The following is a 44134-nucleotide window of genomic DNA, read 5'->3' as shown; positions in this document are numbered from 1 at the left end:
TTTCCCGTTGCCGGGCAACAGGCAGAGGTCGAGTTTGTTTTTACTGACATCAATACCGAGATAAATCATAAGACAGCTCCCTTTCACATGAACCATCACGCCATCTTGCCTTGTACATACGAAGTCAGAGCTTCTGGTTACCGTTCAGAGTAGATGCTGGCGTGAAAGGAGAAACGGAGGGCTTTAAGCTACGGCACAAGATCGGGTCTTAAGCGGCGCGACAAGCTGCCTCCGTTTCGTGTAACGGGTAGCTAACCAGTTACAACTTCAAGATACAAGCGGCGCGATTTATCGCGCAGATTTTTCCTGCAACGCGCACGAAATCGCGCCGCTACAACCACTCACGTAGCTGAGAAAGCGTCTCCGCCAGCGCCCCATCGTTATTCAACGGGAAGCTGTGCGCAGGCAAAGGTTCTGCCGCGCGCGTCAGCCGACGCGCGATCTCTGCCTCGCTTTCGCGCCCGCGCTGGCGCAAACGCGCCGCCAGAATCTCGGGTGACACCTGTAACACCAGCGGTAGCAACTGACTGCCGTAGCGCTGTTGCGCCACTGGCAGGTGCAGACGTGAACCGTTAACCAGCACGTTAAGCCCGCGATCCAGCCACTGGTCGATCTCGGTGCCGAGGCCATACCACAGCCCGTGCGCCTGCCAACTCAGGGCGAACAACCCGAGGGCTTCACGTCGCAGGAATTCCGCCTCACTCAACGCCACATGGTTTTCACCGCCCGCATCCGCCGGGCGGGTAATGTAGCGATGGGCGATCACCAGACGTTCTGGCGGCGCTTCACGCAGCGCGTTGAGCAGGCTGTCTTTACCCGAGCCGGATGGCCCGGTCAGCCAGATCAGGCGAGCCATCAGAACACCAACCTGCCCTGTGACCAAACATGACGGATATGCGGGTGGCCGTGATCGGTATGCGCCAGCACCAGGTCGGCTCGCAGCCCTTCGGCGATGATGCCGCGATCGCGCAGGCCAATCGCGCGCGCCGGATTACACGTCACCAGCGCCATCGCCTGTGGCAATTCCAGCGCGTTGCGTTCATCCGCCACTAACCGGAACACCGCATCCAGCAGACTGGCCGGGTAGTAATCGGAGGAGAGAATATCCAGCAGACCGGCACTCGCCAGCTCCCAGGCCGCTACGTTGCCAGAGTGCGACCCGCCACGCACAATATTGGGCGCTCCCATCAGAACCTGCATTCCACAGGCGCGCGAAGCGGCTGCGGCTTCCAGCGTGGTAGGGAACTCAGCAATGGCGCTACCTACCTCATGTGATTCAGCCACATGCGCGGCGGTTGCATCGTCATGACTGGCAATCGGGATACCGCGCGCCCGGCACATGGCGGCAATCGCATTACGGTTCGGTTGTGACCATTCCGCCGCCAGCGCCAGTTGCTCACGCTCAAATTCATCCATCTGCTGGTCATTCAGCTGGTATTTGCCCTGATAATAATCGCGGTACTTCTCCAGTGACGCGTACTGGCGCTGTCCGGGTGAGTGATCCATCAACGACACCAGCGACAGTTCCGGTGTGCTGACCAGCGCCTCAAACAGCGACAGCGTGGTGTGATAAGGCAATTCACAGCGCAGATGCAACTGATGATCAACGCGGTTAAGTCCTTTGCGGTTGCTGTCGCGGATAGCCTCGATCATTTTGTTGAGGTTATCGAGGCGATGCCCGCCGTCACGCACATCACCGACGCCTATCGCATCCAGTACCGTGGTGATGCCGCTGGCAACCATCAGCGCATCATGGCTGCTCATCGCCGAGTGGGCTGGCCAGTCCACTTTCGGGCGCGGAGTAAAGAATTTATCGAGGTTGTCGGTATGCAACTCCACCAGCCCCGGCAGTAAATACGCCTGCTCACCGTCCAGCGCACCGGGTTGCTGACTGTTGCTGTCGCTAAAGCTGGCGATACGGCCATCGCGCATCTCCAGCGATCCAGACACCACTTCCTCTTCCAGCACCAGTCGGACGTTATTGACGATCATGCTTCTGCTCCTGTTTGTACCGGCTGCATGACGTGCAGGCGATCGGCCACGCGTGCGCGCACCGCTTCGTCATGAAAAATACCCACGATGGCCGCGCCACGCGCGCGCGCCTGTTCAATCAGTTCCACCACTGCGGCGCTATTGGCGCTGTCCAGCGAGGCAGTCGGCTCATCCAGCAGCAGCACCGGATAGTCGGCGATAAAGCCACGCGCGATGTTGACGCGTTGCTGCTCCCCGCCGGAAAAGGTGGAAGGTGCCAGCGACCACAAGCGTTGTGGCACGTTAAGACGCGTCAGCAGCTCTTTGGCGCGCTTTTCGCAAAACGCACGTTCCACGCCACGCTCCAGCAGCGGCTGCATGACGATTTCCAGCGTCGGCACCCGTGGGATCACCCGCAAAAACTGGCTGACCCAGCCGACAGTATCACGACGAATGGCAAGGATCTGGCGCGCCGGAGCCTGCGCCATATCGATCCACTCCCCCGCATGTTGCAACCAGATATGGCCGCTGTTGGCCTGATAGTTGCCGTACAGCGCACGCAGCAGCGTGGATTTGCCGCTGCCGGAACGGCCATGCAGCACCACACACTCCCCGGCGCTGACCTCAAGATTGGCATCATGCAGCACCGGTAGCGCCACACCGCTCTGGTTGTGCAGCAAAAAGGTCTTACACAGCTTCTCCACGCGCAGTTGCGTATTCATGGTTGACTCCGCCATTAGTTAAGCACCGAAGAGACCAGCAGTTGGGTATAAGGATGATGCGGATCGTCCAGCACCCGATCGGTGAGGCCGCTCTCCACTACCCTGCCCTGTTTCATCACCAGCATACGATGGGCCAGTAGCCGTGCCACGCCGAGATCGTGGGTGACGATCACCACCGCCAGATTGAGTTCACGCACCAGGGTGCGCAGCAGATCGAGCAGGCGCGCCTGCACCGACACATCCAACCCGCCAGTGGGTTCATCCATGAACACCAGCGTCGGCTGCGTGACCAGGTTGCGAGCAATCTGCAAACGCTGCTGCATTCCGCCAGAAAAGGTGGTCGGCAGGTCGTCAATACGCCCGGCCGGGATCTCCACATCCTGTAACCAACGCATCGCTTCGGCGCGAATGTTGCCGTAATGACGTTGCCCCACCGCCATCAGTCGCTCGCCGATATTGCCCCCCGCCGTCACCTGCGGGCGCAGACCATCCAGCGGATGCTGATGCACCACCCCCCATTCGGTACGCAACAATCGACGTCGCTCGCTTTCGCTTAACTGATAAAGATCGCGATCGCGATAGAGAATGTTGCCCTGCTGCGGTGCCAGACGGGCTGACAGGCTACGCAGCAGCGTGGTTTTACCGGAACCGGATTCGCCCACAATCCCCAGCACCTCGCCGGGATAGAGGGCAAAACTCACTTCTTCAAACCCTTTGCCGGGTGCGTAGAGGTGGGTAAGGTTATTGACCGCAAGCAGCGGCTGTTCACTGTGCATGCTGTTGTTCCTGCTGCTGGTGGCAAAAATCGGTATCGGAGCAGACAAACATGCGCGTACCGGCATCATCCATTACCACTTCATCGAGATAGCTGTGGCGTGAACCGCACAGTGCACAGGGTTGGTCCCATTGCTGCACGCTGAACGGGTGATCGTCGAAGTCGAGGCTTTCTACTTTGGTATACGGCGGCAGCGCATAGATGCGTTTCTCACGCCCGGCACCAAACAGTTGCAGTGCCGGCATCATATGCATTTTCGGGTTGTCGAATTTGGGGATCGGTGACGGGTCCATCACATAGCGATCGTTGACCTTCACCGGGTAGGCGTAGGTGGTGGCGATATGGCCGTAGCGGGCGATATCCTCATACAGTTTCACCTGCATGATGCCGTACTCCTCCAGCGCGTGCATGGTACGGGTTTCGGTTTCACGCGGTTCGATAAAGCGCAACGGTTCCGGGATCGGCACCTGGAAAATCAGGATTTGATCTTCCTCTAAGGGCGTTTCCGGGATGCGGTGACGCGTCTGGATCAGGGTGGCATCATGGGTGCGCTCAGTGGTGGTTGCACCGCTGACGCGCTGGAAGAAGCGACGGATCGACACCGCGTTGGTGGTATCGTCGGCCCCCTGGTCAATCACCTTCAGTACATCCTGATCGCCGATAATGCTGGCGGTGATCTGGATACCACCGGTGCCCCAGCCATAGGGCATCGGCATTTCACGTCCGGCAAACGGCACCTGATAACCCGGGATCGCCACCGCCTTCAGGATGGCGCGGCGGATGGTGCGTTTGGTCTGCTCATCCAGATAACCGTTGTTATAGCCGCTCAGTTCACTCATCTTTCTGCTCCTGATGCTGTTGGCGCAGCCGCTTGAGCAACTCCAGCTCCGCCTGGAAATCGACGTAGTGCGGCAACTTCAGATGCGAAACAAAACCTGCGGCTTCCACGTTGTCGGCATGCGCCAGCACAAACTCTTCGTCCTGTGCCGGGCTGGTGATACGTTCCTGGTATTCATCGCTTTGCAGCGCACGATCGACCAGCGCCATCGCCATCGCCTTGCGCTCGGCACGGCCAAACACCAGACCGTAGCCGCGGGTGAAATGCGGTGCGCTGTCGCCCTGGGTGGTAAAACCGTTGACCATCTCACACTCGGTCAGCAGGATTTCACCGATCTCAATCTCGAAACCGAGTTCTTCCGGGCAGATGGACACGCTGAGATAGCCGGTGCGGATCTCGCCGGCAAACGGATGGTTGCGGCCATAGCCCCGTTGGGTCGAATAGCCGAGCGCCAGCAGGAAGCCTTCGTCACCGCGAACCAACTGTTGCAGACGCGCCGCACGCGAAGCCGGAAACGTCGGTGGCTCACGGGTGATATCGCACGGCTCACTGCCGTCGTCCTCTTCGTGGGCCGCCAGCCCTTCTGCCGTCATCATGCTGAACATATGCGGGCAGTGCTGGGCCAGCGCCTGGTCGTCACGCGGTGCCGCTGGCGTTACGCCGTTCGCCAGCAGGGTAAAATCCAGCAGACGGTGGCTGTAGTCATAGGTGGGGCCAAGCACCTGGCCACCCGGCAGATCTTTGTACACCGCCGAGATGCGCCGTTCGATGCGCATCGCGTCAGTATTCAGCGCCAGACTGTCGGCAAGGCGTGGCAGCGTGGTGCGGTAAGCACGCAGCAGAAAAATCGCTTCCACCAAGTCGCCGCTGGCCTGTTTGATCGCCAGTGCCGCCAGTGGGGGATCGTAGATTCCGCCCTCGGTCATCACGCGGTCCACCGCCAGACCAAGTTGTGCGGCCAGTTGGTCACAATGCAGCTCCGCCAGTGAGCGATCGCCGCGACGCAGATCGGCCTGAAGCTGATGGGCGCTGGCTATCGCCTTTTCGCCCCCTTTCACTGCGACGTACATCAGCACACCTCCACGTCGGTGGTACGCGGCAGTGCCATCATCGCTTCGCCACAGGTGAAGATCAGATCGACACCCTGCGGGAACGGATGTGGACGTTCGCGCAGGTAATGCAGAATCGCCTCCGGCAATTGCGGTGCAATGGCGCGGGTTTCGCGTAGGCCGGGGCCGGAGAGTCGCAGGGTCAGGCCGCCGTTCAGTGCCGGGACTTCCACAATCAAGGTGGTGCTTTTTTCCGGTGACAGGTTATCACCGGCCGCAAAGTACGCCGGATCGGGGTTGGCGCTGGCATGGGTCAGAGCAAACGGCGCATCGCGCTCGCTGACAATCGGCACGCCGGTATGAAAACGCAGATTGTTGCGCAGCAGTTCGTTATCCATCGCGCCATCCAGCCACAATGCGCTTTCCTGGTCGACCAGCGTCAGCAGCACCGCGGTGGCCGCCGGGGAGAGATCGCCCCAGCCCTGTGCCAGTGGCAACGCCACCATCACGCCCGGCTCGCTCATCGCTTTCAAAATTCGGCGGAAGGCACGCTGCGCGTCAGCCACCGGATGGTTAAAACTTGCCAGTAATGTCATCAGTTATCTCCGCGAACCAGCGTAAAGAAATCCACTTTGGAGCTGGCGATTTCGCGTGCGCGCAGCTGGCGCTGCTCCTCACGCAGGGCCGCCAGCGGGGCAATCACTTTTTCTGCAATCAGCGCCTGGGTTTCCGGCTGCTGCAATAAGGCATCAATTAACGCGCAGCGCTCGGCATGCGCTTTGTCGCGTCCCAGCACATAGCTGAATCCCAGGGTGCCGTCGTGCAGCTTTACCACCGCGCGCGTCACCGTGGCATCACCCATTACGAAGCGTTTGCCGCTGCCGCCCATACGTGCCTGCAAACGCGTCAGGCCAGTTTCCGCCGGGCGCACGCATTCAAAACGCGGGGCGAGGCGCAGCGGCTGCCAGTGGGCTTCCAGCACGCTGGCATCGCTGTGAGCCAGCACGGAGAGCCAGTTCTGGCGGGCTGTTGGTTGTTTCATTAGTGCTCCAGAGTCAGTTCAATCATGTCGCCGCGCGTCAGGCTGACGGAGTATTCCGCCACCTGCCCGTCGCTGTTTTTGTTCAGGGTGCGCACGCATAACACCGGCGACTGCAAGGCAATCTCCAGTTGCTGACACTCCTTCGCCTGCGCCCGGCGGGTGCTGATACGGGTTTGTGAACGGGTCAGTTGCAACCCGAGATGCTGTTGCAGATAGTCATGCAGCGATCCGCTGTGGAACTGCTGTAACGCAGGCCACCAGCGCAGTTCGGACAGAAAGTGGTTAATAACGCAGACCGGCACGCCATTGACGCGGCGCAGGGTACGCAGATGAATGACGTCATCGCCTTCATTGACGCCCAGTGCGGTCGCCACATCGTGGCTGGCCGGACGCAGCACCGCCAGCAGACGCTCGCTGGTGGGATGGCTGCCCTGCTCCAGCAGGTTCTGGCTGAAGCGCGCCTGGGCGTGTAACGGGTAGTCGTAAGGCCGCATCAGCACCAGGATGCCGACGCCATGCCGCCGTTGCAGCAGCCCTTTGTTTACCAGTTCGTCCACCGCACGACGCAGGGTGTGGCGATTAACGGCATAATGTGCAGCCAGCTGTTGTTCAGAAGGCAAGTAATCGCCACAGCGATATTGTTGCTGCAACGCCTGCTCCAGTTGGGCGGCGACTGCCTGATATACAGTGGTCGGATGTCTGGATATCTCCATCACCATCAATACCTCGCTCGCGAGTGTTGAGGAAACGCAGCAGAGGCGCTGCGGGATGGCGACTACCTTGACCCAGACAAATGACAATGCCGTGACGGCTCAGTGACGTGCTGATGAATTTGCTTTTGGACAGCAGGAAATGACTACAATGGCGGGGATTTTAATAAAAAAATTTTAACTGTTTCCTTTGTGACGACGCTCAACTATTTTTTTCCTTTTTCACAACATTAACACTTCCCTTGCGCAATGCAGCTTTTCAGACTTCTGCTAAGTTAAATCATGATCCCTCCTTGTTACGCGACTTTAAAAATGATTAATACAATCAAACTGTCCGATGGTTTTCGGCGCAATTTTGTGCGTGAAGTGATTTTGCCGTTAGCGGCGATTCTGTTGCTGACCTTTGCCGGTGCGGGAGCGGGCCTGTTCTGGGGCACCCGGCTGACCAATAACGAAGCGCAAGAACAGCAGCAACGCATGATTGAGGCCTCATTCGAACAAAGCCTGGCGGAACATCTACGCCAGCTACGTAGCCTGACACGCTGGGCCCCCTTAGCCAGTCAGCTGGATTTATCCCAACCTGACCAAAGCTGGCTGGATGAAAATGTCGGCAGTTGGTTATATGAAATGTTCGACCACGAACTGGTGTTGGTGCTGGGCCGCGATAACCAACTGATTGAGGTATGGCGTAACGGCCAACGGGTGCCAGACCGCCATGTTGAACCGCAGGTGCAGGCGATGCTGGACACGACGCTGGTACAAGCCAGCACCACGGATCGCGCCGATTTTGTCCGTATTGGTGATCGTGCCGCTTCGCTGGCGGTGGGGGAAATCAGCGGCGATACCCGCCAGCCGGGGCGCTATCGCTTGATCAGCGTAAAATATCTCGATGACCACTATCTGCACGGACTGGCGAATCGCAGCCAGCTACGGCAATTACATTTCAGCGGTGACACATCGCTGCCCAATGACAAGGCGCATTATCTCCTGAGTTCGCAGCAAGGCGACCCGGTGGGATATATCAGTTGGGAACCTGACCGCCCTGGCGCACAGATGTTGCGCACCATCGGCCCCTCGACCCTGCTGTCGGTGGTGATGATCACCCTGGTGTGCCTGTTTATGGTGCGGCGAATCTGGACGTCATCGCTCAGTCTGTCGCAGTCGCTGTTGAAGTTAGGTGCCAGCGAAGCCCAGGCGCAGCACCTGGCGTTTCACGATGTACTGACCGGCCTGCCCAACCGTTCGATGGTGGAGGATCGTCTTTCCCAGGCGTTGGCGTTTGCGGCACGCTATGACCATCGTGTGGCATTGTTGCTGATTGATCTGGATCGCTTCAAAACCATCAATGATACCTATGGTCACCACGCAGGGGACGATCTGATTATTCAGGTGGGCCATCGCCTGACCAGTATCGTGCGCGCCAGCGATACCGTGGGCCGCATTGGCGGCGACGAATTTATTATCGTGATGCCAGACGTTGAGAATATTGGTCAGGTGCAGTCGCTGGCAAAACGCATTATCAGCGCGCTCAGCGAGCCTTATCAGCTATTTGGCAGCGAGGCGTGGATTGGTGCCAGCATCGGTCTGGCGTTGGCCCCCAAAGATGGACTGGACCGCCAGGAGTTGATGCGCAAAGCCGATATTGCCCTGTATGAAGCGAAAAATAGTGGGCGCGGTCAGTTTCGCCAGTTTGAACGCGTGATGGATGAGTCGCTGCGCACCCGCCAGCAAATTGCCGCCGACCTGCGTCAGGCGCTGCTGCATTTTGATGGGCTGGCGGTGTGGTATCAACCGTTGATGGAGATCAGCGGTCAGCGCGTTGATGGTGTCGAAGCGTTGTTGCGCTGGCAACACCCGGAACGCGGCGAAGTGCCGCCAGGCGAGTTTATCGCCATTGCCGAAGAAACCGGGCTGATTATCCCGTTGGGGGAATGGGTGTTGCGCGAGGCCTGCAAAACCTCGTTGCGCCTGCCGCAGTTGATTGTGGCGGTAAATGTGTCGCCGGTTCAGTTTCGCGCCAGCGGTTTTGTCGAGCGCATGATTGAAATTGTGCAATCTGAAGGGGCCGATCCACAACGCCTCGAGCTGGAAATTACCGAAGGGGTGCTGATTGAGGATGAACATGAAGCGCGCAATAACATCATCGCCTTGCGCAACGCCGGTTTTCGCATTGCGCTGGATGATTTCGGCACCGGCTATTCCAGCCTCAATTATCTGAGTACCTTCCCGGTCGACAAAATTAAAATCGATCGTTCATTCACCCAATCGTTAGGGGTGGCGCAGAATTCGGCAGCGATCATTGAATCGGTGGTACGGCTCGGGCATGCCATGGGACTGATGGTCACCGCCGAAGGGGTCGAAACGGAAGGCCAGATGAGCGCCCTCGCCGACGCCGGCTGCAATCAGTTGCAGGGATATTTGTTCAGCCAGGCGGTGCCGTTTGAGGAGCTGGAAAGGATGGTTTAAGACCAACAAAACTTTGCGCGATACATCACAAAACATCGCGCGATAAATCGCGCCGCTACGGGGGAAGGCATGGTTCTGTAGCGACGCGATTTATCGCGCAGCTGTTCCTCAAATTTTCTGGAATCTGTTACGCAATATTCCGGTATAAAAATGTCTTATCGCTTTATTTCTGACAGCATGCTCCGGCAACAAGGGGATTAATATGCCGCGCAGAAAAAACCTGAGATTACCGCATTATGACTACACAACGTCGGGTGCCTATTTTATTACGCTGGTAACCCGTTTACGCGCACCGCTCTTTGGTTATATCGATCAAAATAAGGTGATATGCAACAATGTTGGAAAAATTGCCGTCCAGGAATGGTTTTTTTTACCCTCTCGTGTCGCTGGATTAACGTTGGATAGCTTTATTCTGATGCCAAATCATCTACATGGTGTTTTATGGTTGGGGGAAAACATCACCTTTTCGCTGCCTCGTATTATTGGATTATACAAAGCGGGTGTATCCCGGCGTTGTGAGCAGAAAATCTGGCAATTTAATTTCTTCGAGCGGGTGATTCGTGATGAGCAGGAATTATATAATGTGCGGCAATATATTGAGCAGAATCCGATGAGTTGGGAGCTGGACCGTTACTATCAAAACATTGCGCGATAAATCGCGCCGCTACGGTTATGCGCAGGATCTGTAGCGGCGCGATTTATCGCGCGTTTTTACCTCACCGCAATTTATCGCGCATTATTTCCTTATTGCGGAAAATCCGTATCAATCGACGTCTGTTTCCACGCTTCAATCTGCGCCAGCCGCTCTTTTAATTTATTGGTCACTGCGTCATAACCCCAGGCCCCCATGACCAGATGGCGCGGAGGGTTAGCGTTTTCGGTGATGGCAATCATCGCGCTGGCGGCGCGAGCCGGGTCACCCGCCTGGGTGCCGCTGTATGCAGAGGTGGCTTTCATTCGTGCGGCTGCGGTTTCGGCGTATTCCGGCAGCTTACCTGGCGTTTGATGCAGCGAACGCCCTGCCCAGTCGGTACGGAACGGTCCGGGTTCCACGCAGGTGACGTGGATGCCGAGGGGAGCGGTTTCCAGTGCTAACGAATCGGACCAGCCTTCCACCGCATGTTTGCTGGCGGAGTAATAACCCGAGCTGGCAAAACCAATAAATCCGGCCACCGAGGTGATGTTGATAATATGGCCGCTGCGCGCTTTGCGCATCGCTGGCAGCACAGCGCGTGTCAGGGCGAACAGGCCGAATACGTTGGCATCGAACTGGGCGCGGATTTCCTGCTCCTCGCCCTCTTCCACCGAACTTTGGTAACCATAACCGGCATTATTCACCAGCACATCGATGCTGCCGAAGGTTGCCAGCGCTTTGTCTACCGCCGCATCAATGCTTGCCTGCTGCGTCACATCCAGCGCGACCGCCAGCGCGTTGCTGTGGCCCTCGACCAAATCCTGCACTTTAGCCGGATCGCGCGCGGTCACCACGGTGTTGAATCCACGCGCAATCGCCTGCTGCGCCAGTTCCCGACCAAAGCCTGTGGAGCAGCCGGAGATAAACCATACCGGAAGTTTTGCTGTTGCCATGCTGAGACTCTCCTGAAATGATCCAGGCCCGATGGCAATGCCAGCGGGCAAAGAGACTAAGTCTGGCAGGAAACCCGTAACGGTTTTAGCGCGATGTGCCTCATTAAACGTTCATTGCCGGATAGCGCTGGCGCAAATCCGCAAAGATGGCGTGCATCTGCGCTGCCGTGTCCGTGTCACCTCCGGCCGCTACCGCCCTGAACACCTGCTGTTTGAGAAAATGACGCCAGCCAACTGGCGCTGCCGCCAAAAACGTGGTCAGCAGTTGATAACGTTCCGGCGTCCACAGCGCTTCAAAGGCGTTACGCGCTGCACCATGATCAAAGTGTTCGCTGGCCTGCTGGCGCATTTCACTGCGTAGCCGCGCGGTGGCTGCCTGATCAATCTGGTCATTGACGATCACCACACCATAGTCGGCACGGGCGGCCTCGTGACTGACAAAGCCACAGCGTACATCGCCCAGCACCGCCTGTTCATCACGTTGCACCGGCAGGCCATAACCTCCAGCCCCCGGCCCACGCACTTCAACAATGTCGCCCGGTTGGCACCGAATCACATCGGTATTGCCATGCTCGATCACCTCGCCGTCACGCAGGGTGCGGAAATGAGACAGACCGCCAGGCTGCCCGCCCAACACCCCAGCCGAGGCAAATACAGAACGGTTACGGTTACGCGCAGTGACCAGCGTATCCGGTGCGAAAATCTCGAACACCATCTCGGTCGCCAGTCCGCCGCGATAACGCCCGGCACCGGCGCTGTCTGCCGTCAGACCGTAGCGGTGGAAGTGGATTGGCACCTCGGCTTCGTTGATCTCAATCGGCGTATTTTTCAGAAAGGCGGATAAACCGCCGGAACCATCCGGGCCATCATGCCGCGGCGTGCCGCCCGCGCCACCACCGACCGGCCCGAGTGACGCCACGACGCTCCGATTGACAGCATCGCTGGTGCGGATATTCATGATCGAGTTACCGCCCGGCGAGTTGGCAGGCAGGCGATCCGGGATGGCCTGCGAGAACACGCCAATGGTGGCGATTTGCGACAGCGCACAGGTCAGCGATCGCATACCGACCGCCGCGGGCGCTTCACAGTTCATCACCGTGCCCGGCGGCAGAATGGCGCGCGTCGGACGCAGCGTTCCGGCATTCAGCAGCAGGTTACGGTCCAGTGTCGAGAGCACATAAGTGACGCCGACCAACGCCAGCGGATGACGCTCACGTCCCCCGGTAGGCATATTTAACGAAGAGGCCAACTGCGGATCGCTACCGGTGTAATCCAGCTCCAGCGTCTCTCCCTGCACGCGCAGGGTGATCGCCACGCGGCACGGATAGCCCCCGTCACCATCTTCATCGGCAAAGTCAGCATAGAAATATTCGCCGTCAGGAATGGTAGCGATAATGCTGCGCGCCTGGCGTTCGGCGTAATCGAGAATCCCTTCGATGCCCTGAAGAAAATCTTCAACGCCAAAACGGGCAATGATCTCATGGATTTTGCGTTCACCCACGTTGACCGAAGCGAGTTGCGCTTTGAAATCACCCCAGTTTTGGTCCGGCACGCGCACGTTAAGGCGCATAATGCGCGCCACTTCTTCATTCAGTTCGCCATTGCGCACGATTTTCAGCGGCGGAATGCGGATGCCTTCCTGCACGATATCCGTCAGGGAACGCGACAGCGACGCGGGCACCGCCCCGCCGACATCGGTGTTATGGATATGCCCGACGACAAAGCAGACGATTTCCCCCTGATGAAATACCGGCTTCCAGATATGGATATCCGGTGAGTGGGTCGCCACGTTACCGGCATACGAATCGTTGGTGATGCAGATATCCCCCTCGTCGTAGTGGTCGATCAGCGCCAGCACCGGGCCGTAGTCAATGCCGCTGTACCAGGGCGCACCGAAACTGCGCGGCGAGGCAAACGCCATGCCATCGCGGCTAACGATCTGACAGGAGAAATCTTCCGTCTCTTTCACGAAGGTGGAGTGCGCGGTGCGCATCAGGGTAAACGCCATCGCATCGGCCGCTGCGGCGCAGTAGTTAGCGAGGATTTGCAGGTTACGTCCGTCAATCGCCATCTTAGTTGCTCTCCAGCGGGGTAATCAGTAAGTTGCCAAATTCATCCACCCGCACCGCCATCTGCGGCGGCACGCAGGTGGTGCAGTCGTCCTGGGCAATAATCACCGGGCCGGAAAGCTGATGTCCCGCGCCCAGGCTGGCACGCAGCACCACATCGACCTGATGCGGTGCACCATCGATCCAGGCACTAACTTGCTTCGCCACCGCAACCGGCCCCTGCGCCGCTGCCAGACGATTAAGCGTGGGTTTCAGCGTCGGTGACGCAATCACCAGCCGCAGGTTGATGACCTGCACCGGGGCACTGGCATCGCAATGACCAAACAACTGCTGATGCTGGCGATCAAAGGCCTCATGCAGCGCATTAACGTTGGCCTCCGTCAGCCAGGACGCCTCCAGTGCCACTTCAATTTCGAACGACTGGCCGCGATAACGCATATCCGCGCTGTAGTGCAGGGTAAACGGCATACCCTCGCCGTGCTGCTCAGTGAGCCAACCGCGTGCGCGCTGGCTCAGCGCCTCGGCCTCAGTGGCCAGTTTATCTGCCAGCGTGCTGTCCAGTTCGCTATACAGCGTGCGGATAAAGTCGTTACGGATATCCGCCACCAGCCCACCCAGCGCCGACAACACGCCAGGCGTCGGCGGCACGATCACCCCTTTCATATTCAATTCGCGAGCAAGGAAGCAGCCCATCATCGGGCCAGCCCCGCCAAACGCGAGGAACCAGAATTCACGCGGATCAAGACCAAAACGCGACAGCAAACCGCTGGTATCGCTGTACATGCTGGAGATCGCCAGTTCGATGGCGGTTTCCGCCGTCTCCTCCACGGAAATATCGAGCTTATCTGCCAGCGGCTGCCAGGCTGCACGCGCCGCCGCGACATCGACTTTCACCGCGTTATAGCCCAAATCACCGTGGCCGATCATGCCGCAGGCGGCAAAGGCATCGGTGGCAGTCGGTTGCGTACCGCCCCGCTGGAAACACACCGGTCCCGGCAGTGAACCGGCGCTGTCCGGTCCCATTTGCATCACGCCCTGATTATCGATCCACGCCAGCGAACCGCCGCCCTGTCCCACGGACGTCACCGCCACGGACGGGATGTAGATGGGAAAATCACCGATAATTTCGCCGTTACCCTGCGCCACCTGGCCGTCGATAATCACCGCCACATCCGCGCTGGTGCCGCCGATATCCAGACTGAGAATTTTGTCAAAACCGCAAGCGCTGGCGAGGAAGCTGGCACCGATCACCCCGGAGGCGGTACCGGACAGCACCATCTGCACGCATTCGCTTTTCGCCTGCTCCACCCCCATCACCCCACCGTTGGATTTGGTGATGCGCGGTGGCGGCAGCACCCCCATCGTCTTCAGCGCACGCTCAAAGGATTCGAGGTAGTTGATCACCATCGGCTGCACATAGGCATTGATAGTGGCGGTGATGGTGCGTTCATACTCGCGGATAATTGGCCAGATATCGGCTGAGCAGGAGGTCAGCAGTTCCGGCGCCTGTTCATTGATAATGGCTTTGACGGCGGCTTCATTGTGGCGATTGCGATAGCTGTGCAGTAACGCCACCACAATCCCCTGGCAACCCGCCGCTTTTGCACCAGCAATGGCCTCCAGCACGCTCTGGCGATCCACTGCCTGCACCATCTCGCCGTGGCGATCGGTGCGTTCTTTGATAGCAAACACCCGGTCACGGGAAATCAGTGGGGCGGGTCGCCGCGAGAACAGATCATGAATGTGCGGAATCTTCAGGCGTGCCAGTTCCAGCACATCGCAAAAACCTGCTGTGGCAAACAGCGCCAGTTTGACCCCACGCCGCTGGATCACCGCGTTGATGCCCACCGTGGTGCCATGCGTGAAGTATTCGATGTGCTGCGGCGCGATACCATCACGCTGCTCCAGTTGCGCCAACCCGGTAAGAATCTCACTGCCGGGCTGATCTGGCCTTGAGAGAACTTTTAAAGTGTGGATCTGATTGGTTTGCTCATTCAGCACGGCAAAATCAGTAAAGGAACCGCCAATATCTACGCCAACACGGTACATGGTTTTTATCCGTTATCAGGAGAGAGGAAATTCCATCAGCTTGTGCGGGTCCTGCACTACGCGCCAGCCAAGGCGCTGATACAGCTGATGGGCATCATTGGTTGAGAGCATCCAGCGGTGCACGGTTTGCAATTCCGGGTGCTCCCGCACGCAGGTTGCCAGCCAACTGCCCAGGCCGTGACCACGCCAGTTTTCATCGATGATCACATCACACAGCCAGCCAAAACGGGTGTAGTCGGTGATCAGCCGGGCGAAACCGATTTGCTGGTTCTGCTGATACAAACCAAAGGGCAGCGATCCGTTGATTGCGCGCTCGGTTTTCGCGCGCGGCTGACCTTTGGCCCAGTAAGAACGCTCGGCCAGTTGATAATGAATCCAGTCAACATCCAGGCGCTGACGTTCGGTGGAGATGATGAAGTCATCGCGCTGCCACAGGTGATCGGCAAGGTTCAAGGCGGTCATGGCAACTCCTTGTAAAGGGATAAATTGAGTGTAAGGGCGTACGGGCAAGCGTAGCGGCTGAAGCGGGAGCCGGAACAGCTAAGATAAAGGGAATTTTGTGCGGTGGGGAAATTTTATGCTGTGGGGGGCAGCGGTCTGGCTCCGAGAGGGTTCCGCCCACCCCCACCGCCTGCGAGCCCCGTGTTCTCTTAATTGCGCGATAAATCGCGCCGCTACAAATGGCCGCACGTTACCCGTAGCGGCGCGATTTATCGCGCAGACAGCAATAATTAAATCACCAAAAAACACAAGTCATGCAGCGGCGGGTGGGGCGCCATCCGGACTCGCTGAGTGAATGAATGCTGCCAGGATGAGCCGCATGGATGCGGCGAAAGGCGGCGTTGAGTGGTAGCGGCGCGATTTATCGCGCAAAAATGAGGCTGGCGCGAGGCCCGGGATTGCAAAGGGTGCGGCCAGGCACCCTTTGCTCGGTCGCCGCACCGGCGAGCTGAAACTACATCAGCCCAAGGCGAACGAAACCGGCACGGAAAACAAAACCAGCACGGTGAACGAAATCACACCCCAAACTCCACCGAATTCTGCTTCGCAATCAACGACCTCAACGGCACGCTGCTTTTCATAATCGGTGATTTAATCACGATATAACTGAAGTACTTATCGATGCCGATTTGCGCATCCAGCATCTTCTCAATCACTTCCTGGTAATGTTCAATGCTGCGGGTAATAAACCGCAGCAAATAGTCATAACCGCCGGTAATCAGGTGGCACTCCATCAACTCGTCCACATCACGCACGGCGTTTTCAAACTTCATAAAATCCTCGCGGCGGTGACCAGACAGCGTGACTTCGGTAAATACCGTCACGGAGTCGGTAATTTTGGTGAGGTTGATGTGTGCTTCATAACCGGTGATAAAACCAGCCTGCTCCAGACGTTTCACCCGTTGCAGGCAAGGGCTGGGTGAAAGTCCAACGGCGTCGGCCAGATTGACGTTGCTGATACGGCCATCTTTTTGTAGTTGCACCAGGATATTAATATCGATGCGGTCGAGTTTCATTAAGCCGTTCATAGCACCCCTCATTGTTGACCAACCGTGCAGGTTATCCCGATGGTATATCACGCTTTAATGTGGCTGCGCCAGCACTGACGCACGCCACGTTTTTCGGGGAACCTGTTAATAATTCCAGCAATATCAATGAGGAAGCCGAATTTACCCGAGTCGGCCACTGGCGCGGGCCAGCGCGATATCAAAGATATGCAACGCTTCTTCCAGCTGAGAATCGGTGGTGACCAGCGGAGCCAGGAAGCGGATGGTGCTGCGGTGCAGACCACATTTAATCAACAGCAATCCTTCCTGACAGGCGCAATCCAGAATCTTTTGCGTCATCGCCGCATCAGGACGTTTGGTCTCAAAATCGATGATTTCCACCGCCTGCATAAAGCCCACGCCACGGACATCACCAATACAGGCGTATTTTTCCGCCAGCTGATGCAGGTGCGCATTGAGTTTCTCGCCCAGTTGATTACTGCGCGCCAGCAGGTTGTCGTGTTCCATCAGATCGAGCACCGCTAACGCCGCCGCACAGCCCAGCGCATTACCGCCATAGGTGCCGCCCAGCCCGCCAGGTAATGGCGCATCCATGATCGCTGCTTTCCCTACCACACCGGAAATCGGCAAGCCGCCGCCGAGGCTTTTCGCCACGGTTACCAGGTCCGGAGTAATCTCCGAATGCTGGAAAGCGAACATTTTGCCGGTACGCCCAAAGCCGGTCTGCACTTCATCACAAATCAGCAGAATGCCGTGTTTTTCAGTAACGCGGCGCAGCGCCTGCATAAAGTTGGCACCCGCTGGCAGGAAGCCGCCATCGCCCTGAACCGGTTCGATGATAATCGCCGCCACACGTTCCGGCGCAATCTGCACCGCAAACAGTTGGTCCAGCGCTTGCAGACAATCGTCATCACTTACGCCGTAAAACGCGTTCGGGAACGGCAGGCGATACACCTCGCCAGGGAAAGGACCGAAATTCTGTTTGTAGGGCTGGCTCATGCCCGTCAGGGTACAACCCAGCAAGGTACGGCCATGAAACGCGCCATCAAAAGCGATGATGCCGGAGCGCTGAGTATGCGCACGGGCGATCTTCACCGCATTTTCTACCGCTTCTGCACCGCTGGTGAAAAACACGCTCTTAAACGGCTGGCCATTGCCCACCAGTTGATTCAGGCGCTGCGCCAGTTCGATATACCCCGGATACGCCACCACCTGGAAACAGGCGTGCGAAACCAGACCGAGCTGTTTGGTAACCGCATTTACCACCGCCGGATGGTTATGGCCAACGTTCAGTACGCCGATACCACCAACGAAATCGAGGTAACGATTCCCCTCAACGTCCCATACTTCGCTACCTTTAGCCCGCTCGATCACCAGCGGATGTGCGGTGACCACGCCACGCGGCACATGCTGCTCACGCGCATCCAGTAACAGGCTGTTATCGGAATATGTTTGCTGTTCCGCCATGACATTCTGCATTTTTAACCCTCATCCACGTAACGTTCTGTTGGCTCAAGTATCGCAACCCGTTGGTTTCTCACGCTGCCGTAATTGCCGGGGCAGCGGCATTTACTGTCAAAATCGTCTGCCATTCAGCAGGGAAATTCTGTACGCAGCGCGTGGCGGGCAATGGCGGTCAACGCCTGAATACCCTGCGGGATCAGTGCATCATTAAAGTCGTAGGCTGAATGGTGCAGCGGCTGGCTCGGCGCGGAGCCAATCCACAGATACGCACCCGGTTTTGCCTGCAACATAAAGGCGAAATCTTCCGAGGTGAGCGCCGGTTGTCTGGCTTCACTCGCCGTCATTCCAGCCTGCTGTACCGCAGTCAGTGCCAGCTGCGCTTCAGGCGCGCTGTTCACGGTGGCCGGGTAATAACGCAGGTAGTTGACCTCGGCATGCAAACCGTGCGCGGCGCTGACGTGCTGCGCCATTGCGCGCAACCGGCTTTCGATAATGTCCTGCGCCGCCGGGCTGAAGGTACGGACGGTGCCGGTGATGCTGGCTTCCGCCGGGATCATGTTGTGCGAGAAACCGCCCTGCATCCGCGTCACGCTAAGTAGCGCCGGTTCACAGGGGTCCAGTGCGCGCGCCACCAAAGTGTTGAGCGCCACCACCAGCTCGCTGGCCGCCAACAGGGTGTCGCGCGTCAGGTGCGGCTGCGCAGCATGGCCGCCGCCCCCTTGCACGGTGATATCAAAACGATCCGCCGCCGCCATAATCGGCCCCGGACGGGTTTGCACCTCACCCAGCGGCAGTTCCGGCCAGTTGTGCAGCGCATAGACCGCATCACAGGGAAAACGGCTGAACAGACCGTCATCGATCATCGCTTTCGCCCCTGCCAGCCCCTCTTCCGCCGGCTGGAAGATAAACACCAGCGTGCCGTCGAAATCGCCCTGTTGCGCCAGTTGCATGGCGGCACCCAGAAGCATCACCGTATGTCCATCGTGACCACAGGCATGGCAGATACCATCATGGGTGCTTTTCCACGGCTGGCTGCCGTTGTCCTGCATAGGTAGCGCATCCATATCGGCACGCAGGCCAATCACCCGCGATCCCGATCCACGTTTCAGCACCCCTACCACGCCGGTGCCGCCAAGTCCGCGATGCACCTCAATGCCCTGCTCCGTGAGAACCCGCGCCACGATGTCGCTGGTGCGGGTTTCTTTGTATCCCAGCTCGGGATGGGCGTGCAGATCCCGTCGCAGTGCGACTAATTGTTCCAGTTGCATCTCAGTATCCCCGGTTGCGATCGATCACGCCGACCATCGGTTCGCCGCGTTGATAGCGACGCAGATTTTCCACCAGTGCCGCCACAGCGCTGTCGCTTTGCGTCTGGCTGGCGATATGCGGTGTCAGCCAGATAGCCGGGTGGTGCCAGAACGGATGCCCGGCTGGCAGCGGTTCGGGATCGGTTACGTCAATCACCGCCGCGCTGAGCTGGCCACTCGCCAGCGCCGCCAGCAGATGATCGTCGTTAAGTTGCGGCCCGCGCCCAACCTGCACCAATGCGGCTCCTGATGGCAGTTGCGCGAAAAGTTCGGCGTTCAGAAGTCCACGGGTGGTGTCAGTAAGCGGGAGCAGACACACCAGAATGTCGCTCCAGGCGAGGAACTCCGCCAGTTGCTCGCTGCCGTGCCAGCAGCGCACGCCGTCGATGTCACGCGGTGTACGGCTCCAGCCCGCGCAATTGAAGCCAAGCGAAACCAGTTGTTTTAGCGATGCCTGGCCCAGTTCTCCCAGCCCCATCACCCCGACGCGGCGTTCGCCCGCGGTATAGATGCGATGGGTTTGCCACAGCTGTTCACGCTGCTGCTGGAAATAACGCGGCATGTCACGATGCAACCCCAACACGGCAAAGGTAACGTACTCCACCATGCCCTGGGTCAGGCCGGGTTCGATCATCCTCACTACCGGGAGTTCCGGCGGCAGTTTGCTGAGGTCAAACTGGTCTGCCCCTGCGCCAACCGACATCAACGCTTTCAGGTTGGGAAAGGTCGCCATGACATCGTCTGGCGGCTGCCAGGCCACCAACACCTCGACCTGCTCAGCGTCATCAATGTCCGGCCAGATATGTAGCTGAATATCTGGCGCATGTTGCGCCAGCCAGCGTTGCCAGTGCGCACCGCGCACCGGATCGGATTTGTAGGCGATATGCATCAGGCCATCGCCTGGGTCATCAACCCGAACGCCTGCATGCCACCGACCTGCGGTGACCACGGCGTTCCCCGAATCATGGTGGTTGGCGCATCGACCTGCGCCAGTCCCAGTGTCTCCAGCCAGGCAGCCAGCGGTTGTGCGCCGTCGGTATCGATACGCACAAACTCACCGTTTAACCCCTGCATCAGCGCCGATACCAGCGCCTGTGCTACCGGCAGGTTGAGCGCAATCACCGGGCCAATCGCCCAGCCATGTCCAAAGCGGCGCAGGCTGGCAAAACCATGAATACGTTGTTGCGCATCCTGCAAGATCACCGTTTGACTGTCGGCAATCAGGGTTGCAATCATCCTGGGACGCCACATGCCATGCGCCTGCTGGTCCAGTTCGGTCAGCACGCTGGCATCGGCAGCGGTGGCGTTACGCAGCGTCAGCCCGGTTGGGATAGTCACGGTCGGCACAGTCGTCAGCGCACGCGTCTGGTGCTGCTGGATATGGCCGGTGACGTTAAAACCCAGTTTGGCGTACAACCCTTTACCCATTTCAGTGGCATGCAGCCGCACATTGTAGCCGGGGAATTTTTCCAGCAACGCCAGCATCAGCTGCTTGCCAACGCCACGTCCCTGGAACTGGTCGTTAACGATCACCAGCCCGATAGTGGCGGCCTGCTCACCCCAACGCCAGCCAATGGCGCTGCCAAGGTAAGCGCCGTGTTCTTCGGCCACCACGCCCTCACCCAACGTCACCGCCTGCAACCAATCCTCACGGCGGTGCGGCCACTTGAGGTGTTGCGTCATGGCAAAACCCTGTTCGATGTCGTCTGCCGTCATCGCGCGTAATGTGATACTCATGCTGTGCTCCTTACATCATGCCTGGCGCGTCAAGGCCGCTGCCATCAACCAGACGGGAATAGCGATAAGGGGTCGGATCGACCACCGGCGTCGTATCCGTGGCGAGATCGGCCGCCAGCCGACCGGCCCCCGGACCGATACCAAAACCGTGTGCACTGTAGCCCGCCGACAGCACCAGCCCCGGCAGTTTCGCCACGGTGGAGATCACCGGAATCGCATCCGGCGTGCTGTCGATCATGCCGCCCCAGGCCTGCGCCAGTTTCAGGTTGGCGAGTGCCGGATACTCTTTGCGCATCGCCGCCAGTCCTTCCTGTACCAGGCTGGCATCCGCTGCCGGGTCAAGAATTCGCACCCGCTCAAACGGTGACTGGCGATCGAATTCCCAGCCGCCCAGCGCTTCCGGGCCAGTCAGGAACGGTTTGAAGCTCAAACTGAATTTAAGGTTTTTACGGCGACTTTTGAAGGTCGGATAGAACTGGCGGGCATAGCGAATGCCCTGCGCGCCGGGTTCCAGACGACCACGTCCCGACACCGATACCGTGTAGCTGCCATCAATTTGCGGACGACAGGCAAAGCCGGGGGTATACAGCGGCATGGCGATGGCTTGTTCAATCGGCTGAGTTCGGAAAGCGGTGCCGATCACGTTGCCAAGCGGCAGGTCGATACCGTGGCGGCGGCAGAACATTGAGGTCCAGGCACCGGCGGCACAAATCACCCGGCTGGTTTTGATCAAACCACGCTCGGTCCAGACACCGCTCACCACACCACCGGCAATATCCAGCCCGCGCACCGCGCACTGCTGGAACACCAGCGCACCAAGTCGCTGGGCACCGATGACCAGACCGGCAGACGCCAGACGCGGCTCGGCATGGCCGTCGGTCGGCGATGAAACGCCGCCCAGCCAGTGGGTGGTGCTGCCCGGAGTCATCGCTTTGGCCTGTTCGGCGCTGAGCATATCGCTGCGCACGCCGTACTGTTTCGCCATCTGGCCCCATTTTTCCCAGGCGGCGATATCGTCTTCGTTGCGCGTGGCATACACCAGGCCGCTGCGGCGAAAGCCCAGCTCCTCACCGGTTTCCGCATTGAGTTCACCCCAGCGTTGCAGCGCATAGATGATCAGCGGCAGCTCGCGCTCGTCACGGTTCTGCTGGCGGCACCAGCCCCAGTTACGGCTCGACTGCTCGGCACCGACCAGCCCTTTTTCCACTAACACCACGTTTAAACCCTGCTTTGCCAGCTCCCAGGTGGCGGCTGAACCGGCGATACCGGCACCGATCACCACCACATCGGCAGACTCAGGGAAATTTGCACTGTCCTGTACATAGCGAATCGGCGCAGGCATAACTTAACGACCTCTTTTGGTTTGGGTTGGTGAGCGTTTTCCCTCACCCTAACCCTCTCCCGCAAGCGGGAGAGGGAACTGATCGAGCAAGCAATCTCTCCCGCAAGCGGGAGAGGGAACAGATCGAGCATATGGCACATCTCCCTCTCCCTTATGGGAGAGAGCCGGGGTGAGGGTCACAGCCCGCACCTGCCCAGAGGGCCGGGGTGAGGGTCACAGACCGCACCTGCCCAGAAGGCCGGGGTGAGGGTCACAGCCCGCACCTACTCCGCCTTCAATACCTCTTCATGCTCATCCAGCCAGCCCTGACGCAGCTCGGGAACGGCGCGTTTCAGGCGTTCGAAATACAACTCGCTGGTCGGCAAGGCATAATCTGCTCGTGCAATTTGGGTGATAATGCGGCCACTTTTCATCACCACGATATCGTCGCAAACTGCGCGTACCGCGTGCATGTCATGGCTGATAAACAGTACCGACAATCCCAGCTCGCGTCGCAGCTCGCTGATCAGATCCAGCACGGCGGCGGCCACCACGGTATCGAGTGCGGAAGTCACTTCATCGCACAAAATCAGATCCGGCTCGGCAGCCAGCGCACGCGCCAGGTTAACGCGCTGCTTCTGCCCGCCTGATAACGCCCACGGACGTCGCCACAACACGCTGCGCGGCAGCTTGACCAGATCAAGCAGCTGATGCAGCCGCTGTTCGCGCGCCGCGCCGCTCAGGCCGTGAAACAACGCTAACGGTCGTGACAGGATGCGTTCGACGCTGTGCGCCGGATTAAGTGCGGTGTCAGCCATCTGGAAGACGTATTGAATACGGCGCAGCTCGTTATCAGGCCGTTTGTGCATATCGCCGTTGATGTAATGGCCGTTAAACAGGATATGTCCCTGGCTCGGGGCATTCAGCCCGGCAATGGCGTGCGCCAGCGTGGTTTTACCGGAACCGGATTCCCCAATGATGCCGATCGCCTGCCCTTTCCACAGCTTCAGGTTGATATCTTCAAGGATGCGGATTTTCGGCTGACCGTCTTTGTCGCGCGGACCATAACCGGCGCAGAGATCGCGCACTTCCAGCAGCGGTTGCATCTCTGCGGTAGCGCAGCTCCAGTTACTGGGACGCTCGCTCTGACGCGCCGCATTCATCAACAACTGGGTGTATTCCGCCTGTGGCGCGCCAATCAGCCGTTCGGTGGTGCCGTACTCCGCCATTTTGCCCTGTAACAGCACCAGAATACGGTCGGCCATTTGCGCCACCACCGCCAGATCGTGACTGACGTAAATGGCAGTCACGCCACGCTGGGCCACCACGCGGCGAAACGCTTTCAGCACTTCGACCTGGGTGGTCACATCCAGTGCGGTGGTCGGTTCGTCGAGGATCACCACATCTGGATCGCCAATCAACGCCATCGCCGTCATCAGACGTTGCAATTGACCGCCGGATACCTGATGCGGGAACCGATCGCCGATGGTTTCCGGGTTCGGCAACGCCAGTTCGCGAAACAGCGCTATCGCCTTCTCCTTCGCCGCTTTGCGTTTCATGGTGCCGTGGATCACCACCGGTTCAATCACCTGGTCAAGAATACGCATACCTGGGTTAAACGACGCCGCCGCACTCTGGGCGATATAAGCCACTTTGTTACCGCGAAATTCACGCAGTTGCCCCGGTGACAGGCTGCGTACATCGGTGCCAGCAACATGGATCATGCCGTCAGCAATGCGGCAGCCGTGGCGAGCATAACCCATCAGCGCCATAGCGATGGTGGTTTTGCCGGAGCCGGACTCACCAATCAGTGCCAGCACTTCCCCTTTCTGCACGGTAAAACGCACATCAGAAACCAGATCAATCTCTTCACCTTTGTCGGTCTGCGCGGTGACGCGCAGATTCTCAACGGCAATCACAGGCATGGCGGTATGGGGTGTCACGTTCATGCTCCCTCCTTCGCAAGGGTCAGTGGACGCATCGCTTGCAGGCTGTCGATAAACAGGTTGGCACCGATGGTCAGGCTGGCGATGGCGACCGCAGGCATCAGTACCGCCGGTGATCCATCAAACAAGCCCTGAATGTTTTCGCGTACCAGCGTGCCCCAGTCGGCATATGGTGGCTGAACGCCGAGGCCGAGAAAGCTCAGGCCGCTCAACAGCAACACGATATAGACGAACCGCAGACCGAAGTCGGTGAGCATCGGATGCACCATATTGGGCAGGATGTCGTGGATTGCGATATACCAGCGGCTTTCGCCCCGCAGCTTCGACGCACGCACGTAATCCATATTGCGCAGGCTGCTCGCCATAGCGAAGGCAATACGGAAGGCACCCGGCCAGTAGGTGAAGATGGCGGTGAGAATCAGCATCGGCAATGAGGAACCGAACACCGCAACGATCATCAGCGACAGCACTTTGCCCGGTAGTACCAGCAGTGCATCGTTGACACGTCCCAGCACTTCCTCCAGCCAACGTCCGGTTACCGCGGCCAGTAGCGCCAGCAGGGTGCCAATCAGGCTGGCCCCAAGCGCGGCGGTCAGCGCCAGACCGATAGAGAACTTCGCACCGTACAGAATGCGGCTGAGGATATCGCGCCCGAGATAGTCGGTGCCGAGCCAGTTATCCGCGGTCATACCGCCGAGCATCGGGCCACCACCAATATCTTCAACGCTGTGCGGTGCCAGTTGGGTGCCGAATATCGCCATAAACACCCAGAACAGCGAGATCAGCAGGCCGAAGCGGCCAGAGATCGTTAGCGACTGAAAAAAGCGCCAGGGAAGTAGCAAGCTATTCATCAGCTCCTCCATTTCGGGTTAAAGGCGATGGTCAGGATGTCAGCCGCCAGCAACAACAGCAGGTAACAGGCAGCGAACAGCATCACGCAGAACTGCACCACCGGCAGGTCGCGGTTGCTCACCGCATCGACCAGCGCACTGGCAAGGCCGGGATAGCTGAAAATGGTTTCGATAATGATCACGCCGCCAAACAGATACGACAGGCTGAGTGAGATGGAGTTAGCAATCGGTCCGACAGCATTCGGCAGCGCGTGGCGCAGTACCGCCCGCAACGGCGAGACCCCCTTCAGGCGCGCCATCTCCAGATACGGGCTGTCGAGCTGGTTGATGATGGCGGCGCGTGTCATGCGTGCCATCTGCGCCACCAGCACGCAGCACAGCGTCAACACCGGCAAGGCATAGGATTTCAGGTAGCTGAGCAGATCCATATTCGGACTGCCGAACGACATCGCCGACACCCAATGCAATTTGACGGCAAAAATCAGCACCGCCACGGTGGCGACGAGAAATTCCGGCACCGCCACGGTCGCCATCGTGCTGACCACCAGGAAGCGGTCAATCAACGAACCCCGGTTCATCGCTGCGGCGATACCAATCACCAGCGCCAGCGGCACACAGATCAGGGTGGTGATCGCCGCCAGTTCAAAGGTGGCCGGAATACGTTGCGCCACCAACTGCGCTACCGGTAAATGGCTGGCGAAAGAGATGCCAAAGTCACCATGCAGCATCCCGCCCAGCCAGCTGAAATAACGCACCAGCAGCGGCTGATCCAGCCCCAACTGCTGGCGTAACGCCGCCACCGTTTCCGGTGTGGCGTTTTGCCCCAGAATCATCTGCGCCGCGTCACCGGGCAGCAGGCTGGTGATAAAAAACACCACCGCCGAGACGATAAGCAAGGTCAGGATGCCCGCGCCTGCGCGGCGGGCAATCAGGAACATCATGTATCGGTTCATCGGCGTGCTCCTCTTACGGTTTAGGGATCAGGCAGACAGCCAGGCGAACTCATGGAAGCGATAGCCCATCATCATGCCTGACGGCCAGGCTTCCACCCCTTTCACCTTCTTGCTGTAACCATCGGTTGAGCTGATAAAGGTCGGGATGATGGTGCCGCAGTGGTCATAAATCAGCGTCTGCATATCGCCATACATCTGCTTGCGTTTCGCCTGGTCACGTTCGCCACGGGCTGCCACCACCAGTTGGTCAAACTGATCGTTCTTCCAGCCGGATTCGTTATTGGAGGCGCTGGAGAGATAGAACTGTGAGAACAGCATATCCAGCGTTGGACGCGGGTTGATCGAGCCATAACCGACCGGGTCTTTGGTCCAGTGGGTGGACCAGTAGCCGTCGTACGGCACGCGGCGTACTTTAAAGTTCACGCCGGTGTTGCGTGCCACCTGCTGAATCAACTGACCGCCTTCCACTGCGCCTTCAATGTTAGGCGTGGTGATGATCTCGACGTTGGCTCCAACCATTCCGGCTTTTTTGAAGTGGAATTTGGCTTTTTCCACATCCAGCGGACGCGGCTTGAGATCGGCGTTGTAGAACGGATGCCACGGCGGTACTGGGGTATCGTTCGCCACATCGCCGTAGCCCTGCAACACGGTTTTCACCACCATCTCACGCGGTTGCAGGTACTTCATGCCGAGCACGAAGTCTTCGTTGCTGCCCGGTTTCATGTCGGTACGCACAATCAGGTTGGTGTACATGCCGGATTTGCTCTCCAGCACGGCGAAATCGGAGGTGGCTTTGATGCGTTTGCAGTCGGCAGCGCCCAGGGTGGAGATGATGTGCAGATCGCCAGACATCAGGGCATTGACGCGTGCAGCCTGGTCGGTGACGCCCAACAGTTCCACTTCGTCGAGGTGCGGCAGACCCGGCTTGAAGTAATTCGGGTTCTTCACCCCAACTGAACGCACGCCAGGGGTAAACTCTTTCAGTTTGAACGGGCCAGTGCCGATGCCTTTGCTGAAATCTTTGGTGCCATCCTGCACGATCAGGAACGGCGCGGCCGCCAGCATATAAGGCACGTCAAAGTTGGCCTGGCTCAGCACCAGCTGTACTTCGTTGTCATTGACGGCGGTGAAGGTCTTAAACTGATCCGCCAGCTTGAAGGCGTTAGAGGCTACCGCCGGATCTTTATGGCGGCTCAGGGAGTAAATCACGTCTTTCGCCGTCAGCGGTTTGCCGTCGTGGAAGGTGACGCCCTTGCGCAGTTTGATCTGCCAGGTCACACCATCGCCTGACTCCACCGATTCGGCCAGTGCGGGGTGCACTTGCAGGTTTTTATCCAGCTCGGTCAGGCCGCTGTAAAACATAAACTGACGGGTGTAATCGCCGCTGTTGTTGCCTTTAGCGGGGTCGAGGGTATCGGTAGCCGAGGCGTTAGACATCGCCGCGCGCAGTTTCCCCCCTTTAACCGGCGTTTCCGCCGCAAAACCCATTTCCGGAAAACCGATCAGACCGGTGCTCATCACCGCACCGGCGGACAACAACTTCATCAGGCTACGACGGGACAGCGACCCTTCGGTCAGTGCGCGCGTCAGGGCCGGATTTACAGCGTCAGATTCTTTCTTAAATTTACTCATCTGCACACCCTCAATATGAAATGTTGTTTAATTCGATCATCGTCACTGAAAGCCCGCACCTCGCGGCATTGCGCAATAAATTGCGCCGCTACAGATGGGTGCAGGCTTTTACGCATTGCGCAATAAATTGCGCCGCTACAGTTGGTGCCATGCTTTGTAGCTGCGCGATTTATCGCGCCAGACGATCAGGAGAGCCGGTCCTTAGCTTTGTAATACAAGCCCGCAAGAGGCAAAAACCAGGGTTTCCCGTGGTAACCGGGCAACGCAGGCCAGGCCTCACGCTGCCACGGGTTGTCGTTGCTTTTTTCTGCCAGTACATCGGCCATCACCCGCCCCATCCAGGTTGACATTTGCGTGCCATGCCCGCTGTAGCCGAGGGAATAGAACACGCCGTCGTGCTCACCGGCACGCGGCAGCCGGTCGGCGGTCATATCGACCATGCCGCCCCAGCAGTAATCAATGCGCGCTTGCCCTAACTGCGGGAACAACGCGGTCATCGCGGCGCGTAATACCTCGCCGCTGCGCGAATCCGAGGTCGGATTGCTGACGGCAAAACGGGCGCGGCCACCAAACACCAGACGACGATCCGCCGTGGTGCGGAAGTAGTTACCGATATTCAGCGAGGTGACATAGGTACGATCTTTTGGCAGTACCTGGCTGAGCAACGCATCGCCCAGCGGTTCCGTCACCACGATAAAGCTGCCGACTGGCACAATACGGCGCTGGAACCACGGGAACGGACCTTCATTGGACACACCAGTCGCCATCAGCACTTTGTCTGCCACAATCTCGCCTTTAGCGGTAGTGACGCGATGACGGTAGCCGTCAAGACGCGTCAACCCGGTCACCGCATGGTGCGGGAAAATCTTCGCCCCGCTGCGTGCCGCGGCTTCCGCCAGACCGACACCAAATTTCCCCATATGCATCTGACCGCCACGTTTTTGCAGCAGGCCACCGTGAAAGGCATCGCTGCCCACTTCCCGGCGGATCTCATCTTTGCTAATCAGCTCGATTTCCGGATCCACGGTATCGCGCATCAACTGCCAGGCGCTGCGTAAGCCGGGAAAGTGCGTGGCTTTGCTGGCGAGTTTCAACTTGCCGCACAGACGGAAATCGCAATCGATCTGTTCTTCCCGCACCAGTTGCTCGACGTAGCTCACGGCACCGTCAAACGCACGGTAGAAGCGGCTGGCCTGCTCCAGTCCCTGGCTGGCAACCAGCGAGGCAAAGTTTTGCGATACGCCGGTATTGCAGTGACCACCGTTGCGCGCCGAGGCCTGACTCATGATGTCGCCGCTCTCCAGCAGCACCACATCAATGCCGCTGCGTGCCAGGTTGAGCGCCGCCGAGACGCCGGTGAACCCGCCGCCGATCACCACCACCGAGGCGGTCGCGGGCAGCGCACCCGTTGCTGCGCCACGGAATTGCGGTGCGGTCGCCTGCCAGAAAGATTCGAGTTTCATTGCGCTGCCCTCCGGGCTTAGAGTCCAACCACAGCGGGCAGACCGCCGATATCTTTGATCTCGGTGTAGCCGTAAGCCGGGTTAGCCGGATCGTGACCACGGTTGACCCACACTTTGTTGGTGATGCCCATGTCATGGCAGGTCATCAGGTCATAACGCAGGCTGGAGGAGACGTGCAGGATCTCGTCCGGACGGCAATCGAGTTTTTCCAGCATGTATTCGAAGCCCTTCATCTGCGGCTTGTAGGCACCGACTTCTTCTGCGGTGATCGCCATATGGATGGGCGCACCGAGACGCGGAATGTGGTGCGGCAGCAGGTCTTTCATCGAGTTGGAGAGCAGCACCAGCGGAAACTCCTGTGCCACTTTTGCCAGACCAGCCGGGACGTCGGGATGCGGTCCCCAGGTGGCGCAGTCGGTGTAGATAAAGTCGCTGTCGGCCTTGTCCCACTGCACACCCCATTTTTTGCAGGTACGTTGCAGCGCATTGCTCACCACGTCGTAATACGGCTTCCACGCACCCAGCACTTCATCCATGCGATAACGGGCGAAATCGGTGGTGAAGGCCTGCATCGCTTCTGGCGCGACGCGCGCTTTGAAGCAACGCTCAGCCGCACCGGCCATATCGAAGTTGATCAGGGTGCCGTAGCAATCAAAGGTGATGTATTTCGGTTTAAACAGTGCCATGACGCGACCTCGTCGTTGTCTGATACGGAAATTAAAAATCGATTAATACGCTTTTCTGACGCTGACAGGCCTGAAATGCCTGACGCCCCAGATCTTTGCCAATGCCGGAGCCAAGGAAGCCGCCGGTGGGGATAATAAAATCGCCGGAACGGCCATAGCGGTTGATCCACACGGTGCCGGATTCAATCGCCCGCATGGCCCGCATGGCGCGTGGCAGGCTCAGGGTATGCACCCCAGCGCACAGGCCGTAGGTTTCATGCGCCGCCAGCTGTAGCCCTTCTTCTTCGTCATCAAATTCCTGCACGGTGAGCACTGGGCCAAAAATTTCCTGCTGCACCGCCGGATTGTTCGGTGCCACACCGCACAGCAAGGTGGGTTGCCAGAACCAGCCGTCTTCGGTGTCAGCAAAACGTTCACCGCCCACCAGCACCTCCGCCCCTTCGGCTTTGGCCGCTGCAATCACGGAGGCGACTTTTTTCCCCTGACGGTCATCAATCAGCGGTGCATAGCGGCTGTCATCCTGCCAGGTCACGCCCGGACGCGGTTGCTGACACAGCGCCACCAGACGATCCAGCAACGGCTGAGCGATACCCCGTTGCACAATCAGGCGTGTACCGGCCACGCAGGCCTGGCCGCCGTTGGCGGTAAAGCCGCGTAAAATACGTTGCGCCAGTACGTCAATATCGCCCGCATCGTCGAACACCAGTTGCGGGCTTTTGCCACCCAACTCGAGGGTCACTGGCTTCATACCATGCTGCGCCGCATCACTCATGATGCGAGCACCCGTGATGGTGGAACCGGTAAAGGAGACTTTGCGTACCAGAGGATGTGTGACCAGCGCGCTGCCGGTGACGGCCCCGCTGCCCTGCACGATGTTGAGGATGCCTGCCGGTAAGCCCGCCTGCACCGCCAGTTCGGCCATGCGCACGGTGGAGAACGGCGTCAGCTCTGAAGGTTTCAGCACCACGGCATTTCCTGCCGCCAGCGCCGGGCCACATTTCCATGACGCCATCGACAGCGGGAAATTCCACGGCGTGATGGCACCGATCACGCCATAAGGTTCGGAGATCAGCATCCCGAGGCTGCGCTCTTGGGTCGGGAACAGGTCACCGCTGTATTTGTCGGCGCACTCCGCGTAGAAACGGATGGCTTCAGCAGTGAACGGAATTTCGTGCTGCACCACATCGCTGATTGGCCGGGTGGAGCCGAGCGCTTCCAGTTGCGCCAACAGCAGATCGCTCTCAATCAGATCGGCCCAGCGGCGTAACACCTTGCCACGTTCGCGCGGTGGGCAGCTACGCCAGCCACTGACGGTCAGGGCGCGATGCGCAATCGTGACCGCACGATCCACGTCCTCTGCCGTAGCTTCGCTCAGGGTGGCATAGACTTTGCCATCTGACGGACGCTTCACCGCAAAAGACGCGCCCTGCGTATGTTGGTGCTGGCCATCAATATAATGTCCGGCAGGTAATAAAACTTTTTCAGGGTCGAAACTTAACATGGAAAAATCCTTATTTGTTACACCCGTCATTAGCGTGCTAATTAAACTTTCTCGCCGCACTTATGTGGGCTGTTAATAAGCTAATGCAGAAAGTATGCCAGCCCGACAAAAAATTATAATGCGTAAAAAACAGCCCAAAAAAATTTTCTGCCGTATTGGTGAGGGAAATTTTGCGGAATTGCCGAAGCTTTAAACAGATGATTTAGCTCACAAATTATGCGCATCTCTTTGGTGCACTGCGCATGAAACTTGCACTAAAACGGCGAATAGCCGGAAAAACATGACATTGCGCACAAAATAAAAAAACGCCTGTTACCGGAAGTAACAGGCGTTGAGCTGACCGTTTGTTAATTTCTAATCAGAGACTGCCAATATGAAAAGTTTTCTGCTCCAGATACTCTTCAATTCCGTAACGAGAACCTTCACGCCCTAATCCGGATAATTTAATTCCGCCGAAAGGTGCCGCATCTAATGAAATCGCGCCGGTATTAAATCCTACCATGCCAAATTCCAGCGACTCGGCAACACGCCAGGCGCGGCGAATATTTTCGGTGAAGAAATAAGCACCCAACCCATAAGGCGTATCATTCGCCATAGCGATTGCTTCCTGCTCGTCGTCAAACATAAACAGCGGCGCTACCGGGCCAAAGGTTTCTTCATGAGCAATACGCATCTTGTTGGTCACATTGCCTAACACCGTCGGCTGCACAAAGGTGCCGTTGGGCTGGCTGATACCGCCACTGAGCAGCGTGGCCCCCTGGCTAAGCGCATCATCAATATGGCTGTTCACCTTCTCGACGGCGCGATCGTTGATCAACGGGCCGATGGTACTTTGCGCATCAAAACCGTCTCCGACTTTCAGGGTCGCCACGGCATCCAACAAGCGCGCGCTAAAGCGTTCATAGATGCCGCGTTGAACCAGAATGCGGTTGGCGCACACGCAGGTCTGTCCGGCATTGCGGAACTTACTCGCCATCACTCCGGCCACCGCGATGTCTAAATCAGCATCATCAAAGATGATCAGCGGCGCGTTACCACCCAGTTCGAGACTCAGGCGTTTGATGCTGTCGGCACTTTGCTGCATCAGCAATTGCCCGACGCGGGTAGAGCCGGTAAAGGAGATTTTGCGCACCGTGCGGCTGGCAGTCAGCGTGCTGCCGATTTCAGTTGGCAGTCCGGTCAACACCTGAAGTGCCCCACTCGGGAATCCGGCGCGCTCCGCCAGTACCGCCAGTGCCAGCGCCGAAAGCGGTGTCAGTTCGGAAGGTTTCACGATAATCGGGCAACCTGCGGCCAGCGCCGGGGCCACTTTGCGGGTGATCATCGCAATCGGGAAGTTCCACGGCGTAATCGCCGCCGCCACCCCGACTGGCTGCTTCAGCACCAGAATGCGGCGATCTTCGCTGGGGGCCGGGATGGTGTCGCCATAGATACGCCGCGCCTCTTCGGCAAACCATTTGACAAAGCTGGCACCGTACAACACTTCGCCTTTGGCTTCGGCCAGCGGTTTGCCCTGCTCAGCGGTCATGATGATGGCCAGGTCATCGGCGTTGTCCAGAATCAGCTGATGCCACTTTTCCAGCAGCGCCGCACGGGTCGCGTTCGGGGTCTTGCCCCAGCTGATACGCACTGACTCGGCATAATCTATCGCCTGCTCGGTTTCGGCGGCACCCAATGCCGGAATGGTGGCCAGCGTTTCCTGGGTTGCAGGATCAATCACCGGCAGCGTTGCCCCTGCCAGCGCATCCTGCCAGCGACCGCCAAATAACGCCTGCTGGCGCAGTAATTCCGCATCTTTCAGTTGAATACGCGACATGCTTTTCCCCTGTGTCTGTGTCATTTCACTGTAACGCGGCGGCACAGCGCAGGATGTTTTTCTGCGACGGGGAAATAACACAGGTACGCGTTTTGCGACGGGAAAAGAAATTTTATGCTGTGCGGCCCGGATGGGCCGCGCAGGGGGGATTAGATCTGGAAATCGATTGCCGGTTCGTCGCCGGTTTCGTAGGAGAGCGCCTGACGTTTGATCTCTTCCAGCGACAGGTTGGCGTTACACAGTTCGAGGAACTGCCAGACATAGTTACGTTGCAGCTGGCCGCGCTTCAGGCCGAGCCATACGGTGTTGGCATCGAACAGATGATGTGCATCGATTTTCACCAGGTCTTCGCCATCATAGATGTCGCAAGCCTGGTCAGCGAGAATACCGACGCCCAGCCCCAGTTCGACATAGGTTTTCACCACATCAGAATCCTGTGCGCTGAGCACGATGTCTGGCTTTAATCCGGCGGCCTGGAAGGCCCGGTCAACACGCGAACGGCCAGTGATGCCCTGCCGATAGGTGATCAGCGGATAACGATTTAGTTGTCCCAGCGACACCGGCTCGCTCTGCAACAATTCATGATCGTGCGGCACCAGCAGCGAGTGATGCCAGCTAAACCACGGAAAAGCCGCCAGACTGGCGTTGTTCACCAGTTGCTCACTGGCGATGCCGATATCCGCTTCACCCGCCAGCAACATCGCCACAATTTCCTGCGGCGATCCCTGGTTCAGCTCCAGCCGCACATTGGGATAGAGTTGACGAAACGCTTTAATCACCCGTGGCAGGCTATAACGCGCCTGCGTGTGGGTGGTGGCGATGGTCAGCACCCCGCTGGTTTCATTGGTAAACACATCCGCGAGGCGGCGCACTTTACCCGCTTCATCGAGGATGCGTTCAGCAATGGTCAGCAATGCTTTGCCGGGTTCCGTCATCCCCAGCAGACGTTTGCCACGGCGGATGAAAATTTCAACGCCCAGCTCATCTTCCAAATCGCGTATATGGCGACTTACCCCGGATTGTGAGGTAAAGAGCGTATTGGCGACCTCTGTCAGGTTGAACTCGCAACGGGCTGCTTCGCGTATAATTTTAAGTTGCTGGAAATTCACACCCTTTTCTCCTGATTCCTGCCCTGTTTCTTCCATGTTATGAAGTTGCTGGCAGCACAACAAATAATTAAAAACGGTTTGTTATGCGGAATAGTAATAAGGGGATTGGAGGGAGACAGGTTGGTTCAAGAAGGTTCCACCCACCCACCGCCTGAAAGCCTGCTGCTTGCTTAATTGCGCGATCAATCGCGCCGCTACAAATGGCAGCACATTACTCGTAGCGGCGCGCTTGATCGCGCAGGCAGCAATGATGATATGACAGCGAAGTTAACGTCGTGCAGCGGTGAAAGGCGGTGTTGAATTGTAGCGGCGCGATTGATCGCGCAAAAAAAGAGGCTGGCGCAAGGCCTGGGATTGCAAAGGGTGCGGCCAGGCACCCTTTGCTCGGTCGCCGCACCGGCGAACTGCAACTACATCAGCCCAAGGCGAACGAAACCGGCACGAATCCAGCCGCTATCAGCTCACCAGCATCAGTTCACGATCTTCCACCATCGGCTTGTTCAGCAGCGACAGCAGGATATTCTTCACCGCCTGAGCCGACGGAGAGAGTGGCAGGCGCGCCGACACGTTCAGCGACAGCGGCAGGTTCAGAGATGGGCTATTGATACGCGCCATCCACGCATGAGTGGAACTCACCAACGCACGCGCCGCAGATTCCGGCAGCACGGTCACACCCATCCCGCTGGATACCGCTGCGGTCAGCGTCGAAATCGATTCGATTTCACCAATAATACGTGCACTCAGGCGACGCAGGGAGAAGGCTTCATCCACGCGTTTACGCACGGCGCTGTAGTCGCGTGGCAGGAACAGATTCATCTGTGCCACATCGGCCAAATCAACAGTTGCTCCCGGACAGTCAGTAGCACCGACCAGGTAGAGTTCTTCTTTCATCAGCGGAATGCTGTTGATGCCCGCAGTCGGTGCACGGTCATACAGCACCGCCATATCCAACTGACCGTTCATCACTTTTTCATTCAGCGACGTACCGCTGTTCTCGTGCAGATACACCAGCACATCCGGGTACTGCTCGCGGACGGTTTGCAGCAGCGGCATGGTCAGCGACGACGCTGCGGTTCCCGGCGCCAGACCAATCGAAACCTGACCATTCAGCGCCTGACCAGCATTGATCACCGCCGTCTGTGCCTGTTCACACTGGCGCAGGATGGTGCGAGCGTGGGCATAAAGAATTTTACCGGCTTCCGTCGGCGTCACACCACGCTTGGTGCGGATCAGCAGTTGCTGATCAAGTTCATTCTCCAGCGTAGCAACCTGCTGGCTAAGCGCGGGCTGCGCAATATGCAACACTTCTGCTGCCTGAGTCAGGCTGCCGATATCGACGATTTTTACAAAGTATTTCAGTCGTCTTAAGTTCATTTTGCCTCCGTAACGGATCCCCGAATGCCCAATTATAATTGGAGCTCTTAGCCTGCTGGCTTGTGTCATAAAGATTGCAATATGCAGGCCAGGTTTTATCAGTTCACAAAAAAGCTTTACCAGATTTTTCCTAACGGCGCGGAAAATAAGCGTTTCTGATTACCCCATAAGGGTTAATAAGCGCAGGGCATGGCACGGATTGTTGAAAGATTGCGCTGAATGCACCATTACGGTGCAGAAAATGCGAGGCAGATGTGCAAAAAAGTGATGACCCGACGTGCACCATTGGTGCAGGTCGGGTCATGGATATCACGCAACTACGCGTGGAGACTGGATTTCCTGGTACTGGCGCACAGGCTACCGTGCAAGGCAGTAGCCTGATTTACTCAGAAGGTCATTAGCGTTTCTTACGGTTACGATGCATGTCGATGGACACTGCCGCAACGATGATGATCCCTTTAATAATGTCTTGCACGTAGGCGTCCACACCGACGAAGGTAAAGCCACTTTTAATCAGACCGAGGATCACCGCACCGATCAGGGTGCCGGTAATACGTCCCACCCCCCCCATCAGGCTGCTACCGCCGATAACGGCTGCGGCGATGGCATCCAGTTCGTAAGCAAGGCCCATACTGGATTGCCCACTGCTGACGCGCGCCGCCAGTACCACCCCGGCCAGGCCAGAAAGTGCCCCGGCAATGGTGTAGACGATGATCAGGTACTTATTCACGTTGATGCCTGACACTTTGGCGGAAGTCATGTTGCCGCCAATCGCGTAGACATATTTGCCGTAGCGGGTATGTTTCAGCGCGATATGGAACAGGAACGCTACCACCAGGAAGATGATAACCGGCATTGCGCCCTGGCCAATTGAGGTAAAGCCATCCGACAGGAAACTGATTGGGTTGCCCTGGGTGTAGTACTGCGCCAGACCACGAGCAGACACCATCATCCCGAGCGTAGCAATAAACGGCGGGATACCTGTGCGGGTAATCAGCACCCCGTTGACCAGACCACACAGCAGCCCTACCCCAATCCCCGCGACAATCGGAATCGCAGCAGGCAGGTTCACCAGCGAAGGATACATCGGCGACAGGCTATCGGAGGTTTGCGCCAGACTGGCCGCCACCACCGCCGTCAGGGCGATTACCGACCCTGAGGAGAGGTCGATACCGGTGGTAATGATGACCTGAGTCACCCCAACCGCGATGATACCGATAATCGCCACCTGCAATACAATCAGGACCAGACGGTTAGTGTTCAGCAGGAAGGATTGGTCACGCACATACCAACCCGCAATTTCGAAAATCAGGGCAATGCCCAGCATAACAACAAAAATACCGGTGTCTTTGGGCAGCTTGTGACGCAAGTTGCCGAAAAACGAAGTCTGCTCGGTGGCCTGGGAGGCCGTCACTTTCATGTTGCTCATGGTTGTCTCACGCCTCACTCGGATGCCAGCGACAAAATGGTTTCCTGGTCGGCCTCTTCTTTATTGAGGATGCCGGTTATACGTCCTGCGTGCATCACCATCACGCGGTCACTCATGCCGAGGATTTCCGGCAATTCTGACGACACCATAATGATGGCGACGCCACGGTTAGCCAGTTCACTGATCAGACGATAGATCTCTGCTTTGGCGCCTACGTCGATACCACGCGTCGGTTCGTCAAGGATCAGGATCTTCGGCTGCGCCAGCAGCCAGCGGGCAATCAGCACCTTCTGTTGATTCCCCCCGCTGAGGTTATTGATAATTTGGTCCATCGTCGGCGTTTTAATGTTCAGCTTACGGATCTGCTCCATGCAGTCCTGCGCCATTTTCATATGACTGACGAAGCCGCTTTTTCCGATGTAATCCGGCATGTTGACGATGCTCATGTTCTCCAGCACCGACAACACCAGGAACAACCCGGACTTTTTACGGTCTTCCGTCAGGAACGCCATGCCTTTTTCAATTGCAGTGGACGGTGAGTCGATCTTCACCGGAACGCCGTCAATCAGCACTTCGCCGCTGTCGAAACTCTCCATACCAAACAGGCTTTCCATCACTTCACTGCGTCCGGCCCCCACCAGCCCGGCAACGCCGAGGATTTCGCCTTTACGCAGGGTAAAATTGACATCCTGAAAGCGACCTTTGCTGTTGAGGTTACGTACCGTCAACACTTCTTCACCGATGGCGTTATTGAATTTCGGGAACAACTGGGTGAGTTCACGGCCTACCATCTGCGTAATCAGCGACTGACGGGTAAACTGCGTGGTGCTGTTGCTGCCCACCCAGGCACCGTCACGGAAGATGCTGATTTCGTCAGTGATAGAGAAGATCTCATCCATTTTGTGGCTGATATAGATGATGGCTTTGCCCTGCTCACGCAGGTCACGAATAATGGTGAACAGATGCGAGACTTCGGTTTCTGTCAGTGCCGAGGTTGGCTCGTCCATAATGACGATGTCTGAGTTCCACGACACCGCTTTGGCGATTTCCACCATCTGCTGCGCTGCGATGCTCAGTTCACCGACCATACGCTCGGCTTTGAGACGGATATTCAGTTTGTTCAGCAGTTCTTGCGTCTGCCGGTTAAGCAACGCGTGATCGACAAAGCCGTATTTCATCGGTTCGCGACCCAACCAGATGTTTTCGGCCACGGTCATATGAGGCACCAGATTCAGTTCCTGGTGGATCATGGAAATCCCGGAACGCAGCGCGTCCATCGTGTCCTGAAACTGCACTGGCTCCCCTTTAATGCGGATGGTGCCCTTATCGGGACGATACATCCCGATAAGGCATTTCATTAAAGTGGATTTGCCCGCGCCATTTTCGCCCATCAGGGCATGTACCGACCCCGGTTTCACTCGCAGTGAGACATTATCGAGTGCCTTCACTCCAGGGAAGAACTTGCTGATGCCTTCGGCTTCAAGCGCAAAAGCGGTCATACATCACCTCCGTACGGCTTTGTCGGGTTCGGTTTATTTCTGGTTCATGCTGGCGAATTTGGTGTAGTTGTCTTTGGTGATCAGCTGGAACGGGATGTCGACGATCTTCTGTACCTTTTCACCGTTGACCAGTTTGATAGCGGTTTGCACAGCACCTTCACCCTGGCCTTTGGCGTCCTGGAACACACTGGCGACCATTTTGCCGTTTTTGATCATCTGCAACGCATCAGGCGTACCATCTACACCAGCAACCAAAATGTGGTTCGGGTTTTTGCCCAGAGCCTGTAAAGCACCGATCGCCATTTCGTCGTTGTTGGAGGCAATAGCCTGGATATCATCCCCCGCAGTCAACCAGTTACTCACCACATCCACCGCATCGTTGCGGGTGAATTTTGCAGTTTGCTTCTGTACCACTTTGATGTTCGGATATTTTGCCACCACCGCTTCAACGCCTTTGGTACGCTCACGGGTTGATTCGTTCGCAAGGTCACCCAACAGGATGGCGACGTTACCTTTACCGTTCATCGCTTTGGCTAATGCTTCCATTTGCAGACGACCTGCCAGTTCGGAGTCGGAACCCACGAAAGCCATTTTGTCGGTGAGTTCGCCCGCCGGTTTACGGTTAACAAAGACCAGCGGGATACCGGCTTTGCTTGCTGCATCAATCACTGGTTTTACCGCATTGGTGTCAACTGGGTTAACAATGATGGCGTCCACGCCCTGCCCGATAAAGTTCTGCACCTGTTGCAGCTGCTGTGCAACGTCGCCCTTAGCGTCTTCCACCTGCCCTTTGATGTTGTCTTTTTGCATCTCTTTTTGCATTGAGGTACGCAGAATGGTCAGAAAGTTGTCATCAAACAACGCCATAGAAACACCAACCTGGAGATCTTTTGCCATTGCAGCGGCAGGTAACATGCAAACTAACAGGGAAGTCACTAACGCTTTTTTAATGTTCATAGGTAACCCTTCTTTATCGTTAACATGCACAGGTTGGCTGATACCTCGAATGAAAAAATTCTTTTACATTCACTCAACGTCACTGGCGTTTTTTATCTGGTTGTAGAGGTAAGGCTTCTGGTTTAACGTTATCGGTTTGCAACAACTCCTTCCTGTAACTTGTTCCTTATCAACAAGTTATTTTCAAAACAGCGTTTCGGGTTGTAAAAGTTGTTCCGCCAGTGATGATAAGCAGTTCATTTATTCCATCTCGATGCCATTTGAAATTTTCATCATAAAAGCACTGAAACGATTGTTTTAAAATCGGCAAATAACAAAACTTTGACACGCATCTAACATCTGCGAGGAATTGCGTTTAAAGTGAGATCTTGCTGGCAGTTTGAATTGTGATCATTCAAGGCAGAAAAACAGCAATCCGCTGCTTTTCCGCGCACTTAAACCAAAAGTGTGCAGGAGGGCTTTGACAACGGGGAGCGGCATCGCTAATATGCGCCTCGTTCCAACGATTCCTCTGTAGTTCAGTCGGTAGAACGGCGGACTGTTAATCCGTATGTCACTGGTTCGAGTCCAGTCAGAGGAGCCATATTTAGAAAAACCCGCTCAGGGAAACCTGAGCGGGTTTTTTGCTTTCTGGTAAATGTTCACAACCAGAATGCGCGATAAATCGCGCCGCTACGGATGCGCGCTTTGGCACTGCGTTGCTGAATACCGCAGGCTTGGTAGCGGCGTGATTTATCACGCCTGTCAGTTTATGTGCGATGTCACAGCATAAAACCGTAATGAGAACCGTCCGGCAACTCAACATCAACACGCAGCTTGCCACCTGCGGCTTCAACATAACGTTTCAATGTGGACAGCTTGACATCACGTCCCGGCTTCTCCATTTCGGCTACGGTCGGCTGCTTCACGCCAAGAGAAGTCGCCATCTCCACCTGAGTTTTATCCACCTTCTCACGCAGTTCTGCGAGATGGATATTCAGTAGCGTCTCGGTGGCCATCTTTTCCGCCCTGGCTACGACTGAGGGTTTTTCATCAGCCAGTAGTTGTTCCAGCGTACGACCCATACATTACTCCTTCTCTGTCAGTTGCTGGAGATGCTCGGTCAGTAGTCTGTCGGCTAAAGGGATCATCTCGTGATAGAAGTGTTTTTCTTTACCCACCTTATTGCCTGGGCACAGCAAAATAGCGGTTCGCCGGGGATCAAAGGGAAAGAAAGCACTCAGCGGCTCCCCAGCAGACTGGATACGCAGCACCATTAAGGCAGCTAACACGCGTGCACGATCGTTGTCGTCTAATCCACTAACCACACAGAACCTCCTTGTAATATAGGTTAAATGTTATATAGGTGAAAACCTATCGGCGGAATTATGCACAAACGTTGAGGTGAGGCAATAGGACGTTAGTGAAACAGGAGGGAGACTTCGGAGAATTTGATGTAATTAGGGAAGATTTGCATGAAAGTTGGATGTGAGACTGTGGAAAGAGATGGGGTGAGGTTGTCGGAAAGATAAGGCCGGAAGGATCATTTAGACCCCTACGGCTTTTAATAAATATAGAAAATTTATCTATTACGATGTTTTCAATACTATCGGATTGAAAACTGAGAGTGTTTTTCTATCCCTATTAATGCCACATGGAATACAGCCTTTTTTGAATATTGAAAATATTTCCTCCAGCATTGTTCCCTCTTGATAACCCTTCAGATATCTTTGAGTTGCCACCATATTAAGCATATGAATAGCCTCATCACCTACTTCATTAACAAACAAATCATAATCATCATTATCTGCTAATCCGTTTTTCTTCCTCAGTAAAAATGCCTTTCTCTTGCGAATATTATCCTTGAGAGCATCACTCTTTAATTTTTTTGAATTATCCATTATATCCTTTTGAGAGTTCTTGTAATCTTTGTCGAGAATCAAATCAGATATTAATGTTGAAAAAAAATCACTCCAATTCAGGTATGATTCATCCAAGTTTTGTTCAAAAAGCAATTCTCTGGCTTTTTTTGGATCCGCAATAACATCGTAATTACCAAGGGGGTCGTTTGTACCCGAAAGAAAAAGTGCGTCATTAACAAAAACTACTGGTTCCATATACTCATCAGATTGAATATTCATATAATCACCCAAATATACCTGACCACAAATTATATACTCTCTGCCTGCCAACCTGCTCAATATCTCGACCAAAAATGTCCGAGTTATACATATCTTTTGATCTTATTGGCACTCCATCTTGCATCCCGCGACGAGCCGTATCCTGGATGGCACTAACCTGTTTAGATATATTAGCAGGAGATTGGTTGATATTAATTTTATCAAGCGCATCTTTAACAGCATCAGTATATCCATGATGATTCCCCTGATGTCTTGACATAGCACTTTTTGCATCATCCACTTTCCTGAGAAATATACCATTAGAAGCATCATCAATGTAGTAGTTTATCTTCTTCAAGGCAGGGTGATTGGCTAATTCTTTCGGTATAATATGGTGCGCCTGATAACCTTTCCAGGTTGTAGAACGTGGAAGGCCCATAGACTCCATCATATTTCTACCGAGTCGAGTAGAACATCCTTCTAATCCTAAAGGATCTATCCACGTTAGAGGGTCCAACACATAGGCTGAGACATTCAACCCACCCATCAACCCTATCGGGTCCAACTGGTTGTAACGCCCGCCGCACGGGTCATAGTACCGGAAAGTGTTATAGTGCAGACCGGTTTCGCGGTCAAGATACTGCCCCTGGAAGCGCAGGTTCTGCGGCACATCCCAGTCAATGCCGGTGCGTTCCCGTGTGGTGCGTCCCCAGGCGGAAAACACCCCCTGCCAGACAGTGTCACCGCAATTATTTGTCACCCGATCCGGCAACCCATTGATCTCGGTGTGATACCAGTAAATCTAGGCGTGCTGCTGATAATTGCCGACGCACGAACTGGGTACTGGGTACTGGGTACTGGGTACTGGGTACTGGGTACTGGGTACTGGGTTAACATACTGTACCGTTGCTGCTGAAGCTTATGGATTTATCGTGGCAATTAACGGTCAAAAAAAGCCGGAAGGATCATTCAGATCGCTTCCGGCTTTTTTATTAATCTAAGATGTCATCGTTTTCGAGATAATGAAAATCCACATCCAGTAAATCGTCTTTGCTTTATCCCGGATGACACTCTAATTTATTCCCCATTATAGCTTTCAAAAAATTCACTTCTTAAAATATTTTATCAATTTCTTCGAAGTCCATTTCTTTGCTTTCATTCTCTGCTACGTAATAACGCCCTATCGGGGCGTACAAGTAGATCACGAGGAGAATAAGAAAAGATTAGCTCAGACTTTAATTATCAACACTAAAAATAAAAACCGAGTTTAGTTGACTATATCAATAGGATTGTAAGCAACAATGGTTCCTTTATTTTTCTTTCCACAAGGGTATAAGCCTTCTCTATAGAGAAGGAATAGTTTCTCAAGGAAACTATTTTCAACGTTCCCCCTAACATATCTTTGCAATGTTACCATCTTTAGTTGGTAGTAAACCTCACCTAAGACATTGAAATAAAAATCATCATAATCTGTATTGCTCTTTTTTAATTTTGACTTTCTGTAAGCAAGTGATAATTTACTTTGATATGATGAAAAATCATCATCTTTAGTGGAAATAAAGTTCTCTGCATCAGAGAACTTTTTATCCAACCTAAAATCACTTACTGCGTTATCGATTACATCCTGCCAAACAACGTAGCCATCAGGTAAGTTTTGACTCTTAGAAATTTCCAAAGAAAATTCCAAATCTTTTATGACTTCAAAATCCAAACTTAGCTCAGCTCCATTGTAACCTGAAAGCAAAGACTCACTGAAAAGAAGATTTATAGGTTGAAGTATAAAATACTCGTCTAAATTTTTCACATTCACCTCTTAATTTAATATGTTATTCCATATTTCTAACGCACGTTGATTCCCTAACACACTGCTATCTCTGGCAAGGTCTGAGGCCCTTATCGGTGTACCTGGATTTGACCCTATATATCCAGACGCCTTTTCTCTCTTACGGTTGTGATAACTTTCTGCGTATATATTCCCGCGGCGAGCGATATCCCAGCGCGCTGTGCGGGTGATGTTCGTTGTAATGACTGAACGCCTCCGCCAGGTTCATCACCGCTACCTGGCTGTCCGGTTTTGGCATCACACTGATGTAATCCCGCTTTATCGTTTTCACGAAGCTTTCTGCTATGCCATTGCTTTCCGGGCTACGAACTGCGGTCGTACATGGCTCAAGCCCCAGCATCCGGGCGAACGCCCGCGTTTC

Annotated in this window: 40 protein-coding genes and 1 tRNA gene; 3 read left to right on the top strand and 38 right to left on the bottom strand. The window is 56.2% G+C overall.

Annotation, left to right across the window (positions count from 1 at the left end):
• Window positions 1-331: 331 nt before the first annotated feature.
• From phnN to phnF, 9 genes are read right to left on the bottom strand one after another with little or no spacing between them, the layout of a single operon-like run.
• Complete coding sequence (phnN, locus tag CTZ24_RS16300; RefSeq protein WP_208724079.1) at window positions 332-856, bottom strand: ribose 1,5-bisphosphokinase; 525 nt, start codon at window positions 854-856, stop codon at window positions 332-334.
• Window positions 856-1992 (bottom strand): alpha-D-ribose 1-methylphosphonate 5-triphosphate diphosphatase, encoded by a 1137-nt coding sequence (gene phnM / locus CTZ24_RS16295; protein WP_208724078.1) that lies wholly within the window; start codon window positions 1990-1992, stop codon window positions 856-858. Before phnM ends, phnN begins: the two co-directional genes overlap by 1 nt.
• Window positions 1989-2693, bottom strand: coding sequence for a phosphonate C-P lyase system protein PhnL (gene phnL, locus CTZ24_RS16290; protein WP_244633994.1), 705 nt, complete (start codon window positions 2691-2693; stop codon window positions 1989-1991). Before phnL ends, phnM begins: the two co-directional genes overlap by 4 nt.
• Window positions 2694-2707: 14 nt before the next feature.
• A complete protein-coding gene (gene phnK / locus CTZ24_RS16285) occupies window positions 2708-3469 on the bottom strand; it encodes a phosphonate C-P lyase system protein PhnK (RefSeq protein WP_208724076.1) in 762 nt (253 codons plus the stop codon).
• Window positions 3459-4307, bottom strand: coding sequence for an alpha-D-ribose 1-methylphosphonate 5-phosphate C-P-lyase PhnJ (locus CTZ24_RS16280; RefSeq protein ID WP_208724075.1), 849 nt, complete (start codon window positions 4305-4307; stop codon window positions 3459-3461). Before CTZ24_RS16280 ends, phnK begins: the two co-directional genes overlap by 11 nt.
• Complete coding sequence (locus CTZ24_RS16275) at window positions 4300-5376, bottom strand: carbon-phosphorus lyase complex subunit (RefSeq protein ID WP_208724074.1); 1077 nt, start codon at window positions 5374-5376, stop codon at window positions 4300-4302. The genes CTZ24_RS16280 and CTZ24_RS16275 overlap by 8 nt, the downstream gene beginning before the upstream one ends.
• Entirely contained in the window at window positions 5376-5951 is a 576-nt protein-coding gene (gene phnH, locus CTZ24_RS16270) for a phosphonate C-P lyase system protein PhnH (RefSeq protein ID WP_208724073.1), read from the bottom strand. The genes CTZ24_RS16275 and phnH overlap by 1 nt, the downstream gene beginning before the upstream one ends.
• Window positions 5951-6397 carry a phosphonate C-P lyase system protein PhnG gene (gene phnG / locus CTZ24_RS16265; RefSeq protein ID WP_021182795.1) on the bottom strand — a complete coding sequence of 149 codons (447 nt, stop codon included), beginning with the start codon at window positions 6395-6397 and terminating at the stop codon, window positions 5951-5953. Before phnG ends, phnH begins: the two co-directional genes overlap by 1 nt.
• Window positions 6397-7110, bottom strand: coding sequence for a phosphonate metabolism transcriptional regulator PhnF (phnF, locus tag CTZ24_RS16260; protein ID WP_208724072.1), 714 nt, complete (start codon window positions 7108-7110; stop codon window positions 6397-6399). The genes phnG and phnF overlap by 1 nt, the downstream gene beginning before the upstream one ends.
• 309 nt (window positions 7111-7419) lie before the next feature.
• On the opposite strand from phnF, the gene CTZ24_RS16255 reads away from it, so the two are divergent.
• Entirely contained in the window at window positions 7420-9573 is a 2154-nt protein-coding gene (locus tag CTZ24_RS16255; protein WP_021182793.1) for a putative bifunctional diguanylate cyclase/phosphodiesterase, read from the top strand.
• A 202-nt stretch (window positions 9574-9775) separates the two neighbouring features.
• Complete coding sequence (locus CTZ24_RS16250) at window positions 9776-10228, top strand: transposase (protein WP_208724071.1); 453 nt, start codon at window positions 9776-9778, stop codon at window positions 10226-10228.
• Between the two features lie 89 nt (window positions 10229-10317).
• Here CTZ24_RS16250 and CTZ24_RS16245 read toward each other — a convergent pair whose 3' ends face one another.
• The 23 genes from CTZ24_RS16245 to CTZ24_RS16135 form a co-directional block, all read right to left on the bottom strand.
• On the bottom strand, window positions 10318-11160 hold the full coding sequence (locus tag CTZ24_RS16245; protein WP_208724070.1) for an oxidoreductase: 843 nt from the start codon (window positions 11158-11160) through the stop codon (window positions 10318-10320).
• A 103-nt stretch (window positions 11161-11263) separates the two neighbouring features.
• On the bottom strand, window positions 11264-13231 hold the full coding sequence (locus CTZ24_RS16240) for a hydantoinase B/oxoprolinase family protein (protein ID WP_208724069.1): 1968 nt from the start codon (window positions 13229-13231) through the stop codon (window positions 11264-11266).
• A gap of 1 nt (window position 13232) precedes the next feature.
• The gene (locus tag CTZ24_RS16235; protein WP_208724068.1) at window positions 13233-15278 is read right to left on the bottom strand and encodes a hydantoinase/oxoprolinase family protein; all 2046 of its coding nucleotides are present in this window, start codon (window positions 15276-15278) and stop codon (window positions 13233-13235) included.
• 15 nt (window positions 15279-15293) lie between these two features.
• The gene (locus CTZ24_RS16230) at window positions 15294-15740 is read right to left on the bottom strand and encodes a GNAT family N-acetyltransferase (protein ID WP_021182787.1); all 447 of its coding nucleotides are present in this window, start codon (window positions 15738-15740) and stop codon (window positions 15294-15296) included.
• Between the two features lie 554 nt (window positions 15741-16294).
• Window positions 16295-16807, bottom strand: coding sequence for an Lrp/AsnC family transcriptional regulator (locus CTZ24_RS16225; RefSeq protein ID WP_021182786.1), 513 nt, complete (start codon window positions 16805-16807; stop codon window positions 16295-16297).
• 141 nt (window positions 16808-16948) lie between these two features.
• The gene (gene gabT / locus CTZ24_RS16220) at window positions 16949-18265 is read right to left on the bottom strand and encodes a 4-aminobutyrate--2-oxoglutarate transaminase (protein ID WP_208724067.1); all 1317 of its coding nucleotides are present in this window, start codon (window positions 18263-18265) and stop codon (window positions 16949-16951) included.
• 113 nt (window positions 18266-18378) lie between these two features.
• A complete protein-coding gene (locus CTZ24_RS16215; RefSeq protein ID WP_208725576.1) occupies window positions 18379-19512 on the bottom strand; it encodes a M20 aminoacylase family protein in 1134 nt (377 codons plus the stop codon).
• 7 nt (window positions 19513-19519) lie between these two features.
• Entirely contained in the window at window positions 19520-20446 is a 927-nt protein-coding gene (locus CTZ24_RS16210) for a 2-hydroxyacid dehydrogenase (protein ID WP_208724066.1), read from the bottom strand.
• Window positions 20446-21294 carry a GNAT family N-acetyltransferase gene (locus tag CTZ24_RS16205; RefSeq protein WP_021182783.1) on the bottom strand — a complete coding sequence of 283 codons (849 nt, stop codon included), beginning with the start codon at window positions 21292-21294 and terminating at the stop codon, window positions 20446-20448. Before CTZ24_RS16205 ends, CTZ24_RS16210 begins: the two co-directional genes overlap by 1 nt.
• Before the next feature lie 10 nt (window positions 21295-21304).
• On the bottom strand, window positions 21305-22636 hold the full coding sequence (locus tag CTZ24_RS16200) for an NAD(P)/FAD-dependent oxidoreductase (RefSeq protein ID WP_021182782.1): 1332 nt from the start codon (window positions 22634-22636) through the stop codon (window positions 21305-21307).
• 263 nt (window positions 22637-22899) lie between these two features.
• Window positions 22900-24564: an ABC transporter ATP-binding protein gene (locus CTZ24_RS16195; protein WP_208724065.1), complete on the bottom strand. Its 1665-nt coding sequence runs from the start codon at window positions 24562-24564 to the stop codon at window positions 22900-22902.
• Window positions 24561-25412 carry an ABC transporter permease gene (locus tag CTZ24_RS16190; RefSeq protein WP_021182780.1) on the bottom strand — a complete coding sequence of 284 codons (852 nt, stop codon included), beginning with the start codon at window positions 25410-25412 and terminating at the stop codon, window positions 24561-24563. The genes CTZ24_RS16195 and CTZ24_RS16190 overlap by 4 nt, the downstream gene beginning before the upstream one ends.
• Entirely contained in the window at window positions 25412-26365 is a 954-nt protein-coding gene (locus CTZ24_RS16185; RefSeq protein WP_013509639.1) for an ABC transporter permease, read from the bottom strand. Before CTZ24_RS16185 ends, CTZ24_RS16190 begins: the two co-directional genes overlap by 1 nt.
• 27 nt (window positions 26366-26392) lie before the next feature.
• Window positions 26393-27997 (bottom strand): ABC transporter substrate-binding protein, encoded by a 1605-nt coding sequence (locus CTZ24_RS16180; protein WP_021182779.1) that lies wholly within the window; start codon window positions 27995-27997, stop codon window positions 26393-26395.
• A 185-nt stretch (window positions 27998-28182) separates the two neighbouring features.
• A complete protein-coding gene (locus CTZ24_RS16175) occupies window positions 28183-29460 on the bottom strand; it encodes an NAD(P)/FAD-dependent oxidoreductase (RefSeq protein WP_208724064.1) in 1278 nt (425 codons plus the stop codon).
• Between the two features lie 17 nt (window positions 29461-29477).
• Window positions 29478-30146, bottom strand: coding sequence for a haloacid dehalogenase type II (locus CTZ24_RS16170; protein WP_021182777.1), 669 nt, complete (start codon window positions 30144-30146; stop codon window positions 29478-29480).
• Between the two features lie 31 nt (window positions 30147-30177).
• Entirely contained in the window at window positions 30178-31647 is a 1470-nt protein-coding gene (locus tag CTZ24_RS16165; RefSeq protein ID WP_021182776.1) for an aldehyde dehydrogenase family protein, read from the bottom strand.
• A 358-nt stretch (window positions 31648-32005) separates the two neighbouring features.
• Window positions 32006-33463, bottom strand: a complete 1458-nt coding sequence (locus tag CTZ24_RS16160; protein ID WP_208724063.1) for an NAD-dependent succinate-semialdehyde dehydrogenase — start codon at window positions 33461-33463, stop codon at window positions 32006-32008.
• Between the two features lie 149 nt (window positions 33464-33612).
• Window positions 33613-34572, bottom strand: a complete 960-nt coding sequence (gene cbl / locus CTZ24_RS16155) for an HTH-type transcriptional regulator Cbl (RefSeq protein WP_021182774.1) — start codon at window positions 34570-34572, stop codon at window positions 33613-33615.
• Between the two features lie 456 nt (window positions 34573-35028).
• Window positions 35029-35946 (bottom strand): nitrogen assimilation transcriptional regulator NAC, encoded by a 918-nt coding sequence (nac, locus tag CTZ24_RS16150; RefSeq protein ID WP_021182773.1) that lies wholly within the window; start codon window positions 35944-35946, stop codon window positions 35029-35031.
• A gap of 397 nt (window positions 35947-36343) precedes the next feature.
• On the bottom strand, window positions 36344-37366 hold the full coding sequence (locus CTZ24_RS16145; protein WP_208725575.1) for an ABC transporter permease: 1023 nt from the start codon (window positions 37364-37366) through the stop codon (window positions 36344-36346).
• 23 nt (window positions 37367-37389) lie between these two features.
• Window positions 37390-38874, bottom strand: a complete 1485-nt coding sequence (locus tag CTZ24_RS16140) for a sugar ABC transporter ATP-binding protein (protein ID WP_021182770.1) — start codon at window positions 38872-38874, stop codon at window positions 37390-37392.
• A 33-nt stretch (window positions 38875-38907) separates the two neighbouring features.
• On the bottom strand, window positions 38908-39831 hold the full coding sequence (locus CTZ24_RS16135; protein ID WP_208724062.1) for a sugar ABC transporter substrate-binding protein: 924 nt from the start codon (window positions 39829-39831) through the stop codon (window positions 38908-38910).
• Window positions 39832-40338: 507 nt separating this feature from the next.
• Here CTZ24_RS16135 and CTZ24_RS16130 point away from each other — a divergent pair.
• Window positions 40339-40414 (top strand) — tRNA-Asn (locus CTZ24_RS16130).
• Between the two features lie 178 nt (window positions 40415-40592).
• On the opposite strand, the gene proR is transcribed toward CTZ24_RS16130, so the two are convergent.
• The 6 genes from proR to CTZ24_RS26740 form a co-directional block, all read right to left on the bottom strand.
• Window positions 40593-40895: a transcriptional regulator ProR gene (proR, locus tag CTZ24_RS16125; protein WP_208724061.1), complete on the bottom strand. Its 303-nt coding sequence runs from the start codon at window positions 40893-40895 to the stop codon at window positions 40593-40595.
• Between the two features lie 3 nt (window positions 40896-40898).
• Window positions 40899-41138 carry a hypothetical protein gene (locus CTZ24_RS16120; RefSeq protein ID WP_437180259.1) on the bottom strand — a complete coding sequence of 80 codons (240 nt, stop codon included), beginning with the start codon at window positions 41136-41138 and terminating at the stop codon, window positions 40899-40901.
• A gap of 261 nt (window positions 41139-41399) precedes the next feature.
• Complete coding sequence (locus CTZ24_RS16115; RefSeq protein ID WP_208724060.1) at window positions 41400-41951, bottom strand: hypothetical protein; 552 nt, start codon at window positions 41949-41951, stop codon at window positions 41400-41402.
• A gap of 4 nt (window positions 41952-41955) precedes the next feature.
• Window positions 41956-42732: an AHH domain-containing protein gene (locus CTZ24_RS16110; RefSeq protein ID WP_208725573.1), complete on the bottom strand. Its 777-nt coding sequence runs from the start codon at window positions 42730-42732 to the stop codon at window positions 41956-41958.
• Window positions 42733-43197: 465 nt separating this feature from the next.
• Entirely contained in the window at window positions 43198-43734 is a 537-nt protein-coding gene (locus tag CTZ24_RS16105) for a hypothetical protein (RefSeq protein WP_208724059.1), read from the bottom strand.
• A 139-nt stretch (window positions 43735-43873) separates the two neighbouring features.
• On the bottom strand, window positions 43874-44134 hold a 261-nt coding region (locus tag CTZ24_RS26740), incomplete at its 5' end, for an integrase core domain-containing protein (protein WP_208723573.1).

The organism is Pantoea phytobeneficialis (assembly GCF_009728735.1).
Taxonomy (GTDB): domain Bacteria; phylum Pseudomonadota; class Gammaproteobacteria; order Enterobacterales; family Enterobacteriaceae; genus Pantoea; species Pantoea phytobeneficialis.
Note: the sequence above shows the minus strand (reverse complement) of the source record. Positions and strands in the feature narration are given on the sequence as shown.

What these genes read in the sequence shown, in the direction of transcription:
- phnK (WP_208724076.1), bottom strand. Translation starts at nt 3,469, where the DNA reads ATGCACAGTGAACAGCCGCTGCTTGCGGTCAATAACCTTACCCACCTC.
- CTZ24_RS16210 (WP_208724066.1), bottom strand. Translation starts at nt 20,446, where the DNA reads ATGCATATCGCCTACAAATCCGATCCGGTGCGCGGTGCGCACTGGCAA.
- CTZ24_RS16275 (WP_208724074.1), bottom strand. Translation starts at nt 5,376, where the DNA reads ATGTACGTCGCAGTGAAAGGGGGCGAAAAGGCGATAGCCAGCGCCCAT.
- CTZ24_RS16135 (WP_208724062.1), bottom strand. Translation starts at nt 39,831, where the DNA reads ATGAACATTAAAAAAGCGTTAGTGACTTCCCTGTTAGTTTGCATGTTA.
- CTZ24_RS16165 (WP_021182776.1), bottom strand. Translation starts at nt 31,647, where the DNA reads ATGTTAAGTTTCGACCCTGAAAAAGTTTTATTACCTGCCGGACATTAT.
- gabT (WP_208724067.1), bottom strand. Translation starts at nt 18,265, where the DNA reads ATGCAGAATGTCATGGCGGAACAGCAAACATATTCCGATAACAGCCTG.
- CTZ24_RS16195 (WP_208724065.1), bottom strand. Translation starts at nt 24,564, where the DNA reads ATGAACGTGACACCCCATACCGCCATGCCTGTGATTGCCGTTGAGAAT.
- phnG (WP_021182795.1), bottom strand. Translation starts at nt 6,397, where the DNA reads ATGAAACAACCAACAGCCCGCCAGAACTGGCTCTCCGTGCTGGCTCAC.
- phnL (WP_244633994.1), bottom strand. Translation starts at nt 2,693, where the DNA reads ATGAATACGCAACTGCGCGTGGAGAAGCTGTGTAAGACCTTTTTGCTG.
- CTZ24_RS16225 (WP_021182786.1), bottom strand. Translation starts at nt 16,807, where the DNA reads ATGAACGGCTTAATGAAACTCGACCGCATCGATATTAATATCCTGGTG.
- CTZ24_RS16280 (WP_208724075.1), bottom strand. Translation starts at nt 4,307, where the DNA reads ATGAGTGAACTGAGCGGCTATAACAACGGTTATCTGGATGAGCAGACC.
- phnM (WP_208724078.1), bottom strand. Translation starts at nt 1,992, where the DNA reads ATGATCGTCAATAACGTCCGACTGGTGCTGGAAGAGGAAGTGGTGTCT.
- CTZ24_RS16205 (WP_021182783.1), bottom strand. Translation starts at nt 21,294, where the DNA reads ATGAGTATCACATTACGCGCGATGACGGCAGACGACATCGAACAGGGT.
- CTZ24_RS16200 (WP_021182782.1), bottom strand. Translation starts at nt 22,636, where the DNA reads ATGCCTGCGCCGATTCGCTATGTACAGGACAGTGCAAATTTCCCTGAG.
- CTZ24_RS16180 (WP_021182779.1), bottom strand. Translation starts at nt 27,997, where the DNA reads ATGAGTAAATTTAAGAAAGAATCTGACGCTGTAAATCCGGCCCTGACG.
- CTZ24_RS16170 (WP_021182777.1), bottom strand. Translation starts at nt 30,146, where the DNA reads ATGGCACTGTTTAAACCGAAATACATCACCTTTGATTGCTACGGCACC.
- CTZ24_RS16235 (WP_208724068.1), bottom strand. Translation starts at nt 15,278, where the DNA reads ATGTACCGTGTTGGCGTAGATATTGGCGGTTCCTTTACTGATTTTGCC.
- CTZ24_RS16140 (WP_021182770.1), bottom strand. Translation starts at nt 38,874, where the DNA reads ATGACCGCTTTTGCGCTTGAAGCCGAAGGCATCAGCAAGTTCTTCCCT.
- CTZ24_RS16175 (WP_208724064.1), bottom strand. Translation starts at nt 29,460, where the DNA reads ATGAAACTCGAATCTTTCTGGCAGGCGACCGCACCGCAATTCCGTGGC.
- nac (WP_021182773.1), bottom strand. Translation starts at nt 35,946, where the DNA reads ATGAACTTAAGACGACTGAAATACTTTGTAAAAATCGTCGATATCGGC.
- CTZ24_RS16145 (WP_208725575.1), bottom strand. Translation starts at nt 37,366, where the DNA reads ATGAAAGTGACGGCCTCCCAGGCCACCGAGCAGACTTCGTTTTTCGGC.
- CTZ24_RS16250 (WP_208724071.1), top strand. Translation starts at nt 9,776, where the DNA reads ATGCCGCGCAGAAAAAACCTGAGATTACCGCATTATGACTACACAACG.
- phnH (WP_208724073.1), bottom strand. Translation starts at nt 5,951, where the DNA reads ATGACATTACTGGCAAGTTTTAACCATCCGGTGGCTGACGCGCAGCGT.
- phnN (WP_208724079.1), bottom strand. Translation starts at nt 856, where the DNA reads ATGGCTCGCCTGATCTGGCTGACCGGGCCATCCGGCTCGGGTAAAGAC.
- CTZ24_RS16185 (WP_013509639.1), bottom strand. Translation starts at nt 26,365, where the DNA reads ATGAACCGATACATGATGTTCCTGATTGCCCGCCGCGCAGGCGCGGGC.
- CTZ24_RS16115 (WP_208724060.1), bottom strand. Translation starts at nt 41,951, where the DNA reads ATGAATATTCAATCTGATGAGTATATGGAACCAGTAGTTTTTGTTAAT.
- CTZ24_RS16190 (WP_021182780.1), bottom strand. Translation starts at nt 25,412, where the DNA reads ATGAATAGCTTGCTACTTCCCTGGCGCTTTTTTCAGTCGCTAACGATC.
- CTZ24_RS16240 (WP_208724069.1), bottom strand. Translation starts at nt 13,231, where the DNA reads ATGGCGATTGACGGACGTAACCTGCAAATCCTCGCTAACTACTGCGCC.
- CTZ24_RS16160 (WP_208724063.1), bottom strand. Translation starts at nt 33,463, where the DNA reads ATGTCGCGTATTCAACTGAAAGATGCGGAATTACTGCGCCAGCAGGCG.
- CTZ24_RS16230 (WP_021182787.1), bottom strand. Translation starts at nt 15,740, where the DNA reads ATGACCGCCTTGAACCTTGCCGATCACCTGTGGCAGCGCGATGACTTC.
- CTZ24_RS16245 (WP_208724070.1), bottom strand. Translation starts at nt 11,160, where the DNA reads ATGGCAACAGCAAAACTTCCGGTATGGTTTATCTCCGGCTGCTCCACA.
- proR (WP_208724061.1), bottom strand. Translation starts at nt 40,895, where the DNA reads ATGGGTCGTACGCTGGAACAACTACTGGCTGATGAAAAACCCTCAGTC.
- CTZ24_RS16255 (WP_021182793.1), top strand. Translation starts at nt 7,420, where the DNA reads ATGATTAATACAATCAAACTGTCCGATGGTTTTCGGCGCAATTTTGTG.
- phnF (WP_208724072.1), bottom strand. Translation starts at nt 7,110, where the DNA reads ATGGAGATATCCAGACATCCGACCACTGTATATCAGGCAGTCGCCGCC.